The organism is Microvirga terrestris (assembly GCF_015694425.1).
Classification (GTDB): domain Bacteria; phylum Pseudomonadota; class Alphaproteobacteria; order Rhizobiales; family Beijerinckiaceae; genus Microvirga; species Microvirga terrestris.
On record NZ_JADQDN010000008.1, the window covers coordinates 55,571 to 108,743 of the forward strand.

Sequence of the window (53,173 nt, forward strand, 5' to 3'; positions counted from 1 at the left end):
GCAGGAGGAGCAACCCTGGCTGGTGAAGAGTTCGACCACCGCGCGGGGTGGTTCAGCCAGAGCGGGCTGCAGAAAAGCAGCAAATGCAAGGGCCGCCAGGGTCGCTTTCAATTGGGATACCATGATGCCGCCATCGAACACGAATTCCGCATCAACGTGAACTCACGTTACCTTGAGCGGTTGCAGGCACCCGCCAACGGCGATGCATCCACAGCCACTGCTCGGGGTATTCCCGTACCCATTCCTCCACCACGGAGGTCATGGCCTGCATGGCGCCCTGCACGTTGATCTGGCCGTCCGGGTCACGCGGCAGGTCGAGGGGCGGCGTGAGCTGCAGGCGGAAGCGGTGGTTCGGCAGGCGGATGACGCGCACCCCGTGGACGGGACAATCGAAGCGGCGAACGAACTTGCCGAGGATCGGGTTCACCAGGGCCGGGCGGCCCATGAAGGTCACGATCACGCCGCGGGTGAAATGCTGGTCGATGAGCATGCCGAGATGCCCGCCCTTCTCCAGCGCCCCCTGCATGGCAAAGGCCGCACCCTGGCGGGCCGCCTCCAAGTTGCCCATGGTCTCGCTGCGGATCTCGTGCAGCACGCGGGCGATGGCCGGATCGTTTGGCGCACGGAACACCGCCGTGGTGTCGAGCCCGAAGCGGGCGGCGCAGATGGCAGGCAGTTCCCAATTGGCGAGGTGGGCCGAGAAGATGAGGCCGGGCCTGCCGTCGTCCCTCAGACTCAAGAAGTGGTCGATGCCGTCGACCTCGGTGCGGCCGGGAACATCGCTCTCGGGATCGAAATCGAACAGGCGCCCGAGATGCGGGTATTCGCCGGCCGTGCGGCCGAGATTGTCCCAGGCCGCCATGGCAAGCGCCTTGACCTCGGCCTCGGATTTCTCCGGATAGACCGCGCGGATATTGGCGAGGGCCGTCTTGTGGGCGCGCAGCAGGGGACCGAAGGTGCGGGTCAGCGCGGCACCCACCGCGCCGGAGCGCTCGGGGCCGAGCGCCCGCGCCAGGCCGAAGACGCCGCGCACGACGCCGACCATCACCGTCTCCGTGAGGCGCGAGACGAGGCTGCGGGGGCGGTGGGGCTGCTGCACGTTGTCGGGATCCTGGCCTGAAAAGAAGCTCCCCGGGTCTTTCCGCGGGGAGACGGTTTCGTCAAGGTCTGCGGTCGCGGCTCATTGTTCCAGCGGCCCGCTTTCGGCTCAGAACGTCACAACCACCTTGCCGAAGACTTTTCGGCCCTCCAACCGCTCCAGTCCTTGTCGGAACTCGTCGAGCGGGAAGACCGCGTCGATCACCGGTGTCATGCCTTGAGCCATCTTGTCCAGGGACTGGCTGATGTTCTCGATCCGGCATCCGAAGGACCCAAAAATCCGGTATTGCTGCTGGAAGAGCTGCATCAGGTTCATGGTGGTGGACACACCAGAGGTCGACCCGCAGGTGACGAGGCGACCGCCGCGCTTGAGGCACAGCAACGAGCCGTTCCAGGTCTCGGCGCCCACATGCTCGAACACCACGTCGACGCCCTTGCGCTTGGTGAGGCGCCTCACCTCGCCCTCAAAGCGCTCGGTGCGATAGTTGACCACGTAATCGGCGCCGAGCGCCTTCGCCTTCTCGCCCTTCTCGTCATCGCCTACCGTCGTGTAGACCGTGCAGCCGATGGCTTTGGCCATCTTGATCGCCGCCGTACCGATGCCGGAGCCGCCCGCATGGACGAGGATGGACTCGCCGGGCTCCAGCTTGGCGTTGTCGAACAGCATGTGCTGCACGGTGCCGAAGCCGATGGGCGCGCAGGCCGCCTGCTCGAAGGATACGCCCTTAGGCACTGGGATCACGAGGCGCTCGGGCCGGTTGATCAGCTCGCGGGCGAAGCCGTCGATATGAAAGCCCATGATGCCGGCGACGTTCTCGCACAGATTGTCCCAGCCCTTCCGGCAGGCCGCGCAATGGCCGCAGGTCTCGGCCCCGTACATGGTCACCGGGTCGCCCGCCTTGAAGCGCGTCACGCCCTCGCCGACAGCCGCAATCTCACCCGAAGCCTCGACACCCACCGCCTGGGGCATCTTGCGCTTGGCGAACGCCATGCCGCGAAAGCCCCAGACATCGAGGAAGTTCAGCGCCAGCGCCTTGACCCGCACCTGGACCTCGCCGGGCGCGGGCGGCGGCGGCGTGTCGATCTCGGTGATGCGAAGGTCACGGTCGCCGAAAAGCTGGAGGGAGCGCATGGGTCGAAATCCTTGTCGTCGTCATTCCCGGACTCGTTCCGGGCCCATCCCTTGCGGAGCAAAGACGTGGATAGCCATGACGGGAGAAGCTGATTGCGGCGGCTTAAAGGGCTGGTGGAGGAATGGCAAGCTGTTGGCGGTTTTCCTCTCATTCATACCCATATAACAATACAGAGTTGTCTTCAGGTTAAGGGGCGGTCGTGAGCACCATCTTGGCAATCGTTACAGGTGCCCCTGCATGGGTTTGGGCAGTTCTCGCCCTGATCATCTATCTAGGCATGAGAGCCCTGAAACCGAGAAGCGGAACGCCTGCGCGCCTTTCCGTCGTACCAGGCATTTTCCTGGCGTCAGCGCTCGGCACGCTTTTGCTTTCGTCACGTCTCTCGGACATTCTTCTCGTGTGGCTTGCCAGTTGTCTTTTGGGGATCGGGATCGGGGCATCCTGGACCATGCTACTCCGGATCGACATCGACAGAACACGGGGGATCATCTGGATGCCCGGGACGGCGTTCTGGCTCGTGACGGGCCTCACCATGTTCGGGATGCGCTACGCCATAGAGGTCTACATAGCCTTCAACCGAAACCTGGCCCAAGAGGCCTTATGGTTTGCGCTGCCCTATGCCGTCATGGGCTTAGGTACCGGAATGAGTGCCGGCTGGTGGGCTGCGTTGATGACCCGCTATTTGCGCGCCGCCGAGGCGTGAGAGATGCGACAGACATAGCTATGGCTTATGCTGTCATTCCAGACATAGCGTTTACCGATGCACGCCCAGCATTGAGGTCAGGCCACCGTCGATGGGCAGCACCGTGCCGGTAATGTAGGCGGCGGGCTCGCTCAGAAGGAAGGCGGCGAGGCCGGCGATCTCGTCCGGCTTGGCGAAGCGCCCGGCCGGGATCTGCTTTTCCATGTTGTCGCGATAGGCCGCGTAGGGCGCCATCATGTCCGTGTCGATGAAGCCCGGGGCGATCACGTTCACGGTCACATTGCGCTTGGCGGTTTCCACGCTGAGCGTACGGCAATAGGAGATCAGCGCGCCTTTCGAGGCCGCATAGGCGGCGTTGCCCGGATTGCCCTGGAGCGCCGCCACGGACCCGATGGCGACGATGCGGCCCTGCTTGGCGCGGATCATGCCGCGCATGAGCGCCTTGGCAATGCGGGTGAACGACCAGAAGTTCACCTGCATGGCGGCTTCGGCCTTGTCCTGCTGCATCATGGCGGCGAGCGCATCGTAGGGCTGACCGGCATTGTGGATGAGCCCGAAGAAGCTCTCGCCCTCGATGGTCTCGCAGAAAGCTTCCAGCGCCGCCTTGTCGGCGAGATCCACGGAATGGGCCGTGACGGTGCGGCCAGCATTTGCCTGCATCAGCTCCTGGCTAAGCGCTTTCGCGGCCTCACCCGAGGAGCGATAGGTGAAGTCGACATCGTGGCCGGCGGCCACGAGCGCCCGCACGATGGCGGCACCGACGCCTTTGCCACCGCCCGTCACCAGAACCCGTGTCATGATCTCAAGCCCCCTTCGGCTCGGCCCCGAAGACGAGGCAGGTGTTCTGGCCGCCGAAGCCGAAGGAGTTGGAGAGCACGTAGTTCACCGTCGCGTCGCGGGCGACGTTGGGCACCACGTCGAGCGGGATGGCCGGGTCCGGCACCTGATAATTGATCGTCGGCGCGATGCGGCCGGTGCCGATGGTCATGAGCGACATCACCGCCTCCACCGCACCGGCGGCCGTCAGCGTGTGGCCGATCATCGACTTGTTGGAGGAGATCGGAACGCTCGCCATGCGCTCGCCGAACACGGCCGTGCAGCTCATGGCCTCCATCTTGTCGTTCTCCGGGGTCGAGGTGCCGTGAGCGTTGACATAGTCGATGTGATCGGGTGCGAGGCCTGCATCCTCCAGCGCCTGACGGATGGCCGTGATGGCCGGCATGCCGTCCGGGGACGAGCGGGTGCGGTGGAAGCCGTCACCCTTCTCGCCACATCCGAGCACATAGCCGAGGATCCTGGCGCCGCGCGCCCTTGCCTTCTCGGCATCCTCCAGAACGAGCGCCGCGCCGCCCTCGCCCATGACGAAGCCGTCGCGATTCTTGGAGAAGGGTTTCGAGGCGCCCTCCGGGTTATCGTTTTGGGTTGAAAGAGCCGAGAGCAGGGAGAAGCGGATGAGCGATTCCGGGTTCACCGAGCCGTCGGTGCCGATGCAGAGCGCGGCGTCCGTTTCGCCCCGGCGGATCGCCTCGACGCCGAGCTGGATCGCCGTGGCACCCGACGAACAGGCGGTCGACAGCGAGATCGGCGAGCCCCTGGTGCCGAAGCGGTCGGCCACCCGGTCGGCCACCGTGCCGAAGATGAAGAGATCATGCCAGGGCTTGAACTCGCCCGAGGCTGCGGCCTTCAGCAGATCCTTGTAGGTGACGTCGCCGTCCTGTCCGGAGGCCCTGGCCAAAGCCGCGCGCTGCGGCCATTCCATCTCGACCGGCGGCACGGCGATGAACAATGCGCCCGGGAAATCGCTCGATGCCAGCCCTGACTGGCCGACCGCTTCCTCCGCCGCCAGCATGGCGAGCCGCTCGGACAGCAGGGGGGCGCAGAAGGGCTCCACATCGACCGAGTCGATGGTGCCGGCAATCGTGGTGCGCAGGCCCTCCGTGGGGAAGCGCTCGATGCGGTGAATTCCGGACCGGCCGGCCGTCAGCGCAGCCCAGGTGTCGTCCTTGCCCTGGCCGAGGGACGTGACCACGCCCATGCCGGTGACGGCGACGAGCGGGCGGCCCTGTTTGTCGCGAAGCGCCATAGCCTTCTCCTCAAGCCTTGGTGAGCCGGATGGCGCCTTCGCCGCGCCAATGTCCGATGGACGTGACGAGTGCCTCGCCCGCTTGGCCTCCGGCGATCAGGCCTGCGGCCAGCGCGACACCGATGGGCGCCTGGGCTTCCATGGTGTGACCGACGAGATCGCCCGTCGCATGGACCGCAGCGCCGGGGGCAATGTCCTTGAGCGTCGCCCGCTCCTCGTCCGTGATGGCCTTGATGCCGGTGGCACCGGAGATCACCGTGTCAGGCTTCGCCCCGAGCTGCCGCGACAGATCGTGAAGCGCGGTCTCGACGCTGTCCGGCTTGCGGCGGCTGCGGTCGGAGGCGACGCCGGCAATGGCGGCAAGCGGCTTTGCGCCGCGCGCGGCAGCGTGCTCGCGGGATTCGAGCACCAGGAAGCAGCCCCCGCTGCCCAGGATCATGCCGCCGCCCTGAGCCGGGCGCTCCCAGACGGAAGCGTAGGGCTTCTTCCAGAGGAAGCCACCCATCTCGTAGATGAGGAGCACATCGGGGCGCTCGGCATTGTACGAACCGCCGACGAGGAAGATGTCGTCCTGACCCGAGGCGATGCGCTCGCGGGCGATGCGGATGGCGTCGACGCCGCTCGATTCCTCACCCATGAAGGTGCGGGAGGCGCCGGTCACCCCGTGGACGATGGAGATGTTGCCCGCGAGCAGGTTGGAGAGCTGAGCGAGAAAGAGGGTCGGGCGCAGGTCGCCCATCAGGCGCTCATTGAGGAAGACGCCGGGATTATCAGCCTGGCGCAGCCCGGTGAGGATCTGCCCGTCGACGGCATAATCCCGCTCGCCGCCACCGGCCGAGACGATGAGCTGCATGCGGCCCTTGAGAGCCGCATCCTCCTTGGCGCCGGCGGCATCGAGGGCGAGGCCCGCCGCATAGCAGCCGAGCTTCTGCCACGGCTCCATCTGGCGCTGGTCGGATTTCTTCGGGATCTGCCGGTCCCATTCGAGGGGAACGGCCGGGTGGACCGGGAAGGGCTCGAAACTGGCCGCATCCGTATTCGGGGTGCCACAGGCCAGCGCCTTCAGATGCGCCTCAAGGCCTTCCCCGGCCGAGGAGACGAGGCCCACTCCCGTAATGACGACGTCGCGCATCACAAATTTTCCTCCAGGAGGCCGATGCGCTTGGCTTGCGCGCGCATCAGGCCGTCCATGCCGTCAGGAAAGGGCATGATCCGGAAGCGCAGCTCAGCGTCGCAGATCGGCTTGCCCTCGGCCCTGATCCTGGCCTTGGTCACCGCATAGCCCGAACCTTCATGCTCCAGCTGCGCCGTGACGGTGAGCACCGTACCCGGTCCGACGAAGGTGCGAAAGCGCGCCTTGTCGACGCCCATCAGGAACGGCATGTGGGTGAAGCCCATCAGGCCGAGCACGAGATAGCCGGAGGCCTGAGCCATGGTCTCGGTAAGGAGAACACCGGGCACGAGAGGATGGCCGGGGAAATGCCCTTCGAAGACGGGGCTTTCCTGGGGGACGACGGACGACACCTCGATCCGCTTGGTCTCGCGGTCGAGGGCCGTCACCTGGTCGATCATTTCAAAATATTCGAGGCGCATGGTTTTGCAGAACCTGTCCCCCTCCCCCTTGTGGGGAGGGGCTAGGGGCGGGGGTGCCAGCGATGAACTGGACCAGCGTGACGCTTACACCCCCACCTCCAACTCCTCCCCACAAGGGGGAGGAGGGCTGCGTCGCGCCTACCATCCCGACGAGCCCCTCAAGGCCTACCTGCCGGGATAATCTTTCTTGTCTTCAGGCCTGCTTGGCGGCCACCAGCGCATCGATGCGCGCCACAAGGTTCTTCAGAACGAAGTATTCCTCGGCCGGAGCCTTGCCCTCGTTCACTTCCTGGGTCCACTGCTCCAGGGGCAGCTTGATCCCAAAGGCCTTGTCGATCGCGAACGCGATATCGAGGAAGGCAAGCGAGTCGATGCCCAGATCCTCGATGGCGTGGCTCTCAGGCGTGATCTGCTCGCGCGGGATATCGGCGGTCTCTGAAATGATGCCGGCGACGGTCTCGAAGGTGGACGACATGACGCCGCTCTCCTGAAATGCGTGTTGGTCTCAACGATGCGGCGCCGGCAAGCTTGGGAAGGCCGGTGTCCAGACGCTCTTGTCGTTGACGAGGGTTGTTTCGGAGCGCACCCCTTACACGACGGGCGCCGGACCGGCAACAGATTGGTTGCGCTCAGCGGATCAGGCCTTGCCGGGGGAGCGGGAACTTTCCCTGCGGCAACGGCATAGGCAGCAGCCGATTGATTATTCGGCGCCTATCGTCGATAAGGGCCGCCTTCGGGCTTGAACCGAATGATCTTACATAAAAAGAGATTGCTGGATCGACGTGTTCAACAGGTTCCTTAAGCCTGAAGTCCGCTATGCCCGCCGCATGGCCCGGATCGCCCGATGGGACAGGCCCGTCGAGGGCCTGTCCGGGCGCCTGCGCGCCTGGGCCCATATGCTCATTGCCGATCACGGCGTGTTCCGGCTCTTCTACCTGAACAAGCACCCGGTCACCGACCAGCTCTGGCGCTCGGCCCAGCCGGCACCGCACCAGATTGCCGCCCTGAAAGCCGAAGGCATCAAGACGATCATCAACCTGCGTGGCGGCCGGGAGCACGGCTCGTGGCAGCTCCAGAAGGACGCTTGCGACCGGCTCGGCATTAACCTCGTGGAGTTCGTGGTGCGCTCCCGCGGCGCACCGGACCGGGAGACCCTGCTCTCCGCCAAGGAATTCTTCGACACGATCGAATACCCGGCGGTCCTGCACTGCAAGTCGGGGGCGGACCGGGCCGGCTTCGTGGCTGCTCTCTATCTCGTGGTCTATGAAGGCAAGTCCATCGACGAGGCCCAGCGGCAATTGTCCATGCGCTATGGGCATTTCCGCTTCTCGAAGACGGGCATCCTGGATGCGTTCTTCGACCTCTACCGCCGCGACGGCGAAGCCAAGGGCATTCCGTTCCTCACCTGGATCGAGACCCGGTACGATGCGGACGATCTGGAGCGGAATTTCCGGTACGGTTTCTGGTCCCACATTCTCGTCGACAGGATCATGCGGCGCGAATAGGCCTCAGGAGACCACCAGGCTGGGCTCGCTGTCGTCGGACAGCTGCAGGCGATGCAGGCGGGCATAGGCTCCCGCCTTGGCGATGAGAGCCTCGTGCGAGCCCGTTTCCGCGACCCGGCCCTTTTCCATCACGACGATCTTTTCCGCGTTGCGGACCGTCGAGAGGCGGTGGGCGATCACCAGGGTGGTGCGGCCCCTCATCAGCTTGCGGATGGCATCCTGCACCAGCCGCTCCGATTCGGAATCGAGGGCACTCGTCGCCTCGTCGAGGAGCAGGATCGGCGCGTCTTTCAGGAAGGCGCGGGCGAGCGAAATGCGCTGGCGCTCACCGCCCGACATGCGGCCGCCGCCAGGCCCGACCACCGTGTCGTAGCCTTCCGGCATTCTCATGATGAAATCATGGGCGGCCGCTGCCTTGGCGGCATTCACGATCTCCTCGTCGGAGGCGTTGGATCGTCCGAAGGCGATGTTGGCCCGGATCGTGTCGTCGAAGAGGATCACATCCTGGCTCACCACCGCAACAGCCTGCCTCAGGCTTGCCAGGGAGACGTCACGCACATCCTGCCCGTCAACCAGGACGGCGCCCCGGGTCGCATCGTAAAGGCGCGGCACGAGGGACAAGAGCGTCGACTTGCCCGAGCCGGATCGGCCGACCAAGGCTGTGGTCTGCCCGGCCTCGGCCACGAGACTGACGTGGTCGAGGGCGGCCGCCTCACCGTCGTATGAGAAGGACAGGTCCGCAAACCGGATCTCGCCGCCCGCCAGCCGTAGCGGCTCGGCCCCCGGTTTGTCCTGGATCTTGGGTGCCTGATCCATCACGTCGAAGGTGCGATGCAGGGCGGCCGCCGCCTCCTGGACGATGGCGTTGAGGTTGCCGAGCGCCCGGACCGGATGCGCCGCCATGACGAGGGCGCTGACGAAGCCGGTGAAATCTCCCACGGTGCTGTCCCCGGCGAGAATGCGCTGGCCGATCAGCATCAGGACGATGGCCACGGCAAGGCCGCCGCCCGTCTCGAGCACCGGATCCATCCGTCCACGGGCATTGGCCGCCTTCATTTTGAGGCCGCGGACGTCGTCGAAGGTCTTGGCAGCCTTGGCTTTCAGATAGCGCTCGAGCCCGTAGGTCTTGGCAATGCGGGTGCCGGCGAGGCTCTCGGTGATGAGGCTCGCCATCACGCCGGTCTGCTCCTGGGTCGACGCGGCCACCTGGCGCAGCTTCCGGCCGATCTTGTTGACCGGGTAGGCGAAGAAGGGCGCGATCACGGCCGCCACGATGGTCAGCACCGGGTCGATCCAGAGCATGGCGGCGATCAACGCAATGAGGGTCGTCGACTCGCGCAGGAATACCGTGGAGAGGCGGGTCAGCGCCTCCCGGATGAAGGAGAAATCCGTGGTGAAGCGCTGGGTCAGCGCCGCCGGGCTCTCGCGGTCGATCTGGGAGAGATCGGCCTCGATCATGTGGCCGTAGAGAGCCGTCTGCATGTCGGCCTCGATCCGGGTCACCACCTTGTTGGTGAGCACGGTGAGCGCGAGCAGCGAGAAGCCCTTCACGGAGGTTACGACGATCACGAAGAGCGGGGCCAGCATGATGGCCCGGGCATCCTTGATGTCGAAGGCGTCGAAAGCCGCCTTGATCAGGACCGGGTAGAGCCCCGTCGCGCCGGACACCAGGGCGACCAGCACAAGCACCACGGCCAGCGTCTTCCGGTGCGGGCGCATCCAGTCCCGCCACAGACGGCTGATCAAGGGAAGGGTGTCACCCCGAAGGATGGTCTTGGACGCCATGGATTCTGCGAAGTTCCCGATTAGAGGCACGCGGTTAGCATGTGAACCATTCGGCCGCAAATCTTTCGGAATGCTCCCAGGGCCTCAGCGCTGCTTTGCCGCTTGCAGACTTCCCCCGCTCCCCCTCGGTTCCTGCTAGACCGCCCGCAGATGGCGCATGGGGCGGCCTGGGGCGATCATCTCGGCGGCCGCAATGATGCCCCGCGCGTCGATGCCGAAATGGCGGTAGAGGTCCTTGACCGTGCCGGTCTGGCCGAAATGCTCCACGCCCAGGGAGCGGGTGCGGTGACCCATGACCGAGCCCATCCAGGCGAGCGTGGCCGGATGACCATCGATCACCGTCACCAGACCGCAATGGGGCGGCACGTCGGCAAACAGGCGCTCCACGTGGGAGCGGGCATGAACGAGGCCGCGCTCGCGGGCGCGCTGCGCCGCCGTCCAGCCCGCATTGAGACGGTCGGCCGAGGTAATGGCGAGCAGGCCGATATCGCGCCGGTCCTCAGCCATGAGACCCACCGCTTGAATAGCTTCCGGCGCGACCGCGCCCGTATAGGCTACGACAACTTGAGCGTTCGGCCCGGGCTTCCGCAGCCAGTAGGCGCCGGCCATGATGTCGTCGGCCAATTCCGGCGTCATCTCGCGCTGCGGCTGCTCCAGGGTACGGGTGGACAGGCGCAGATAAACCGAGCCGCCGGTCTCGTCGCGCAGCCAAGTCTTCTCATTGGGCTCACCTCCCTCGCGCTGCATGTAGTCGAAGGCCCAGCGCATGATGACCGCAAGCTCGTCCACGAAGGCGGGCTCGAAGGATGCCAAGCCATCCTGCGCCATGCCGACCAGCGGCGTGCCGATCGACTGGTGCGCACCGCCCTCCGGGGCCAGCGTCACACCGGACGGCGTGGCGACGATCATGAAGCGGGCATCCTGGTAGCAGGCATAGTTGAGCGCATCGGCGCCGCGATAGATGAACGGGTCGTAGAGGGTGCCGATAGGCAGGATGCGCTCGCCGAAGAGGGAATGCGACAGACCGAGTGCGGAAAGCACGATGAAGAGGTTCATCTCGGCGATGCCGAGCTCGATATGCTGACCGGACGGCGAGAATTCCCAATTGTAGGTGGAGGGGATCCGTTCCTTCTTGAAGGTGTCGACCAGGCTCTCGCGGGCATAGAGCCCGCGCCGGTTCACCCAGGCCCCGAGATTGGTCGAGACCGTCACGTCCGGCGCCGTGGTGACGACCCGCGCGGCAAGCGCGTTGTCCGAGCGCGCCAGTTCGTTGAGGATGAAGCCGAAACCCTGCTGGGTCGACATGGCCGGATTGGCCGGGAAGGTGAGCTTCTCCGGCACCGGCACGGCCGGAGCGGCGTAGCGGCGGGTGCCCTTCTGGATGAACGGCACCGCGCTCAGGAAGCGCTCGACCTCGGCCTGTGGGATCGTCACGCCCTCGAACTTGTCCCATTCATGGCCGGGGCGCACCCCTTGGGTCTTCTGCCAGGCCTCCATTTGGGAGGGTGTCAGCATGCCGGAATGGTTGTCCTTGTGGCCGGCGAGCGGGAGCCCGAAGCCCTTGATGGTATAGGCCAGGAAGCAGACCGGGCGGTCGTGCCCTCGTGCCTTCTCGAAGGCGTCGAGCAGGCTCGGCAGGTCGTGGCCGCCGAGATTGGCCATGAGCTCGGCAAGCTCCTCGTCCGAGCGCTTCTCGATGAGGCGGGTGACCGGCCCCTGGTCGCCCAGGTCGTCGAGCAGGCGCTTGCGCCACGCGGCGCCGCCTTGATACGTCAGGGCGGAGTAGAGCTGGTTGGGGCAGGAATCGATCCAGTCGCGCAGCTTCTCGCCGCCGGGCTCCTTGAAGGCCGCCTGCATGAGCGAGCCGTGCTTGAGTACCACCACGTCCCAGCCGAAATTGCGGAACAGCGCCTCGAAGCGCTGCCACAGGCCCTCGCGAATCACCGCGTCGAGGCTCTGCCGGTTGTAGTCGATGATCCACCACGTGTTGCGGATGCCGTGTTTCCAGCCTTCCAGCAGGGCCTCGAAGATGTTGCCCTCGTCCATCTCCGCATCGCCCACGAGCGAGATCATGCGGCCCTCGGGCTTGTCCTTGGCCCAGCCATGAGCCTTCACGTAATCCTGCACGAGGCTGGCAAACAGCGTCTGGGCGACGCCGAGGCCCACCGAGCCGGTGGAGAAATCCACGTCGTCGATGTCCTTGGTGCGGGAGGGATAGGATTGCGCACCCTTGTAGCCGCGGAAATTCTCCAGCTTCTCGCGGGTCTGGCGCCCGAAGAGATACTGGATGGCGTGGTAGATCGGGCTGGCATGGGGTTTCACCGCCACCCGGTCCTCGGGGCGCAGCACCGAGAAATAGAGCGCCGCCAGGATGGTTGAGAGGGACGCGGAGGAGGCCTGGTGCCCGCCGATCTTCATCCCATCTTCATTGGGACGCAGGTGATTGGCGTTGTGGATGGTCCAGGTGGAGAGCCAGAGCACCTTGCGCTCGAGTTCCTTCAAGATGCTCAGGTGCCGTGCGTCAGCCATGGGGTCCCTCCCGGTTTTGCCGAGATATAAGCCCAATGGTTTTTCGAAGCGAGGCCTAAGGCTTCAGCGAGGCCTTGAGGGATTGAAAAACGAAAAGCCCGCCGGTTGGCGGGCCTTCGTGAAACTCTCAAAGCTTGAGAGAAATTGGAGCGGGCGAAGGGATTCGAACCCTCGACCCCAACCTTGGCAAGGTTGTGCTCTACCCCTGAGCTACACCCGCGCTCCGCGATGCCGAGGCATCGTTGCGAGGCCCGTGATGTGCCCCAAAACAGCGCGCTTTGCAAGAGGGTCCCGCAGAACTTTTCTGGCAAACCCTTGAGCCTGCTTCATCCGGTCGCTAGAAGCCAAAGAGGTTTTTGGAGAATTGCCTTGGCCCATCTGTCCCCGCAGGAACTCCTGAATCGCCTGTCCGCCCTCGGCATCCAGACCGAGACGGTGGAGCATGAACCCGTCTTCACGGTGGCCGAGTCGAAATCCGTCAAGGAACGAATCCCGGGAGCCCATTCCAAGAACCTGTTCGTGAAGGACAAGAAGGGCCGCTTCTTCCTGATTTCCGCCAAGCACGACACGGCCATCGATCTCAAGCGGATGCACGAGGTCCTTGGCGCCTCAGGCCGCCTGTCCTTCGGCTCCGCCGAGCAGCTACGCGCGCTGCTGGGCGTCGAGCCCGGTTCCGTCACGGCCTTCGCCGTGGTGAACGACACGGACGGCAAGGTCACGATGGTGCTCGACGCCAACCTCATGGAACACGAGCGGGTGAACTTTCATCCCCTGGTCAATTCCATGACCACCGGCGTGTCGCGGGAGGATCTCGTGACGTTCCTGCGCGCCACGGGCCATGATCCGCTGATCCTGCGCCTGCCGGAGCCGCCGGCGGAATTGCCAGACAACGCTCAAGCTCCCATCTAAGGGAAATTCGTCTTCCGCCTCCACCCTTCGAGGATCGCATGCTCTCCGACAATCCCGCCCCGTCCGACGATCTGGTGAAGGACACCACCACGGCAAATTTCCGACAGGACGTGCTGGCTGAATCCATGCAGCAACCGGTGCTCGTGGATTTCTGGGCGCCCTGGTGCGGACCCTGCAAGCAGCTCACCCCGATCCTGGAAAAGGCCGTGCGGGCCGCCGGCGGCAAGGTGAAGCTCGTGAAGATGAACATCGACGATCATCCGCAGATCGCCGGTCAGCTCGGCGTGCAGTCGATTCCTGCCGTCTTCGCGTTCCAGCGCGGCCAGCCGGTGGACGGCTTCATGGGCGCCCTGCCGGAAAGCCAGATCAAGAGCTTCATCGAGCGCCTGGTGGGGCCCCTCGGCCCCAGTGCCGTGGAGGAGATCCTGGCTGAGGCCGACAATCTGGCGGCCGCCGGTGACATGGGCGGGGCGGCCGAGCTCTACGCCGCCGTCCTCTCGCAGGATCCCGAGAACGTTGCGGCGCTCGCGGCGCTCGTGAAGCTCCATGTGGAGGTGGGCGATCTCGAGGGCGCCAAACGCTTTCTCTCCATGGCGCCCCAGGCGAAGGCCAATGATCCGGCGATTGCCGGCGCCCGCGCGGCCATCGAACTGGCCGAGCAGGCGGGCTCCCTGGGCGACCTGGCGGATCTCCAGCGCCAGGTTGAGGTGGATCCTGCGGACCATCAGGCCCGCTTCGATCTCGCCGTCGGGTTGAACGCCCGCGGGCGGCGCGGAGAAGCTGTCGATCACCTCCTTGAAATCGTCCGCCGCGACCGCAATTGGAACGAGGACGGCGCGCGCAAGCAGCTCGTTCAGTTCTTCGAGGCCTGGGGCCCGATGGACGAGATGACGCTGGCAGGGCGGCGGAGGCTTTCCTCGCTGCTGTTCTCCTGATGCGCCCAAGTTTGGGGAGATCGGAATGGGAATGAACGCGGTATACCGAGGGCCGGAGGATTGCCCGTCGGTCATCCCGGTCTTTCCTCTTCCCGGCGCGCTTCTTCTCCCGCGCGGCCAGATGCCGCTGAACATCTTCGAGCCGCGTTATGTCGCGATGGTGGATGAGGCGCTCAAGACCGACCGCGTCATCGGCATGGTGCAGCCCGACGCGGACAATGACGCCCATGCCTCCGTGCCGAAGCTCTACCGGGTCGGCTGCGCCGGCCGCGTCACCCAATTCGCCGAGACCGGCGACGGGCGCTACCTGATCACGCTCATCGGCGTTGCGCGTTTTCGCATCGAAGAGGAGCTGCCGCCGATCGATCTCTTCCGCCGGTGCCGCGTGAGTTTCGAGCCTTTCGCGTCCGACTTCACGGCCCGCGCGGGCGAAACGGAAGTCGACCGGGCCGGCGTGGTCAAAGCCCTGCGCGACTTCGTCGACGCCGTGCACGTAAAGGTCGACTGGCGTGGGATCGAGGAGGCGCCGAACGAGGCCCTCGTGAACGCGCTGTGCATGATGAGCCCGTTCGGGATCCGCGAGAAGCAGGCGCTGCTGGAAGCACCCAATCTCAAGTCGCGGGCCGAAGTACTTATCGCGCTCACCGAGATCGAGCTCGCCCGCAGCAGTGCCGGCTCCGACTCGACCCTGCAATAGGAATTTTGACGATGGTTCCCGACACACCCGAGACGCCCCAGGCCGTGGAGGCAACGCGAATCGACCCCAAGCTCCTGGAGCTTCTCGTCTGCCCGCTCACTAAGGAAACGCTGGAATACGACGCGGCGCGACAGGAGCTGATCAGCCGCCGCGCCAAGCTCGCCTACCCGATCCGCGACGGCATCCCGATCATGCTGCCGGAAGAGGCGCGGCCGTTGGGGGATTGAGCTTTCTCTTTGGCGTCATCCCGGACGAAGCGCAGCGAAGGTCCGGGATCGCGTGCAGGATATAGTGCTGTTTCCCTCCCCCTTGTGGGGAGGGGGCTGCGAAACAGCCAGGGTGGGGGTGCCGGCGCCCCCACCTTCATAGGCTATCGCTCACACCCCCACCTCCAACTCCTCCCCACAAGGGGGAGGAGGGCTCACGCGCTATACTCTTCACGCGATCCCGGGTTCTGCTGCGCCGTCCGGGATGACATTCACAATGAACGCTCCCCAATCGCCGCTGCCAGCGCAAGAACGCGCCTTGCCATCTCGGCATGGAGCCGCTCGACCATGCGGCCGTCGAGGTTGATGGCGCCTTTGCCCGCGTTCTCCGCCTGGTCGAAGGCTGCCGCGATGGCGCGGGCGCTCGTGATCTCCTCCGCTGAGGGCGCGAAGATCTCGTTGGCGGTTGCAATCTGATTCGGGTGGATCAGCGTCTTGCCGTCGAAGCCACCATCGCGGCCCTGCTCGCACTCTGCGCGAAAGCCCTCTGCATCGGAAAGGCTGTTGTAGACCCCATCCAGAATGTCGATGCCATGCGCCCGCGCGGCGGCGAGCGCCGTCATGAGCCAGGGCAGCATCGCGGTGCGTCCCGGCAGCAGGCGGGCGCGAGTGTCCTTGGCGAGATCGTTCGTGCCCATGACGAGGCAGTCGAGGCGCGTGTCGACATCGCGGGCCGCGCTCGCGATCGACTCCGCATTCAGAACCGCAAGCGGTGTCTCTATCATGGCCCAGACGCGGGTGCGCTCCTTAGCCCCGAGCTTGCGCAGACTGAGACCCACCGCCGCGAGCGTCTCTGCCGACGAGACCTTCGGCACGAGAATCGCATCGGGCGCCGCTGCAACGGCGGCCGCGAGATCCGCCTCGCCCCAAGGCGTTTCGAGGGCGTTGATGCGAATCACCAGCTCACGCCTTCCGTAGCCGCCGGCCTGGACCGCCGCGCAGACCTGCTCGCGGGCCTCAGCCTTCATGTCCGGCGCCACCGCATCCTCAAGGTCGAAGATCACCACGTCCGCGGCAAGCGTCTTCGCTTTCTCGATGGCCCGGGCATTGGAGCCTGGCATGTAGAGCGCTGAGCGGCGCGGGCGGATGGTGGTCATGGCGTCTTCCTCACGATGCGGATCGGTCTTAATCGTGGTCCCATCTGAAGAACAGTGTCATTCCCGGGAGGACGCGTCAGCGGAGGGGAAGGGAATCCACTCACCCGCACTGCGCTTTGGATCCCCTTCCCTCGCTTCGCTCGGCCTGAGGATGACAAGGAGGCTCGGAATGTGGGTTGCAGGCGTCGACGGCTGCCGGGCTGGGTGGATCGCGGTGGTCCTGCGGGTGGACGACCCGCACGCCCATCGCATCATGACGGCGCCGACGCTCGCCGCCATCGCGGACGCACCTGAAAAGGCAGAGGTGATCGCGGTCGACATGCCCATCGGGTTGCCCGAGCGCACGGATGGCTCAGGCCGGCTGCCGGAGCAGCTGATCCGTCCGCTGCTTGGGCAAAGGCAATCGTCCGTCTTCGCCATCCCCTCGCGCCGCGCCGTGGAGGCCGAGGATTACGGAGAGGCCTGCGCGATTGCGGCTGCTACCTCGGATCCGCCGCGAAAAGTCTCCCGCCAGGGCTTTGCGATCTTTCCCAGGATCCGCGAGATCGACGCGCTGCTGCGGGCGCGGCCCGATCTGCTGCCGCGCGTGTACGAAGTGCATCCGGAACTCGCCTTCTGGGCCCTGAACCATGCTGAGGCCCTCGGCCAGCCGAAGAAGGTGAAGGGCATACCCTATGGACCTGGCATGGCCCTGCGGCGCGAACTGCTCACGCGATCCGGCCTCCTGCCCGATGAGCTGATCCATGCACCTCCTCCCCGGGGAGCCGCGCAGGACGACCTGCTCGATGCACTCGCGGGGTTGACCGTGGCGCTCGATATCGCGAGAGGTGGAGGACAACCCTTTCCCGACCCGCCCGGCCGCGACGCCCACGGCCTGCCGGTCGCCATCTGGACCCTGCGCATCTCATGACCATCATTCGCGCCGAGATCGAAGCCGCCCATGCCCGCATCGCCCCGCACGTGCGCCGCACGCCGGTCCTGCATCAGAACCGGGCCTTCGGCCATGACGGGCCGGTCAGCCTGAAGCTCGAATTTCTGCAGCACGCGGGCTCGTTCAAGACGCGCGGCGCCTTCAACGCGCTCCTGTCGCAGGAGCTGCCGTCCGCCGGTGTCGCGGCAGCTTCCGGCGGCAACCATGGCGCGGCGGTGGCCTATGCGGCGAGCCAGCTCGGCGTGAAAGCCCGCATCTTCGTGCCGGAGATCTCGAGTCCCGCAAAGATCGCCGTCATCCGCTCGCACGGCGCCGAGGTGGTGATCGGCGGCGCGCGCTATGCGGACGCCCAGGAGGCCTGCGACCGCTTCGTCGCAGAGTCAGGCGCCCTGCGCATCCATCCTTTTGCCGCGGAAAGCACCATGATCGGCCAGGGCACGGCGGCGCTGGAATGGGAACAGGACGGCCCTGCCCTCGACACCGTTCTCGTGGCGGTAGGCGGCGGCGGGCTCATCAGCGGCGTGGCGAGTTGGTGGGCGGGCCGCGTGAAGGTGGTGGGTGTGGAGCCGGAAGGCTCTCGGGCGCTCCACGCGGCACTTGCAGCCGGAGGGCCGGTCGACGTGGAAATCGATTCGGTGGCAGCCGATTCGCTCGGCGCCAAGAACACCGGCGATCTGGTCTACGAGGTCTGCCGCGGGACGGTCGATCATGTGGCCCTCGTCACCGATGCGGCGATCCGCGATGCCCAGCGGACGCTCTGGCGCGATTACCGCATCGCCTCCGAGCCCGGCGGCGCAGCCGCTCTGGCCGCGCTGATATCCGGCGCCTATATGCCACGCTCAGGTGAAAGAATCGGCGTGCTCCTGTGCGGGGCCAATGTCGAACTCCAGAAGCTCGCCGAACTCGTGCATCCCTAATCGCAAGGACGACCCATGTTCCCGACCCGCCTGACCGAAGGATACCGCGCTTTTCTCGATGACCGCTTCCCGCGCGAGAAGAACCGCTTCGAGACGCTTGCTGAAAAAGGCCAGTCGCCGGAGGTGATGGTGATCGGCTGCTGCGACAGCCGGGTGTCGCCGGAAGTCATCTTCGATGCGAGCCCCGGCGAATTGTTCGTGGTGCGAAACGTAGCCAATCTCGTTCCGCCCTTCGAGACCGGCGGTGAGTTTCACGGCACGTCCGCGGCCCTTGAGTTCGCCGTGCAGGCGCTGCGCGTGAAGCACATCGTGGTGCTGGGCCATGCCCGCTGCGGCGGCATCCGGGCCTTTGCGGACGATACGGCTCCGCTGTCGCCGGGCGATTTCATCGGCCGCTGGATGAGCATGATCGGGCCTGCGGGCGAAAAGCTGGGGCCGCATGACGGCAACCTGGAAGAATACCTGCCGCGGCTCGAACTCGCCGCCATCGAGCACAGCCTCCGGAACCTGATGACGTTCCCCTGCGTGCGCATCCTGGTGGAGCGCGGCAAGCTGCATCTCCACGGCGCCTATTTCGGTGTTGCCAACGGTGTGCTGCTGGTGCGCGATCCCGAAACCGGCGAGTTCAGGCCGGCCGTGGACGACTTGCCGGAGCGCGTGTCGATGTTTTCCGCCCGGGAGGTCAAAGGCTAGGATTCCTCGGCCGCCTGTACGATCCTTCGCCTTCCCGTCGGTTCACCGGAAAGATCTATGGCCATCATTCGCAATCCCATCTTGCCGGGCTTCAATCCGGATCCGGCCTTTTGCCGGGTCGGCGACGATTACTACATCGCGACCTCCACCTTCGAGTGGTATCCGGGCGTGCAGATCCACCACTCCCGCGATCTCGTGAACTGGCGGCTGGCTTCCCGTCCGCTGAACCGCAAGACTCAGCTCGACATGCGGGGCAATCCCGACAGCTGTGGCGTCTGGGCGCCGGCCCTCACCTATGCGGACGGCCTGTTCTGGCTGATCTACACCGACGTGAAGCGCCGCCTCGGCAACTTCAAGGACACGCATAACTACCTCGTAACCGCGCCGTCCATCGAAGGCCCGTGGTCGGATCCGATCTACATGAATTCCTCGGGCTTCGACCCGTCCCTGTTCCACGACGATGACGGCCGCAAGTGGTTCGTCAACATGGTATGGGATCACCGCCGCCGCCGCTCTTCGTTCGACGGCATCCTGCTGCAGGAATACTCGACAAAAGAACAGCGCCTCGTCGGGCCCATCAGGAACATCTTCAAGGGCAGCCCGCTCGGTCTCGTCGAAGGACCGCATCTGTGGAAGCGCAACGGCTGGTACTATCTGACCGTGGCCGAGGGCGGCACCGCCTACAACCATGCGGTCACGATGGCGCGTTCAAGAACCATCGACGGTCCCTACGAGCTTCATCCCAACATCCATCTCATCACCAGCAAGGACGCGCCGGATGCGCCGCTCCAGCGCGCGGGCCACGGCTTTTATGTGGAGACGTCAACAGGCGAGGTGTTCCACACCCATCTGTGCAGCCGCCCCCTGCCGGGAACGCGGCGCTCGCCTCTGGGCCGCGAGACGAGCATCCAGCGGGTGGTCTGGAGCGAGGACGGATGGCTACATCTGGCGCAGGGCGGGCAGGTACCGGCCGTCGAGGTTGAAGGACCAAACCTTCCGCCGCATCCCTTCCCGCCCGAGCCCGAGGGCCACGACTTCGACGAGACCGAACTGCCCTCCGCGTTCCAGTGGCTGCGTACGCCTGAGCCGGACCGCATCTTCTCGCTCTCGGCGCGGGCCGGCCATCTTAGGCTCTACGGCCGCGAGTCGATCGGCAGTTGGTTCGAGCAGGCGCTGGTGGCCCGCCGCCAGACCTCCTGGGTCTATTCGGCCGAAACATCGCTGGAATTCGAGCCCGAGACCTACCAGCAGCTGGCAGGACTGATCTGCTACTACGACCGCGCCCGCTTCCACTATCTCGCCGTCTCCGCCGATGACGACGGACGGCGCGTGCTTCAGGTCATCTCGTGCCTTGGGGATCATCCCGATGCGCTGATGACCTATGCGCTTGAGAGCGATCTCCCTCTGCCGGACAACGGTCCGGTCCATCTCGGCGTCGATGTGCGTCTGGCGGAGCTGCAATTCCGGTGGTCCCAGGACGGCAAGGCCTGGACGCCGGTCGGACCGGTTCTCGATGCGAGCATCCTGTCCGACGAGGCAGGTCCCGGCGCCCACGGCTCGTTCACGGGAGCCTTCGTGGGCATGGCCGCGCATGACATGACTGGGCGCGCATTCCCGGCGGATTTCGACTTCTTCAGCTATCGTGAGAGCCTGTCGGAGGCTTGAAACAGAAAGGCCGCCCGAAGGCGGCCTTTTCATTAGATTTGCGGATCGATCAAGCCGCCTGCTTCTTGGCCTTCAGCAGGCCGCGATTGACCATGGATTCCGCGATCTGGATCGCGTTCAGCGCTGCGCCCTTGCGCAGGTTGTCGGAGACGCACCAGAACGACAGGCCGTTCTCCACCGTGATGTCCTCGCGGATGCGGGAGATGTAGGTGGCGTCCTCGCCGGCGGCCTCGTGTGGGGTGATGTAGCCGCCGGGCTCGCGCTTATCGACCACCATGACGCCTGGCGACGACCGCAGGATGTCGCGGGCCTCGTCGGCGCTGATCGGGTTCTCGAATTCCACGTTCACGGCTTCCGAGTGGCTGATGAAGACCGGCACGCGCACGCAAGTTGCGGTGAGCTTGATCTTCGGGTCGAGAATCTTCTTGGTCTCGGCCATCATCTTCCACTCTTCCTTCGTGTAACCGTCCTCCATGAACACGTCGATATGGGGGATCAGGTTGAAGGCGATGCGCTTGGGGAACTTCTTCTCCTGCACGTCCTGGAGCGAGTAGAGCGCCTTGGTCTGGCGGTCGAGCTCGTCCATGCCGTCCTTGCCGGCGCCGGAAACGGACTGGTAGGTGGCAACGACCACCCGCTTGATGGTGGCGCGGTCATGGAGCGGCTTGAGGGCCACGACGAGCTGGGCCGTGGAGCAGTTCGGGTTGGCGATGATGCCCTTCTTCATGTCGCGTAGCGCCTCGGCATTCACCTCCGGCACCACCAGGGGCACGTCTTGGTCGTAGCGCCAGGCGGAGGAGTTGTCGATCACGACCGCCCCCTGAGCGGCGATCTTCGGCGACCACTCCTTGGAGACCTCGCCACCGGCGGACATGAGGCAGATATCGACATCGGAGAAGTCGTAAGTGTCGAGGGTCTTCGTCTTCAGGATCTTGTCGCCAAAGGAGACTTCCGACCCCTGGCTGCGGCGGGAGGCCAAAGCCACCACTTCGTCGGCCGGGAAGGCCCGCTCGGCGAGGATGCTCAGCATCTCGCGGCCCACATTGCCGGTCGCACCGACGACGGCGATCTTGAAACCCATGTGACTTCTCCTGTTGCGGCTCTCCCCGGAAAACTTGAAAACCCTGCTCGGGTGTCGCCTCTCGCCCCGTGGGAGAGAGGACCGGGGACGACGAGGCTTATTCGGCTGTTTTCACAGCCGAGGTTTTTCCAAACCATTTGGCGGTTTTCGTTTTGCTCGTCGTCTGGGTGAGCAGCGCCATTGCCATCGTCCATCCAAAGCCTGGTTGCGGCTTTGATCGCGCCAGAAACACACCAAAGACACGCTTTCGTCAAGCGTTTCCTTGGGCTCCGTGCGTTCAATCGCCCGTCAGTACATCGGTCGAGAGATTGAAGCGGTAGAAGACCTTGTTCATTCGCTCGGCCCCGAGGCGCTCGTAGAACGCCTGCGCCCCGGTATTGGTGCCATCCGTAGTGAGGTCGATACGCGTGAGCCCCTGCGCCCGGGCATGATCCGCCAGCCAGCGCATCAGCACGCCCCCCACCGCTTGGCCCCGGGCCTCGCCTTCGACGAAGAGTTCCTTGATGAAGAGAAGCCCCGACAGCTTGAAGCCTGGCCGCAGCACGGCAAAGCAGGCCAGACCCACCGGGCGCCCGCTCCGACAGGCAAGGGCATAGCGGGTGCCCTCCTGTTCCCGCATCGAGCGCTCGACCATGGTTTGCGTGGGCTCGAGGGGCTGCGCCACCTCCGGGCCGCCATAGTGCAAGTCCAGGGCGCGAATCAGCGCCGCGATATCGGACGCATCTTCAAAGGTGGCAAGGCGGACGACAGTCTCGGACATCGGGGCTCAGCGCTTTAAGCTTTGGTTTACCTTGCTTAGCAAAACCTTTCGAACCCTGGCCAGTGTCACGGTAGAACACGGTGATGACGTGATCCGTGGATCTGAGTGGTGGCGCGATGCCGAGGGCGGGCTATGCCGAATGGGACGAGGATGATCTCGCCGACTGGGTCGACGAGCGCCCAGCCCGTCGCCTGAGGCGCAGGCCGTCGTCCTGGCTGCGGGTGGTCCTGATGTCCTTCTGCAGCATCGCGGGCCTTGCCTATCTCGCCCTGCAGCTTGAACCGGCACGCCGCCCGGCCGAGCGCGCCAAGGAAGTGCCCTCCTCAGTCCTGGTCGCGCCCGCACCGGCCTGGAAGCCGGTCCCTGCCTCCCCTGCCCCCTATGCTCTCGCCGGGGCTCCGGGTTCTATCACCGCGGAAGCGCGCCAGCACACGAACGGCGCGCGGGAGGACACTCTGATCCTCGGCCGCTTCGGCGATTTTCGCTATGCCCAGGTATCGCTCGTACAGGGACAGCCTGAGAGTGCGGGCAGCTTCTATATCGACATCGTGCGCCGGGCCGCCCGTGCGGGCCTGGCCGTGGCGCATCAGGGCCAGGGCCGGTTGGTGGCGACAAAGTTCGGCACCCTGGAAGCCGCTCCCCTGACCCTGGCAGCCAAGGGCGAGCAGACCTGTCAGGCCTTCCGCTTTTCCGATGCGGACGCCGATTTCAGCTTCCAGGGCTGGCTCTGCGGCTCCTCCTTGCCCGATGACGCGCAGCTTGTCTGCTTCATCGACGGGATGACCCTGGCCGGCGGTACCAGCCCGTCCCTGAAGGCGGTCTTTGCCAAAGCCGAACGCAGCCGGATGGAAGCCTGCGGACCTGTTGCCCGCACCGCTTCGGTTTCCGTCAAGCCTCCGGCCCGACCGTAACCGCCACCCGGTGCATGACGTTGCAGCCGTAGCCGTTCGGATTCCAGTTCGCGGCGCGGAAGGGCTGCGCCCGCCCTTTCGAGTCCGTGGCCCGGGCGAATATCTCGTAAAAGCCATCCTCAGGCAGGGCGAGAGACACCTGCCAGCGCGTCCAGTCATAGCGGTTGCGCGGCGGGGTCATTGTGGCCTCGGTCCAGGTCGCGCCGCCATCGACGGTCACCTCGACCCGCGCCACCTCGTCATCGCCGGCCCAGGCCGCGCCGCGAATGGCGATGATGCGCGTGCCTGCAGGGTAATGGCTGCCATCGGCCGGCGCCGTGACGATGCTGCGCACGGGCATCGATTCGATGATGCGGTTCTCCACATCTTTGCCGTCCGCCCCGGGCGCCAGGGGCCGGACCGGCAGGCGGTAGGACAGGCCTGTCATGCCCGGACCGTCATGCTCCCGGTCGCGGATCCAGATGCGCTTGAGCCATTTCTGGCTGAGCGAACCGGGCCAGCCCGGCACGACAAGGCGCAACGGACCGCCATGAATGAAGGGCAGCGTCTCGCCGTTCATGGCCCATACCAGAAGCGTGTGGCCCTCCATGGCCTTGGCGATGGGCACCCCGCGGGACATGGCCTGTTGCTCGTGGCTGCCGTGCTTGTCGGGATCGGCGCCGAAATGGCCGGTGAAGAGCGCGCTTTCCTTCAGGCCCGCCTCCCGCAGCACGTCGCCCAACGAAACGCCTGTCCATTCCGCGCAGCCGACGCCGCCATGGGTCCAGGGATTGCCCTCGGCCTTGGGCTCGAAGAACGAGCGGCCATTACCGCCGCATTCGAGCACCATGCGGAAGGTTTTTTGCGGGAAGCGGCTCTTGAGTTCCGCCAGCGAGAGATTCAGCGGGCGCTCCACCTCGCCGTCGACCGTGAGGGTCCAGCCGTCTGCATCCGTCACCAGCTCAGGAAGAAGGCCGTTGTTGCGTACGAAGAAGCGCGCAATCGGCGTCGTCTCGTCATTGAGAAGCTCCTCGGGCGTCTCGGCCACGAGGGGCACATCGCCCAGTAGGCTCAAGCCGCCCTTGCCTTCGAGGCCTTTTCGCCCTTCGCGCTTGTGCTGCATCGCACGCTGTCCTTCTCACCTTGCAGTGAACGCCATGAGTGAACGGAACCATTTTAACGATGGTCGGCTTGTTCTGACAGTATTCAAGCGTAACAACGCCGGCGCGCCGATGGCAGAGATTGGAGCGCCCCTTCTGGAGGTTTTACCATGCGCCTCTTTGCCTTTCTGGGTCTCGCTTCCCTGGCTGCGCTCGCAACCGTCCCCGTGACGGACGCACAGGCACAGGACCGTCCCCTCGTTCTTCGCGTGCAGCCCCGCAGCTTCCTCGATCCGGGCCCGGTGGCGCCGGTCGGCTCGATGAACCGCTACGTCACGGCGCCGATGATCTCCTCCGTAGCGAACCCCCCTTGGGGTAACCAGCGTGAGCGCTTCGAAGGCGCCCTGCCCGATCCGATCGGCGGACCGTTCATCGGCGCGCGCAACCCGTTCCCCATGTTCGGCGTTCCGGATGTCGAGGCGACAGGCTCGATCCGATAGATCGTTCCTGACACGAAAAGCCCGGGCATGACCCGGGCTTTTGCTGTTAGGACTGGGCTTCCAGCTCCTTGACGATGGCGTCGCCCACATCCTGGGTGCCCACCGCATTGGCCCCGGGGGCTGCGATGTCCTTGGTGCGGGTGCCGGAGGCCAGCACGTTGGCGATGGCCCGGTCCAGGCGATCAGCCTCGTCGAGAAGGCCGAAGGAATAGCGTAGCGCCATGCCGAAGGAGCCGATCATGGCGATGGGGTTGGCGAGGCCTTTGCCGGCGATGTCCGGCGCGGAACCGTGCACGGGCTCGTAGAGCGCCTTGCGCTGGCCTGTCTTGGGATCCTCCGCACCGAGCGAAGCGGAGGGCAGCATGCCGAGCGAGCCGGTGAGCATGGCCGCGATATCCGACAGGATATCGCCGAACAGGTTGTCGGTGACGATCACGTCGAACTGCTTCGGATAGCGCACGAGCTGCATGGCGCAGTTGTCGGCAAGCACGTGCTCGAGCGCGACATCGGAGAACTCCGCCTTGTGGATACGCGTGACCACTTGGCGCCAGAACACACCGGTCTTCATCACGTTGAATTTTTCCGCCGAAGAGACCTTGTTACGGCGTTTCCTGGCGAGATCGAAGGCGACGCGCGCGATGCGCTCGACCTCATAGGTGTGGTAGATCTGGGTGTCGACCGCGCGCTGGGAACCGTCTTCAAGCGTCACGATCTCCTTCGGCTCGCCGAAATAGACGCCGCCGGTGAGTTCGCGCACGATCATGATGTCGAGGCCTTCCACCACCTCGCGCTTGAGCGAGGAAGCGTCGGCCAGGGCCGGATAGCAGATCGCCGGGCGCAGGTTCGCGAAGAGGCCGAGATCCTTGCGCAGGCGAAGCAGACCCGCCTCGGGGCGCACCGCGTAAGGCACGCTGTCCCACTTCGCGCCGCCGACCGCGCCGAAGAGCACCGCGTCGGCTGCTTGCGCCAGCTTCATGGCGTCTTCGGAAATCGACGCTCCGTGGGCGTCATAGGCCGAGCCGCCGACGAGATCCGTCTCAGTCTCGAAGCCGACGCCGCGCTTGCGGAACCAGCCCACAATCTTCTCGACCTCGCGCATGACCTCGGGGCCGATGCCATCGCCGGGGAGAAGGAGAAGCTTGTGCGTTGCCATGATCGGTGTCCTTGCTCGATTGTGCTTCGTCATCCCCGGGCTTGTCTCGGGGATCCATGTTCTCGTCTCTGCCTTGCACGATCTCATCCTGAGGAGCAGCCGCTAGGCTGCGTCTCGAAGGAGATTCCAGTGCTCTCCGGACCCTCCTTCGAGACGGCGCTTCGCGCCTCCTCAGGATGAGGGCTCAGGAAAATCACCGGCTAACGCTGAGACGTGGATGGCCGGAACACGTCCGGCCATGACGGGAGGGTTTAGGCGCGCGACCCTTGCCTTGGCAAGCATTCATCGCGTTGGCCGTTAGGCGAAGACCGTCAGCCGCTCGCCTCCCTGCGGTCTCTGGGCGTCCGCACAACCGTCACCGAGCAGGGCGCCTCTGCAACCACCTGGGACGAGACGCTCCCCAGGTAGCGCCTGAGCGCCGAGGAGGCCCTGGCACCGATCACGATATGGTCGACATTGTTGCGGCGGGCGTAATCGACGAGCGCCGCCGCCGGATCGGGCGCCTCCAGCACGCTGTAGGAAATCCGCTCCTTCGGGATCTCCAAGGACGAGGCCCAGTGCTTGAGCTGCACGAGGCGCTGGACATGGAGGCTGTTGCCCTCTGCATCCTCCAGGATGTCGACGGCAATGCGCGAGGTTTTCAGGATGTTGACGCAGGCGATGCGCGCTTCGGTTTCGAGCGACAGGACGCGCTGCACCATCAGGCGCAGGGACTCGGCCAGATCCTCAGCTCCGGGCGAGAGATCGACGGCGGCGAGCACGATGGGCGCCCGGAAGAGCTGGCCGGCGATGTTTGGCGTCTCGAGCGGCTGCGCATTCCGCGCTTTCAGCCAGCGCCGGAATGTTTTCATTCCGCTGTCGCGAGCTAACCGCTCAGCACGCTCGGTGAGCTTCACCTGGTCAGGATTGTCCAGGTCGAGGGCGAGCTGGGCGGCCGTCGCGTAGCGATCTTTTGGGTCGACCTCAAGGCAGCGCAGGATGGTCTCCTGCAGCCATGACGGACAGTCGGGCTGCAGGGCCCGCGGAGGTACTGGATCGCGCCACAGACGGCGTCTGATCTGGCCGCCGCGCGGGTTGCCGAAGGGGCGCTCGCCGGTGACGAAGAAGTACAGCATGACGCCAAGCGCGAAGAGGTCGCTGCGGGGGTCGGCCCGGTCCTGCAGCACCTGCTCGGGCGCCATGTAGGGCGTAGTCCCGAAAGGCTCACGGAACTCCTCGGCGAGGAGATCGGGCAATTGCTCGTGCCGCGCGAAGCCGTAATCGATGAGCACGGCCTCGCCCGTCTCGCGGATCATCACGTTGCTCGGCTTGATGTCGAGATGGATGACCTTCTGCAGATGCAGGTCATGCAGCGCATGGGCTACCTTCGCGCCGATGGCGACGACTTCCGGCCAGGGAAGCGGCACCTCGTCCAAGCGCGCTTTCAGGGACTCGCCCGGAATCTTCTCCATGACGATGTAGGGCATCGGGTCAAGGGGACCGGCCGCCACGAAGCGAGGCACATGCGGGCCCAAGAGGCGCGGCATGATCATCTGCTCGGTCTCGAAGCAGACGATGGGCAGCGGATCGTCGCTGTCGAGGAGCAGCGGGATCTTCATGACCAACGGCGTCGGGTCATCCTCACGGGTCACGGTCCAGAGCAGCGCCATGCCGCCGGTGCTGATGTGCTCCTGCAGCGTGAATCCATCGATCAGCATGCCGGGTTCAAGGCGCCAGCGCATGCGTCAGCGGCCCTGTTCGAGACGAAGCGCGAGCTTCTCAGGCAAGCCCGCCTCCCGCACCTTCCGCGCGGCCGTGGCCGTGTCATAGGGCACGCGCAGGTAGCGCAGGGTCTGGCGGGCCGTGTCAAAGATGGCGTAGTTCGCTGCCGCCACCCCGTCGCGCGGCTGTCCGACGGCCCCGATGACGGCAAGCCAGGTGCGGGTCGGCAGCAGCGGGATGTCGTTGTCGGCCACCGGCGAGAAGGAGCCCACCTTCGCGGTGGTGCTCATGTGGTAGAGCATGGGCACATGCACATGGCCGCAGAAGGTGATGTGCGCCTCGACGCGGGAGAAATGCCGGATCGCTGCCATAGGCCCGTCCATGTAGTCCCAGCTCTTCGGGGCATAGCCATTGGCATGGACATAGAGGACATTCCCATCCTCATGGGTCAGGGGAAGATCGGCCAGGAACCGGCGCTGCTCGGGCCCGAGCTGGCCGCGGGTCCACTGGATCGCCTCGCGGGCCGTGCTGTTCATGTCCTCGTCGGAACCGTCGATGGCGGCATCATGGTTACCCAGCAGCGCGACGGCGCCCTGATCCACAAGGGTCCTGACTGTGTCGACCACCCAGGCAGGATCGGCTCCGTAGCCGACATAATCGCCGAGAAGGACGAAGCGATCGACCTTGAGCAGGCGCGCATGGGCGAGGCAGGCGGAGAGCGCCTCGCGATTGCCGTGGATGTCGGTAAGAATGGCGATGAGCATGGGAGCAGTTCAACTCCAAACGCATCGCCACCGCAACCAGCTAATCGGGCGAAGCCTCAGCCCCTCAAAGCTTCCAGCACCTTGCCGCCGGGCCGGCCGCGGGGCTCGAGCCCGATGCGGCGCTCCACGTCCTTGATCGCCTCGCGGGTCTTGGAGCCGATCTTGCCGTCCGGCTCGCCCACATCGTAGCCGCGGGCGGTGAGCAGCTGCTGCAGCTCGCGGCGCTGCGCGCGCGACAGCGGCGGATCGTCGGTCGGCCAGGCGGTCTGGATGCCGGGAAGGCCCTTCATGCGATCCCCCAAGAGCGCGATGGCGAGCCCATAGGATTCGGCGGCGTTGTAGGAATAGACCGCGTCGAAGTTCTTGGTAACGATGAAAGCCGGGCCGTTCACACCCGCCGGGATGATGATGCCTGCCGCGTAGCTGCCTTCGAGCGGGCGCCCGTCGACGCGGCGCACGCCCATGGCGGCCCAGGTGCTCAGCGGCTTCTTGTTCTTGCGTCCGGCCAAGCCCTGGTTGAAATTCGCCGGCAGGCGCACCTCGTAACCCCAGGGCAGGCCGTTCACCCAGCCGGCTTTCCGGAGGAAGTTCGCCGTGGAATGCACCGCATCCGGCACGGAGGCCATGATGTCGCGGCGCCCGTCGCCGTCACCGTCGACGGCGAGGCGCTGGAAGGTGGAGGGCATGAACTGGGTGTGGCCGAAGGCGCCGGCCCAGGAGCCGCGGAGATTGGCCGGGTTGATATCCCCGTCCTGCACGATCTTGAGCGTCGCCATCAGCTCGCCCTTGAAATACTCGTTGCGGCGCGGCGCATAGCAGACAAGGGTCGAGAGCGACTGCACGAGGGGCCGGCCGCCGATGTCCTTGCCGAAATTAGACTCCACGCCCCAGACGCCGGCAATCGCGTGGCGGTCGACGCCAAAGCGGGCTTCGGCCGAAGCCAGGGCCTGGCCCCATTGGCGCATGGCGGTGCGGCCGTCCTGCACCCGCTCGTCGTCCACGAGGGCCGAGAGATAGTCCCAGATCGCCGTCTTGAACTCGGGCTGATTGCTCATGAGCTCGAGAATGGTCAGATCGGGCGCGATGCCGCGGGTCGCAGAGTCGAAAGCCTGGCCGGAAATGCCCTTGGCGGCGGCCTGGGATCTCAGGCCGGCAAGGCAGGAGCCGAAATCGGCCTGGGCTGTGGCCGGCGTGGCGAGGCCGAGGCCTGCGAGGACGAGGAGGGTGGAGGCAAGGAATGTCTTCATGCCCGGCACATTGCAGGGAATTGGGTTAATCTTGTGGAAACGGGGCTGCGCCTCACGCTTTTGTCATGAACCGGCTTCGATCTCCGGATCGGGAAGATTGCACTGGATCCAGCGGTCGCTCACATGAACGTCGGTGGTCTCCAGCCGCCCCGGGCCGAGATTGACGAATTTGTGCGGAACATGGGCTGGGCCGAAAACGACCTGACCCTTTTCGCATTCGAAACGCTCCTCGCCCACGGTGAAGAGCGCCCTCCCCTCGCGGATGATGAAGATCTCGTCATAGGGGTGAACATGCCATTTCGGCCCGCCGCCGACCTCTTCCGTAGAATAGAACAGCACGGTCGCGCCGGTGCCGAGGGTGTACCCCTCTACATGGCCTTTCCAGAAAAGGTCGGGGTGGGTTGCCCAGTCGGCGCGATCAAGAACCCGCGGTTTGGCTATTGTCATCGCTCATCCTCGTGTCGCCGAGGATGATATCTTAAGCCCAGGCGCGCTCCGAGAGCTTCTTCTCGAAGCTGTCGATGGCGGAGGCTTTCTCCATGGTCAGGCCGATACCGTCGAGGCCGTTGAGCATGCAGTGCTTCTTGAACGGGTCGATATCGAAGGTGATCTTGCCGCCGTCGGGGCCGCGGATCTCCTGGTTTTCGAGATCGACTGTCAGCGTGGCGTTGGCGCCGCGGCTGGCGTCGTCGAAAAGCTTCTCCAGGTCTTCCGGCGAGACCTGGATCGGCAGGATGCCGTTCTGGAAGCAGTTGTTATAAAAGATGTCGGCGAAGCTCGTGGAGATCACGCAGCGGATGCCGAAATCGAGCAGCGCCCAGGGGGCGTGCTCGCGGGATGAGCCACAGCCGAAATTATCACCCGCCACCAGGATCTTTGCATTGCGGTAGGCCGGCTGGTTGAGGACGAAATCCGGGTTCTCCGAGCCGTCCTCGCGGTAGCGCATCTCCGAGAAAAGGCCGGTGCCGAGCCCCGTGCGCTTGATCGTCTTCAGGTACTGCTTGGGGATGATCATATCGGTATCGATATTGATGATCCGCAGCGGCGCCGCGACGCTTTCCAGCACGGTGAACTTGTCCATGGTCCTCATTCCTTCGGGCGGCGAAAAAGGCCGCTCTCGGGTGCCTCATATCAAAGGGTTCCAAAATCGGCTAGGGCCAGGATGGTCGCGGAACGCAAAGGATTGTCGTTTGGAGGGCTGCCGGCGCAATTTTATGAGGCTCAGGAGGCCGCCGCCTCGATCGCCTCCATGTCCTCGTCGGAGAGGCCGAAGTGATGGCCGATCTCGTGGACGAGCACATGGGTGACGATGTGGCCTAAGCTTTCCTCGTGCTCGGCCCAGTAATCGAGGATCGGGCGGCGGTAGAGCCAGACCATGTTGGGAAACTGGCCGGTCTGCATCATGGCGCCGCCCTGGGCGAGGCCGATGCCGCGGAAGAGGCCCAGAAGATCAAAGGGCGTCTCGCAGTCCATCTCGCGCATGGTCTCGTCATCGGGAAAATCCTCGACCCGGATCACCACGCCCTCGCATAGGGCGCGGAATTCGGCCGGCAGGCGGGCATAGGCATCCTGCGCCAGGGCTTCCATATCGTCGAGGGAGGGCGCCTGGAGGGCGGCGAGATCAGTCATGGGCTCAAAGGATGTCGAGTTGAACAAGGAGCCAGAAACCAAGGATCACGACGCCGATCAGGGACAGGGCGCGCCCGATGCGCCGGCCCCAGAGCTCGATCGGGTCCGTGCCGCCCTCCGGATCCATGGCGTCCTTGGCGCCGAAATGATCGCCCGCCCGGCGGCCCATGCGGGCGAGCGCCGAGGATCCGAGGGTCTCCGTGTCCCGCTGCACACGCTCCAGCGCTTCGCGGGCCTCAGTGGCCTCACGAGCTTCGTGCTTCCGGTCGTTCATTGGTCTCTCTCGGCTTAACATTGGCTTCACCATGGCGCCTGAACGGTCCCTTCGCAACGGAACGCCTTGAGCGCCCAGCCGTTAACAGCCCCGGATAACCAATTCTTGAAGAGGCAACAATGCGTACGATTATCGGTGTCCTGGCTGTGGCCGGGCTGACTTTCTTCGGCGCCGGCGCGGCGTCGGCCCAAGGCGTTGACGTGCGGATCGGCCCTGGCGGCGTTCGTCTGGAGCAGAATCGCCCAGAGTATCGGGAGCGCATCATCGAGCGTCGCGTGGTGCGTCCCGCCCGCACCCGCACCGTGTGCCGCACGGTGATGGAGGAGCGCGTCCGTCGGAATGGCGTCGTCGTCCGCCGCCCGGTCGAAAGCTGCCGTCAGGTGACGGCGGGCCGCCGGGTCTACGTGGACTAAGCGCGAAGAGCTTCATGCAGAAAAAGGCCGTGGCTCTCCCGAGTCACGGCCTTTTCGTTTCTTCTGACGCAGTGGATCAGCCGAAGGTGCGGATGTCCACGAAGCGACCCGCGATCGCCGCCGCCGCCGCCATGGCGGGCGAGACGAGATGGGTGCGGCCCTTGAAGCCCTGACGGCCCTCGAAGTTGCGGTTCGACGTGGAGGCGCAGCGCTCGCCCGGGGCCAGCCGGTCAGCGTTCATGGCCAGGCACATGGAGCAGCCGGGCTCGCGCCAGTCGAAGCCGGCCGCCTTGAAGATCCTGTCCAGGCCCTCGGCCTCCGCCTGCATCTTCACGATGCCGGAACCGGGCACGATCATGGCGCTGACGCTTTCCGCCACGCGCTTGCCCTCAACCACCTTGGCCACTTCCCGCAGGTCCTCGATGCGCCCGTTGGTGCAGGAGCCGATGAACACGCGGTCGAGGGCGATGTCGGTGATCTTCGTGCCGGGGGTCAAGCCCATGTATTCCAGCGCGCGCCATTTGGAGCGGCGCTTGTTCTCGTCCTGGATGTCGTCCGGGTTCGGCACCACGCCGGCGATCGAGACCACGTCCTCAGGGCTCGTGCCCCAGGTCACGATGGGCGGAAGATTCGCGGCATCGAGGCGAATTTCGCTGTCGAAGAACGCACCCTCGTCCGTGCGCAAGGAATCCCAGTAGCGCACCGCCGCGTCCCAGGCCTCGCCCTGCGGGGCCTTGGGCTTGCCTTTGAGATAGGCGTAGGTCTTCTCGTCGGGCGCCACCATGCCGGCGCGGGCACCGCCCTCGATCGACATGTTGCAGATCGTCATGCGGCCTTCCATCGAGAGCGCCCGGATGGCTTCGCCCGCATATTCGATCACGTGGCCGGTGCCGCCAGCGGTGCCGATCTCGCCGATGATGGCCAGGATGATGTCCTTGGCGGTGACGCCGGCGGGCAATTGCCCGTCCACGGTCACGCGCATGTTCTTGGCCTTCTTCTGGATCAGCGTCTGGGTGGCGAGCACATGCTCGACCTCGGATGTGCCGATGCCATGGGCCAGCGAGCCGAAGGCGCCGTGGGTCGAGGTGTGGCTGTCGCCGCACACGATGGTCATGCCCGGCAGCGTGAAGCCCTGCTCGGGGCCGACCACGTGGACGATGCCCTGGCGGGTATCGAGCTCGTTATAGTATTCAACGCCGAAATCCTTGGCGTTCTGGGCGAGGGCCGCCACCTGGGTGGCGGCTTCGGGATCCTCGATGCCGTGCGAGCGGTCCGAGGTCGGCACGTTGTGGTCGACGACGGCGAGCGTCTTCTGCGGCTGGCGCACCTTGCGGCCGGTCATGCGCAGGCCCTCGAAAGCCTGCGGGCTGGTCACCTCGTGGACAAGGTGGCGGTCGATGTAGAGAAGGCACGTCCCGTCATCCTGCTGATCGACGACGTGATCGTCCCAGATCTTGTCATAGAGGGTGCGGGCTTTGGCCATGGTTCTCTTCCAAGGGTCTCGATAAGGATGATTTCAGCATGTTTAGCGGTTTGCCGCCCTCGAGAGAAGATGCCTTGAGCGCAGGCCGCCTTGAAACGATCGCATAGCAGACAGGATTGAGCACGCAATAATATTTTTGTCGCGCCGCTCATTCCGCAAAGCTTGTTCCATTAGCAAAAAAGCGCGGTTTGCACCGCGCTTTACAAAACTCTGCCTGAGAAGGGGGCAGCCTTACTCGGCTGCAGCCTGGGGCTTCTTCTCGGCGCGCTCGGTGATACGGGCCGACTTACCGCGACGGTCGCGCAGGTAGTACAGCTTGGCGCGGCGGACGGCGCCACGGCGCACGACCTTGATCGAGTCGACGTTCGGCGAATAGATCGGGAACACGCGCTCGACGCCTTCGCCATAGGAAATCTTGCGAACCGTGAAGCTCTCCTGAAGGCCGCCGCCAGAACGGGCGATGCAGACGCCTTCATAGGCCTGGATACGCGAACGCTCGCCTTCCTTCACCTTCACGTTGACGATGACGGTGTCGCCGGGCTGGAAATCGGGAATGGTCTTGGCGAGCTTAGCGATCTGCTCCTGCTCGATCTGCTGAATGAGGTTCATGGTCATTACTCCTGCCGTTGCATGGCCTCAGGGCAAGCCCCGGACCCGCTGGATTTCGGCGTCCTGTTTTAAGTTGAGGCCGCGCCTATACAGGAGTTTGGGGGGGTTGTCGAGCCTACGGGCGTGCGGCAGACCCAACCTCAGCAAACAGGTACCGCTCGAACCAGTCCGGAAATGACCTTGCGAGCGCTCGCGGCCCTTCCAACGTGAGACCCATCCGTTGCGCGTCAGAAAAGCTCGCATCGCCGCGCCACCAGGCGACCAGTGCAGGCAGGCGGGCGCGAACTCGAAGCGGCTCCGGAAAACCGGGGTTCTGGGTGCAGAATGAGACCTCGGCCTCTTTCAGCAGCAGGAAGCGCGGCTGGCGCTGCCCCTCGATCTCGAAGCGGATGACGAAAGGCTCCTTCGGCAGCGCTGCCACGCGCACCCGCCGCTGCATGTCGACGAGCAGAGGCTCAAGGTCGAGATCCTCGTCCTCAGCCTGCCGCGGCAGCCAGCGCTGACCCCAGGTGCCGAGTGCGCTCACGATGCCCATCAGTTCCCGGCCGGCCTCGGTGAGCGCATATTCAGGGCCATGCCCACCCTCGATGCGCGACACGGCACCTGCCTGCACCAGCGCCTGCAGGCGCTCGGACAGCATGGTGCGGGAGATGCGCGGGATGCCACGCCGGATGTCGTTGAAACGGCGGCTGCCGCAGAGAAGCTCGCGCGCCACGAGAAGGGTCCAGCGACCGCCGATCGCCTCATGGGCGCGGGCCACGGAACAGAATTGACCGTAATCTGCCATGAGCGATGCGCTACCATGGCGGTCAGAGGTCGGAAAGTCCAGATTCCGGACCTGACGGGCTGCCCAGGCCGGTCTAACCAGAATGCACATTTCGGATAGCACCCATGACCGCACAATTCCGCACCATTCTCGGTCGTATCGGCAACACCTCGCTGATCCCCCTGCGCCACATCGTGCCGGCCAATGGCGCCCGCATTCTGCTGAAGCTGGAGAACGAGAATCCCACCGGCAGCATGAAGGACCGGATGGCGCTTGCCATGATCGAGGCGGCAGAGGCCGATGGACGCCTTAAACCCGGCGGCTCCGTGGTCGAATATACCGGCGGCAGCACGGGGGTGTCCCTGTCGCTTGTTTGCGCCGTGAAGGGATACCCGCTCGACGTCGTGACCTCGGACGCCTTTTCACGCGAAAAGCTCGACCACATGCGGCTGCTTGGCGCGAAGCTTCACATCGTGGAGAGCGACAGCGGGCGCATGACCGAAAAGCTTACTAAGGACATGATCGAGCAGGCGCGCATCATCGCGGACGCGAAGGGCTCCTTCTGGACCGACCAGATGAAGAACCGGGACCAGCTCGCCGCCTACCATCGGATGGCCGACGAGATCTGGGAGCAGACGGGCGGCCGAATCAACGGCTTCGTCCAGAGCGTGGGCACGGCGGCTTCGTTGCGTGGCATTGCCGAGGGGTTGCGCCACCATCGCGACGATATCCGGATCGTCGCCGTCGAGCCTGCCGAGTCCGCGGTGCTGTCAGGCGGCTCGTCTGGCGCGCACAAGATTGACGGAGTGGGTGCGGGCTATGTGGTGCCGCTTTGGCAACGGAGCGTCGCCGACGGCATCGAGCGGGTCTCGACCGAGGATGCCATGGCCATGGCGTTCCGGCTTGCCCGCGAGGAAGGCCTGTTCGCCGGCAGCTCCACCGGCGCCAACGTGGTTGCGGCCTTGAGGCTCTCCGAACGGCTCGGGCCGGATGCCACCATCGTCACGGTCATGTGCGATACGGGCATGAAATACCTGAAGACCTTCGGGGCGAGGCTCGCAGCAGGTGCATCCACCTGATCGTTCAGCGAATGGGAGGCAATCGGCGCTTGATCGGAGATGCCTTGACGATGGAGGTGCTGGTCTGCGCCCGTTGCGCAATCCGCTCCAGGATCGGATCGAGCTCGTCGATGGAGCGCAGGAGATAGCGCGCCACGAAGCAATCGTCCCCCGTCACCTTATCGCATTCGATGACCTCGGGGCTCTCGATGAGGAGTCTCTCCACGTGGTGCAGTTGCCCCGGCAGGGGCCGGATGCGCACGATGGCCGTGAGGGTGTAGCCCAGGGCCTTCGGGTCGAGTTCGACCGTATAGGCGCTGACCACGCCGTCCTCCTCCAGCCGCCGCAGCCGCTCCGCAACGCTCGGGGGCGAGAGGCCCACGCTCCGGGCGAGTTCCGCATGGGACAGCCTGGCATTGTCGCTGAGGAGCGCGATCAATGCCTGATCGATCTCGTCCAGACCTGAATTTTTGGTTTTAAGGTTTTTTGCGAAAACCGCCATTGCTTCGAAGCCTGAACGTTCAAACTGCTTTCGATCCTGAAAGTACGCCGACTTTGGCGAAAGATAAAGTTCTGCCCTCATCGCAGGAGGTGCAGCCATGAGATCGCAAATCGGATTGTCGGGACGCTTGGAGATGATCGCCGCGATGGCGCTCTCGGGCACCATCGGGTACTTCGTCGTGGAATCCGGCCAGAGCGTGTGGAACGTGGTGTTCTTCCGCTGCCTGTTCGGGGCCCTGAGCTTGTTCGCCTATTGCTGGGCCAAAGGCATGCTCGTGCCTTGGCCTTTCTCGACCCAGACGCTGATGCTCGCACTTTTAAGCGGCGCGGCCATCGTGCTCAACTGGGTGCTGCTGTTCTCGTCCTACGGGCATGCGTCGATTTCGATCGCGACGGCCGTCTACAACACCCAGCCCTTCTTCCTGATCCTGCTCGGGATGATCCTGTTCGGCGAGCGGCCGACGGGAGACGCGCTCGGCTTCATCGCGCTTGCCTTCGTGGGCCTTCTGATGGTCACCCAGGTCGAGGCCGGCGGTCTCTCCTGGAGCAGCGGCTACATGACCGGGCTTCTGCAGGCTTTGGGCGCGGCCTTCCTCTATGCGGTGGCGTCCGTCATCGTGAAACAGCTCAAAGGCATCCCGCCGCATGTGATCGCGCTCGTGCAAGCCATGCTCGGCACCCTGATGCTTCTGCCGCTGGCCGACTTCTCCAGCCTGCCGATGGAATTCCTGCAATGGGGATACCTCGCGGTGCTCGGTGTGGTGCACACCGGCATCATGTACATTCTGCTCTACGCGGCGCTCCAGAAGCTGCCGACACCGGTGATCGCCGTGCTCTCTTTCATTTATCCGGCCGTTGCGATTCTCGTCGACTACCTGGCCTATGGCCGCGACCTGTCGCTCGGCCAGTGGAGCGGCATTTTACTCATCCTGCTCGGCAGCGCCGGGGTGAACCTGAAGTGGCGCCTCGGATTCACGCGTCCGGTGATCAGTTCCGCTCGGACGTGAGTAGATCGGGGCGCCGCTCGCGGGTGATGCGCTCCGATTCCTCTCGCCGCCAGCGCTCAATCATGGCGTGATTGCCGGAGAGCAGCACGTCGGGGATGGGCCGACCCTCCCATTCGCGGGGCCTTGTGTAGTGTGGATACTCGAGGCGGTTCGACTCGAAGCTTTCCTCGGTCCCCGACGCCTCCTTGCCCATAACGCCGGGCAGAAGCCGCACGCATGAATCGAGCACGATCATGGCGGCCATCTCGCCGCCGGAGAGCACGTAGTCGCCGATCGACACCTCTTGCAGCCCACGGGCCTCGATCACCCGCTCGTCCACGCCCTCGAACCGGCCGCACACGATGACGACGCCCGGACCGGCAGCAAGCTCGCGTACGTAACTTTGCGTGAGCGGTTTTCCGCGCGGGCTCATGAGCAGCTTGGGACGCGGATCATGTGCGGGAACATTGGCATCGATGGCAGAGGCCAGCACGTCGCAGCGGATCACCATGCCGGGACCGCCGCCCGCCGGCGTATCGTCGACCGTGCGGTGACGGCCGAGGCCATGGTCGCGGATGTTCTTCGCCTCGAGCGACCACACGCCGCGTGCCAGCGCATCGCCGGAGAGCGACATCCCGAGCGGTCCGGGGAACATATCCGGATAGAGCGTGAGGATGGTGGCGGAAAAGCTCACGCCTCGTCCTCAGGTTGAGGTTTGGCCGGCTCGAACAGATCATCGGGCGGCACTGCCACGATGCGCTTTGCCGCGATGTCAACAACAGGCACGAAGGCCTTGGTGAACGGCAGAAATGCTGTGGGGCCTTTTGGCGCCGGGGCGATTTCGAGAAGGTCGCCACCGCCGTAATTGGGCACGGCCACAACACTGCCGATCACGTCACCGGCCTCGTTTTGAACCGGAAGTCCGATCAGGTCGGCGAGCAGAAACTCGTCCTCCTCGTCGGGCGGGGGAAGCTTGTCGCGCTCCACATGGAGCTGCACGCGGTTGAGGGCTTCAGCGGCCTCGCGCGTCGTCACGCTGTCGACAATGGCGATGAGCATATCGGGGGCGCCGCCGGGGGCGGTGCGCACGCTTTTCAGGGAATAGGTTTTGCCGTTGCTGGCGATGAGTGGACGGTAATCGGCAATCGCCTGCGGATCGCCCGTATGGGATTTCAGCCGCACCTCGCCCTTGAGGCCATGCGCGCGACCGAATTCGGCCACGAGGACGAGGTCGTTTCTGACAAGCTCGAGTCTACCCTCCTCCCCCTTGTGGGGAGGAGATGGAGGTGGGGGTGTAAGCGCACCCTTCGATAAGTTTGCGCTGGCACCCCCACCCCTGCCCCTCCCCACAAGGGGGAGGGGTGAGGCAGGGCGCTGATTAGATCGCCCCTTCTTCATGAGCCTTACGCAGCCTCGCCTTCACCGGCAGGAGCGGCAGCCGCGGCAGCCTTGGCGTCGGCGCGCTCCTGGGACTTCTTGCCAGGCACCGCCTTCTCAGGGTTGTTGCGGGCCGGACGCTTCAGGAGGCCGGCGGCATCGAGGAAGCGCAGGACGCGGTCGGTCGGCTGGGCGCCCTTGGCGAGCCAGGCCTGGATCTTCTCGGTCTCGAGAACGACGCGGCCGGCGTCATCCTTCGGCTTCATCGGGTCGTAGGTGCCGACCTTCTCGATGAAACGGCCATCGCGCGGAGAGCGCGAGTCGGCGACAACAATGCGGTAGTAGGGACGCTTCTTCGCACCACCACGGGTGAGACGGATCTTCAGGGACATGGATACTCCTTTTGGTGTCCTGTGATCAAACCTTGTGCCGCTCCGGATCAGCCCAGAACGACAAAACCTATTTCTTCTTCCCGAATGGGAAGCCGCCGATGCCGGGAAGACCCGGGATCTTAGCCCCACCCAGACCGGGCAGGCCCGGCACGCCCTTCGGCATAGACGGAAGACCGCCGCTGCCGGGGAAGTCGGGCAGCTTGCCGCCCATCTGCTTCTGCAGGGCCTCGATCTGCTCCGGCGTCGGCTGGGGCATGCCGCCCATGCCGCCGCCGAGGCCGAACATCTTGCCGAGCTGGCCGGCCATGCCTTTGCCCTTGCCGCCACCCATCATCTTCATCATGTCGGCCATCTGACGGTGCATCTTGAGCAGCTTGTTGATGTCCTCGACCTTCATGCCGGCACCGGCCGCGATGCGCTTCTTGCGCGAGGCCTTGAGGATGTCGGGGTTGCGGCGCTCGGCCGGGGTCATGGAATCGATGAGCGCGCGCTGGCGCTTGATGACCTTGTCGTCGAGATTGGCGTTCTCGAGCTGCGACTTCATTTTGGCGATGCCAGGCAGCATGCCGAGCATCCCGCCGATGCCGCCGATCTTTTCCATTTGGCTAAGCTGGTCGCGCAGGTCTTCGAGATCGAACTTGCCCTTGCGCATCTTGTCGGCCATGCGCTGGGCTTTTTCGGCATCGAAATTCTCGGCAGCCTTTTCCACCAGCGAGACGATGTCGCCCATGCCAAGGATGCGGTTGGCAACGCGCGACGGATGAAACTCCTCGAGCGCGTCGACCTTCTCGCCCGTACCGATGAGCTTGATCGGCTTGCCGGTGACGGCACGCATCGACAGAGCAGCACCGCCGCGGGCATCGCCGTCCATTCTCGTCAGCACGATGCCGGTAACGCCGAGACGCTGGTCGAAGGCGCGAGCGGTGTTGACCGCGTCCTGGCCAGTGAGCGCATCGGCGACGAGCAGCACCTCATGCGGGCCGGTGGCAGTGCGCACCTCGGCGGCCTCCACCATCAGGGCCTCGTCCACGGTGACGCGACCGGCGGTGTCGAGCATGACCACGTCGTAGCCGCCGAGGCGGGCCGCCTCCATGGCACGCCGGGCGATCTGCACCGCCGACTGGCCGGCGACGATCGGCAGCGTGTCGACGCCCACCTGCTTGCCCAGCACCGCAAGCTGTTCCATGGCGGCCGGGCGGCGGGTGTCGAGGGAGGCCATGAGCACCTTGCGGTTCTCGCGATCCTTCAGGCGCCGGGCAATCTTGGCCGTGGTGGTCGTCTTACCAGAGCCCTGCAGGCCGACCATGAGGATACCCACCGGCGGGACCGCGTTGAGGCTGATCACCTCCGCATCCGCGCCTAGCATCTCCACGAGCTGGTCGTGGACGATCTTGACCACCTGCTGGCCTGGCGAAACGGACTTGACCACTTCGGCACCGACCGCACGGGCGCGCACCTTGTCGGTGAACGAGCGCACGACTTCGAGGGCGACGTCCGCCTCGAGAAGGGCGCGGCGGACCTCACGCAGGGCCGCGTTGACATCTTCCTCGGTGAGAGCGCCGCGGCGCGTCAGCCCGTTGAGGATACTGGAAAGCTTATCGGAAAGGCCTTCGAACATGATCACTCAATTCCTCTTGCGATGAGAGGTACATCGCGATCCTCAAGGGCTTTTTCAAAGTGGCTTATGGCCGCCTCGAACTTGTCGCGGCAACCGGGATTGCAGAAGCCGACCACCTCGCCGCGATAGAGGGTGAGCGAATCCGCCGCGATCGGCTTCCCCGACCACGGGCAGGTCTTGTTGATCGCGTCCTCGATGCGCAAGATCTTGTCCGACATCCACTACCATCCCAACGCGAGACCCAAATGAAAGCGCGCCCGAGGGCGCATCGCGCTGTCGGACGTTGACCTCCAGCCTCTCGGGCTGGTCGGCGGCTCAAAATGGGCTCGCTCTACAGATTTGCGGCCAGCGCTTAAGGGAGAAGGGCGCAAGAGTCAAGGAAAAGGCTGGAGCTGGAAAGTATTGAGGCCTTCAACCGCAGTCATCCCGGACGAAGCGCATCGCAGATCCGGGATCGTTGGACGAGTATAGTGGTACTCGCCCTCCTCCCCCTTGTGGGGAGGAGTTGGAGGTGGGGGTGTTGGCGCTTGGCCCTGATAGGTTGTCGCTCACACCCCCACCCCGGTCGCTACGCGACCACCCCTCCCCACAAGGGGGAGGGAAAGAGAGCCAGATCCTGCACCCGATCCCGGATCGGCTGCGCCGTCCGGGATGACGCTGCGGGGCCTTGCCGATCCGCCTTGCCATCCCCACGCTTAAAGCTTCGCCGAGGATCCCTGCTCCGATGAACCGCCGCACCTTGCTCAAAGCGCTTGGCCTCCCCGTCGTCGCCGTCACCGGGGCGCTGGGTTGGATGACCGCCGCGCGCTCGAAGAATCGCTACTACGAGGGACCCGTCAGCGACCATTTCGACGGGGTGCGGTTCTTCACGCCAGGCCAGCCGCAGGACAAGGGACTGCTTGAGCTGGCACGCTGGCGGCTCGGTGGCGGACGCAAGGATTGGCCGGAGAGCTTCCCGAGCCCATTCAAGGACAAGCCCCCCGCCGAGGTGCGGGACCTGCGCTCGGCGCTCATCGGCCACGCGTCGTTTCTGATCCAGGCGGCCGGCCTCAACATCCTCATCGATCCGGTCTTCTCCGAGAAGGCGAGTCCCGTCTCCTTCGCCGGTCCGACGCGGGTCAATGCGCCTGGCATCGCCTTCGAGGACCTGCCGCCCATCCACGTGGTGCTGATCACCCACAATCATTACGACCATCTCGATACCGAGACGTTGGGCCGGCTCTGGCAGCGTTTTCAGCCGAAATTCGTGGCGCCGCTAGGCAACGACGCGGTGATCCGGGCCGAGCATCCGGAGATCCCGGTTGAGACGCGCGACTGGGGCGGCTCGGTCGATCTTGGCAACGGCGTCACGGCCCATCTGGAGCCCGCCTATCACTGGTCGGCGCGGGGCATCAACGACCGGCGCATGGCGCTCTGGTGCGCCTATGTGCTCACGACACCGGAAGGCGTGATCTACCACATCGGCGATACGGGCTTCGGCGACGGCAAGATCTTCCATGCCGTGCGCGAGCGTTTCGGCAAGCCCCGCCTCGCGCACCTGCCCATCGGCGCCTACGAGCCGCGCTGGTTCATGGAGCCGCAGCACATGAACCCGGACGATGCCGTGAAGGTGTTGCGCATCGTCGAGGCCGAGCAGGCGCTGGGCCACCATTGGGGCACGTTCCGGCTCACCGACGAGGGCGTCGAGGAACCGCTGCAGGAGCTGGCCGTCGCTTTGCAGACCGCCGAGATCCCGGAAGTCCGGTTCAGGGCGCTGCGGCCCGGCGAGGCATGGTCGCCGTCCGCATGAGGATCGGCTCCGCGAGGTCCTGCGGAGCATCCACGAGGCGGGCGACGCCTGCATCGAGCAGTTCCTGCCGGGAGCCGTAGCCCCAGGTCACGCCGATGCTTGCGAGCCCATTGGCCTTGGCCCCGATGGCATCGTGCTTCCGGTCGCCGATCATGACGGCATTCATCGGGTTGAAGCGCTCTTGCTCAAGAATGTGCCGGATCAGATCGCGCTTATCCGCGTTGCGGTTGTCGAGTTCCGAGCCGTAGATCTCAGAGAAGAACCGCGACAGGTCGAAATGGTCGAGGATCCAGCGCGCGAAGACCTGGAGCTTCGACGTCGCCACATAGAGGCGGATGCCCCGCTCCTGCAGGTTCTGAAGCAAGGCCGGGATGCCCGCATAGACCTCGTTCTCGTACAGGCCGATAGCGCTGTAGCGTTCGCGATAGAGGCGCACGGCCTCCTGCACCTCGTCCGACCCGCCCAGAAGCTCCGTGAAGCCCGCGATCAGCGGCGGGCCGATCATCCAGGTGAGGTCGTCCGCCTCGGGAATAGGACGTCCCAGTTTGCCCAGGGCATATTGGACCGAGCGGGTGATGCCGGTCTTCGGGTCCGTCAGGGTCCCGTCGAGGTCGAAGAGCGCGATCAACGCAGGCGTCACTCCTTCGGCTGAACGTAGATGTTCACCTCGAAGTTGGTGTCCTGCGAATCCGTGAAGTCGCTCACGTACTCCTCGATGAACGCGTCCTTGGCCACGATCTCCTTGATGTCGAGATAGGCCGTGATCGTCTCGTAGGTGCCGTCGATCTCGTCATAGGCATCCTTGTGCACGAAGCGGAAGGACTTGCCCTCCGGCGTGCGGCCGAACTTGATCTCAGGCGTCAGCTCGGTCCTGCCCTCCGGCACCTTCGCGATCGGCACCATGGCCTGGTACTTGAAGCCGTTGTCGTCGGTGTCGACGAAGATCGTGAGCGGCCGTCCCGCGGGCACGATCCCGGCCTTCTTCATCTCGCCATCGATCTTGGCGAAGGCGTTTTTCAGGTTGTCGTAGGCCTCGTCCCAGGTGCTGATGCCGGCGAGCACCACCGTGTCCTTGGACACCAGCACGCCCTCCTCCACGCCGGCCGGATCGCTCGGGTTCGGGAACAGGGTCGTGCGGCCGGCCTCCTGCACCGGGGCCGGGCTGGCAGGAGCCTGGGTCTGAGCCGGAGCATCCGACGGAGCGGGCGGGGCGGTCTGAGCCTGCGGCGCAGGCTGGGGTGCCGCAGGAGGAGGTGCTGCAGGCGTCTCAGACGCGGCCGGTGGCGGGCTTGCCGGCGGAGGCGTCTGCGCCAGCGCCACGCCGGAGCAGAGGGCCAGGACGAGGACAGGATGAAAGAAGCGCAGCCGCATGAGAAGAACGCCTTACCCGCGAATCAAGAAGGGATACCTTGCTGCACCATAAGGGGGTTTGAACAAGGTCGCGAGAGCATCGCCGGGCTGCTGTGGAGAGACGGATTGCAGCAGGGCTGCACAACAATTGGTTTGATTGGCAACTTGATGCTCTCCCGGAAGCTGGATCCGATGCCATATGCTCATGCTTGGTCTCCTCAGCCTTGGGCTTACCCATGACGGAAGAGTTTCTGATCTTCGCGGTGATCGGTTTCGGGGCTCAGCTCGTCGACGGAGCACTCGGCATGGCCTTCGGGGTGCTGTCCACCACGAGCCTGCTCGCCTTCGGGGTGCCGCCGGCCACCGCCAGCGCCGTCACCCATGTGACGGAGATCTTCACCACGGCCGCTTCCGGCGCTTCCCATGTGGTCCACCGCAACGTGAACTGGCGCCTTGTCGCCCGGCTGGCGCCGGCCGGCATGATCGGCGGCGCCATCGGGGCCTTCATCCTCGCCAACATCGACGCCAAGACCATTCAGCCCCTGGTCTCGGCCTATCTCCTGGCGATCGGCGTCTACATCCTCTTCAAGGCCTTCCGGCCCCTCTGGCCCAGGGAGGTGCGCGACTGGATGGTGCCCTGGATCGGGGCAGGCGGCGGCCTCCTCGACGCCATGGGCGGTGGCGGCTGGGGACCCATCGTCACCAGTTCCCTGATCGGCCGAGGCCATGCACCCCGGCAGGTGATCGGCTCGACCAACCTGACCGAGTTCCTGGTCACCACGGTCATCTCCGCCACCTTCATCGTGACGCTGGGCTGGTCCGAGCTGAGTTCGGCGGCGGGCCTCATCGTCGGGGGTGTGCTGGCGGCACCGCTCGGCGGGCTGGTGGTGAGCCGCGTGCCGACCCGCCCGCTGATGGTGGGCGTCGGCCTCATCATCATCGCCACCAGCATTCCGCGAATTCTTCCGGCCTTCTAGACGATATTGCCGCAGGGCTTTTCGACCCCTCTCGCGATTTCAAGCATTTTCGGCCATATACGACCGCATGAGTGCTCTTTCGAACAGCCGCTTCCTGAAGATGAACGGTCTCGGCAACGAGATCACCGTGCTGGATCTGCGCGGCTCCCTCCACCGCGTGAGCCCCGCAGAGGCGCGCGCCATCGCGGCCGACCCGCGCTCGCGCTTCGACCAACTGATGGTGCTGCACGATCCCGTGACGCCGGGCACCGATGCCTATATGCGCATCTACAACACGGACGGGTCGGAATCCGGGGCCTGCGGCAACGGCACCCGCTGCGTCGCCTGGGCGATGACGGTGGATCCTGTCATGAGCCGCCCCGTGGACCGCGATCTCGTGCTGGAGACCAAGGCCGGGCTCCTGCCCGTGGAGCGCGTCTCGGACCGGGTCTTCACGGTCGATATGGGCCCGCCGCGGCTGGCCTGGAACGACATTCCCCTGCGCGATCCCTATCCGGACACCCGTACCATCGCCCTCGATACCCGGCTGACCAATGCGCCGGAGCTGCAGGGGCCTTCGGCCGTCAGCATGGGCAACCCGCATGTGATCTTCTGGGTCGAGGACGCGCTTGCCTATGATCTCGGCGCCATCGGCCCGGTCTTCGAACACGATCCAGCCCTGCCGGAGCGCGCCAACATCTCTTTCGCCCAGGTCACCGGCCCCGAGCACATCGTGCTGCGCGTCTGGGAGCGCGGCGCCGGAGCCACGCGCGCCTGCGGTTCGGCGGCCTGCGCTACCCTCGTGGCCGCCGCGCGAAAAGGCCTGACCGGCCGCAGGGCCGTGGTGGCGCTCCCCGGCGGCGATCTCGTGATCGAATGGCGCGCTGACAACCACGTGCTCATGACCGGCCCGACCGAGCTGGAGCACGAGGGAATTCTCTCCCCTGCCCTATTCACGGGAGCAGCCTGATGGCGGTGGAGGTCGTCACCTTCGGCTGCCGCCTCAACATCTATGAGTCGGAGACCATGCAGCGCCACGCGGAAGACGCGGGCTTCAGCGAAGTCGTGATCGTCAACACCTGCGCGGTCACGGGCGAGGCGACGCGCCAGGCGCGCCAGTCGATCCGCAGGATCGCACGCGAGAAGCCTGGTGCCCGCATCGTCGTGACAGGCTGCGCCGCGCAGGTGGAGCCGGAAACGTTTGCCGCCATGCCGGAGGTGTCTCAAGTCGTCGGCAACCACGAGAAGATGAAGGCCGAAACCTGGGTCGGGATGCGCGATTTCGGTGTAGGTACCAGCGAAAAGGTTCTGGTCAATGACATCATGGCGGTGAAGGAAACCGCCATGCATCTCATCGACGGCCTGCGCGGCCACACCCGCGCCTTCGTGCAGGTGCAGAACGGCTGCGACCACCGCTGTACTTTCTGCATCATCCCCTACGGCCGCGGCAATTCCCGCTCCGTGCCCATGGGCGCAGTGGTGGAGCAGGTGCGTACATTGGTGGAGCACGGCTCCCGCGAAGTGGTGCTCACCGGCGTCGACATTACCAGCTACGGCAAGGATCTTCCGGGCGAGCCGAAGCTCGGCACCCTGGTGAAGGGCATCTTACGCCACGTGCCGGAGCTGGAGCGCCTGCGCATCTCCTCCATCGATTCGGTCGAGGCGGACGGCGATCTTCTCGACGTGATCGCCAATGAGCACCGCCTGATGCCGCATCTGCATCTCTCGCTCCAAGCTGGCGACGACATGATCCTCAAGCGCATGAAGCGGCGGCATCTGCGAGGCGATTCCATCGCCTTCTGCGAGCAGGTGAAACGGCTTCGGCCTGACATGATCTTCGGCGCCGACATCATCGCGGGCTTCCCGACGGAAACGGAGGAGATGTTCGCCCGCTCCCTCGACATCGTCGAGGAATGCAGCCTCACCCATCTCCACGTCTTCCCCTTCTCCCCCCGCCCTGGCACGCCGGCCGCGCGCATGCCCCAGGTGGCGCGCGATGTGGTCAAGGACCGGGCGCGCCGCCTGCGTGAGAAGGGTGAGGCGGCTTTGCTCAAGCATTTGAATGCAGAGGTCGGCGCGCGCCGCAACGTGCTGATCGAGATGAACCAGCTCGGCCGCACGGAAGCGTTCACGCCCGTGCGCTTCGACAAGCCGGTGACGCGGGGCGAGATCATGTCAGTCACCATTGCCGGACATGACGGCAAGGAGCTGCTGGCGGCTTAAGTCATGCCGCACGCCTCCACCCGCTCGCGCATATGCTCGGGCACCGGTGCTTCCACGAGGATCGGCGGCTTCTTCGGATAGAGCGGCACGGTCACGTTTCTCGCATGCAAGTGGAGCCCCGGACCGCCGAACCGTGGCGCCGTGCCGTAGATCGGATCGCCCAGGATCGGAAAGCCCGAGGCCTGGCAATGGACGCGCAGCTGATGGGTGCGGCCGGTGATGGGGCGCAGCTCCAATAACGTAAGCTCTCTTTCACCCTCCCCTTGAGGGGGAGGGTCAGCCGTCAGGCTGGGGTGGGGTGACAGCGCCGACGAATGTCGTGTTTCCACCCCCTCCCGCGTCTCCGGCTCGACCTCCCCCCTCGAAGGGGAGGTGTGGCTGCGCCCGAGCACCCGCCACTGCGTCAGGGATGGCTGACCCTTCGGGTCTACCTTCATCCACCAGCCGCGGTCGGGTGATTTCGGCGCGAGGGGAAGATCGATCTCGCCTTCGTCCGCGCCCGGCCCGCCCTCGACCACGGCCCAGTAGACCTTGTCGATCTCACCCTTCTTGAACATCTCGTTGAGCCGGGCGATGGCCTTGGGGTGCCGGCCGAGGATGAGACACCCCGATGTGTCCTTGTCGAGGCGGTGCGCGGCCTCCGGTCGGCGTGGCAGGCCGAATCGCAGGGCATTGAGATGATGAAACAGGGTCTCGCCGCCCTTGGGACCCGGATGCACCGGCAAACCGGCGGGTTTGTCGATCACGAGCATCAGGGCATCGCGATACAGCAATCGGCTTACTATCTCTTCCGCATCCATGATGCCTCGGCTATCGAGGCGACAGCGCTAAATCAAGCACAAGAATGAAAAGGCACAGCGAACCCCATGGCGGACACAAAGCCCGACAAGCCAGGATTCCTCTCCCGTCTGTTCGGGCGCAAGGCTGACACACCCACGGTTCCCGAGCCGTCACCAACGACCCCGCAGGCGGGCGGCGAACCCGAGGCGATGCCCTCCCCGCCCACCACGGGCGCGGACGATCTCGCGGCAGCCCCCTCGACCGTGACCACGGCTTCCCCCGATACGCCTGAGGCGAGCAAGACACCCCCGGAGCTGGCGGGGGCCGATCTCCAGCCGGTCGAAGGTCTCGATCCGGAAGGCACCAACCCGCAGGAGCCGCTGCCGCGCATTGTCACCGAGCAGGGCGCAGAGCTGCGCCCGGACATCACCGCTGCGGACCTGCCGGCGTTCGAGCCCGCTCCGGCCGAGATCACCCCCGAAGCAAAGCCCGCCCCGGCTCACGGCTGGTGGCAGCGTCTCACGGAGGGCATGCGCCGCACCTCCTCGTCCCTGTCAGACAGCGTCACCGGCCTCTTCACCAAGCGCAAGCTCGATGCGGCCACCCTCGAGGAGCTGGAGGACGCACTGGTTCAGGCCGATCTTGGCGTGCCCACCGCCATGCGGATCACCGAGGCGATCTCGTCCGGTCGCTACAACAAGGAGATTTCACCCCAGGAGGTGAAGGCAATCCTCGCCGGCGAGGTGGAGAAGACGCTCCAGCCCGTGGCTCAGCCGCTCGTCGTGGATCGATCCAAAAAACCCTTCGTCATTCTGATGATCGGCGTGAACGGAGCGGGCAAGACCACCACCATCGGCAAGCTGTCCCAGAAATTCCGCAGCCAGGGCCTGAAGGTGATGCTGGCCGCCGGCGACACCTTCCGGGCCGCGGCCATCGAGCAGCTGAAGGTGTGGGGCGAGCGGGTCGGCGCACCGGTGCTCTCTCGCGAGCAGGGCGCCGATGCGGCCGGCCTCGCCTATGACGCCCTGCAGGAGGCCAAGGCCAATGGCAGCGACGTGCTGCTCATCGACACGGCAGGCCGCCTTCAGAACAAGGCCGGGCTCATGGCCGAACTCGAGAAGATCGTGCGCGTGGTCAAGAAATTCGACCCAAGCGCGCCCCATGCCACCCTCCTCGTGCTCGATGCCACGGTCGGCCAGAACGCCATCAGCCAGGTCGAGCTCTTCCAGAAGGCGGCCGGCGTCACCGGCCTCGTGATGACCAAGCTCGACGGCACGGCCCGGGGCGGCATCCTGGTCGCGCTCGCAGAAAAATTCCGCCTGCCCGTGCATTTCATCGGCGTCGGCGAGGGGGTGGAGGACCTGGAGCCTTTCACCGCACGGGATTTCGCCAAAGCCATTGCCGGAATCGAAGGATGAATGCCCTGATTTCATTCCCGGCCGGAGCGCAGCGGAGGAGAATGGAATCCATGGCGCTGAGCCTGATCGTGGATCCCCTTCCCGGTCCTGCGGATCGCTGGGGATGACACTGGTATTCGTTTACCCAGAAATCCATTAGAAGAACCTCATGACCGACGAAAAGCGCCTTCCTCCCCTTCTTAAGCTTGCCCTGGAACTCGGGCCGCTGGCCCTGTTCTTCATCGGCAACGCCTATGGCGACCGCTTCGGCGTCGCGGAAGACCAGCGCATCTTCGCCGCCACGGGCATCTTCATCGTGGCGACCTTGATCGCGCTCGGCATCAGCTACGGGCTCACCCGCAAGCTGCCGATCATGCCGGTGGTGTCGGGCATCGTCGTGGTGGTGTTCGGTGGGCTGACGCTCTTCCTGCAGGACGAGACCTTCATCAAGCTCAAGCCCACCATCGTGAACAGCGTGTTCGGGCTCGTGCTGCTCGGCGGCCTCTATTTCCGTAAGCCCCTGCTCCAGATCGTGCTCGACAGCGTGTTCGACCTCGACGAGGAGGGCTGGCGCAAGCTCACTTTGCGCTGGGCCCTGTTCTTCTTCGCGCTCGCCGCCATCAACGAGATCGTCTGGCGCACGCAGTCGACGGATTTCTGGGTCAGCTTCAAGGTCTTCGGCATCATGCCGCTCACCATCGCGTTCGCATTGGCGCAAACGCCGCTTTTGCTGAAGCACGAGATCAAGAAGGCGGAAGAGGTCTGATACCTGCAACGTCATCCCCGGACTTGTTCCGGGGATCCACGTCTTTGATCCGCTGCGTTTCCTAAGACGTGGATGGCCGGGGCGAGCCCGGCAATGACGATGGAGTGATGAGAACCCTCACCCCACCGGCTTCATCAGCACCATCCTGCGCGTGACGCCCGGCAGCGGATCGCACTCCACCTCCGTCCAGAGATCCTCCTCGCCCGCCGCCACGACGGTTTCCTGTGAGGCGAGAAGCTCGCAATCCGCGGCTTTCGTCGCCTGCTCGATGCGGGACCCAATGTTGACGGTCTCGCCCACCACGGTGAATTCGAGCCGGCTCTCATCCCCCACCACCCCACAGAACACGTCGCCCGTATGGATTCCGATGCCGAGCCGCACGGGCGGGTTGAAGCCGCGCTTGGCGTTCCAGCGTTCGATCAGGGTGAGCAGGGTGCGTCCGCACGCCAGGGCACGCCTCGCGTCGCCGTCCCGCGCGCCCGGCACGCCGAAGAGGATGAGCGCTCCGTCGCCAGTGAACTTGTCGATGACGCCGCCGTGCCGGGAGGCCGCGCGCAGCACGCGCCGGCGGAACGATGTGATGAACACCGCGAGCTGCGCCGGCTCCATCGTCTCGCCGAAGGTGGTCGAGGCGCGGATGTCCACGAACATCACCGTCACCGGAATGCGCCTTCCCTGGCGCAACGAGGCAAACGCCTGGTCGGTGAGGATGGGCGCGAGTTCGCGCGGGAGGTAGCGGGTGAGATTGGCCCGCAGGGTGGTCTCCCGTACGGCCCGCTCCAGCATGAGCCGCCCCTGGCGCGCCACAAGGATCAGGATCAGGCCGGCGGCAAACACCATGACGATGCGGACCATATTGGCCTGCATCGAGAACAGGCCGGCAATCGCCGCGAGATCCTGCCGCCGCTCCTCGATGCTCATGAACCCGCCGCTGAAGGCGATGAGCGTGAGGCCGATCACATAGATGGCGGCCACGAAGGCCTGGAGCCGGGGCTGATAATGGATCGCCGCTGCCGCCATGGTGATCGGCACCACCCAGGCCACCGGAAACGCCGCGAAGAGGCTTCCGGGGATCCCTAAGCCCCAGTGACTGTAGGCGAGGTTGCCGAGCACCAGGAAGGCATCGGTCATCGCCGTGATCACCGGCAGCTGGGCAATGGCGATCCGCTTCGAGGCAAGCCAGGCGCCAAACCATCCCGAGGCGCCGAACAACACGAGGGTGAGTTCCGCCGCGCCGATCTGCTTGCGCGCCATGGGCGTATCGAGCTCGATCCCTGCGGTCGCGAACACGAGGGCCAGCAGCAGAAGCCCTGCCGTGACCATGCGGGCCATGCCGGCCCGCTGCAGCGCACCGGTATCGGCCTCGCGGATCAGCCGGTGGGTGGCATCGCTCAAGGCGGGCGTCGTTCGCAGCGAATTGATGAAGCCCAGAGCGGTGCGGGTGCGGGATCGAGGGGTCACGGGCTTCCTTTTGCTCCCGGGCGGGTTGTTGCGTTATGTCACGGAACTGCCCCGACGCCCATTACGGATCCGTTACGCCCGCATGAAGAGCCGTTCAACCACGGCAGCATCCCCGCATCTTACAGGAATATATGGTTCATGAGCGAGACCAGCCAAGTGATCACCATCTATGTGGATGCGGATGCCTGCCCGGTGAAGCCGGAAATCTACAAGGTCGCCGGGCGCCACGGGGTGAAGGTGTTTGTGGTCTCGAATGCCTTCCTGCAGGTGCCGCAGGACCCGCTGATCGAGCGCGTGGTGGTGAGTTCAGGGTTCGACGCGGCGGACGACTGGATCGCCGAGCGGGCCCGGCGCGGCGCCATCGTGATCACCGCCGACATCCCGCTCGCCCACCGCTGCGTGACGGCCGGTGCCGACGTGATCGGGCCGACGGGAAAGCCCTTCACGCAAGCCTCCATCGGCATGGCGCTCGCCACCCGCAACCTGATGGAGGATTTGCGCGCCATGGGCGACGTGACCGGCGGGCCGAAGCCGTTTTCGGCGAAGGACCGCTCGGCGTTTCTCTCAGCGCTGGACGTGGCGATCAACCGGCTCAAGCGCGCGGGGTTTGGTGGATAGAAGGCTCGTCGGTAGCGAGATCAGGGCGGTAATGGTGAATGATGCTCAGTACCTCGACCCTCGCCGTCGTAGGGAAAAACCCTCGATCAAATTCGATTACGGTGTTCTCCCCATAAGACTTCAGAGTCGGGGGGCCGATTATTCTAATCGTATTCTCCTGAACAATTACCGATTGGACCTCGGGCCAGGATAGGGTTCGAACCCGGAAAATGAAATTCCGTCGGATACCTTCTGGTCCCACAACGAAGTCCGACCTCCTATCAAATGCATGAAACAGGAGACAGCCCGACAACAAGGCAACAACGAGAGATAGCGCCCCAAAAACCGCCCCACGTACCCACCACGGCAACATAAGCAGGACATCGTTGATTAAAGCACTGCGCATACGGCGGCCTGTGGGGCGCCAATCCGGATCGGATAAGTCGTATGCTATCCACAAGAACAGCAAGGCTAATACGATAAAGAGAGCGGAAAATCCCAACACTTTGGGTTTGGAAAATGAGTATCGCTTCTCAGGTTGACCTATAACTTGAGGTTCTATCGACTTATCCAGGTTCTCCTCCCAATCTGCATGGGATGAGAAACTCTATTACTTATTCGCCACCACCTGCAACCGCTCCTTGAATCCCGCAAAATTCTCCGGCGTCAGCGGGCCGATATGCTTGTGGCGGATGGTGCCGTCGGGGCCGACGATGAAGGTTTCCGGTACGCCGTAGACGCCCCAGTCGATGGAGGTGCGGCCGTTGGGGTCGACGCCGACGGCCGCATAAGGGTTGCCGAGCGCCCCGAGGAAGCGGCGGGCGTTGTCCGGGTTGTCGCGCTGGTTGATGCCGACCACGCGGATCGACGGATCCTTGGCGAGATCGACGAGCAGCGGATGCTCCTGGCGGCAGGGGCCGCACCAGGACGCCCACACATTCACCACCGTGACGCGACCCTTGAGGTCCTCGTTGGAGAAGCCCGGCACGGGTTTGCCGGCGGCTGTGAGACCT

Annotated in this window: 58 protein-coding genes and 1 tRNA gene (2 of these 59 cut by a window edge); 22 read left to right on the top strand and 37 right to left on the bottom strand. The window is 65.0% G+C overall.

What is annotated here, in order from left to right; all coding sequences use genetic code 11:
• From I2H36_RS15475 to I2H36_RS15485, 3 genes are all read right to left on the bottom strand, one after another.
• On the bottom strand, positions 1-123 hold the 5' end (the start) of the coding sequence (locus I2H36_RS15475) for a DUF1223 domain-containing protein (protein WP_196264799.1). 615 nt of this gene lie to the left of the window's left edge; 123 of the gene's 738 nt are visible here — the first part of the coding sequence; its start codon is at positions 121-123; its stop codon lies off the left edge, out of view.
• Between the two features lie 28 nt (positions 124-151).
• A complete protein-coding gene (locus tag I2H36_RS15480) occupies positions 152-1,099 on the bottom strand; it encodes a lipid A biosynthesis lauroyl acyltransferase (protein ID WP_343234460.1) in 948 nt (315 codons plus the stop codon).
• Between the two features lie 108 nt (positions 1,100-1,207).
• Complete coding sequence (locus I2H36_RS15485) at positions 1,208-2,230, bottom strand: zinc-binding dehydrogenase (protein WP_196264800.1); 1,023 nt, start codon at positions 2,228-2,230, stop codon at positions 1,208-1,210.
• A 200-nt stretch (positions 2,231-2,430) separates the two neighbouring features.
• Here I2H36_RS15485 and I2H36_RS15490 point away from each other — a divergent pair, with 200 nt between their 5' ends.
• Positions 2,431-2,934 (top strand): DUF6622 family protein, encoded by a 504-nt coding sequence (locus I2H36_RS15490; protein ID WP_196264801.1) that lies wholly within the window; start codon positions 2,431-2,433, stop codon positions 2,932-2,934.
• Positions 2,935-2,985: 51 nt separating this feature from the next.
• On the opposite strand, the gene I2H36_RS15495 is transcribed toward I2H36_RS15490, so the two are convergent.
• The 5 genes from I2H36_RS15495 to I2H36_RS15515 form a co-directional block, all read right to left on the bottom strand.
• Positions 2,986-3,732, bottom strand: a complete 747-nt coding sequence (locus I2H36_RS15495; RefSeq protein WP_196264802.1) for an SDR family NAD(P)-dependent oxidoreductase — start codon at positions 3,730-3,732, stop codon at positions 2,986-2,988.
• A 4-nt stretch (positions 3,733-3,736) separates the two neighbouring features.
• Positions 3,737-5,017 (bottom strand): beta-ketoacyl-ACP synthase, encoded by a 1,281-nt coding sequence (locus tag I2H36_RS15500; protein ID WP_196264803.1) that lies wholly within the window; start codon positions 5,015-5,017, stop codon positions 3,737-3,739.
• A 10-nt stretch (positions 5,018-5,027) separates the two neighbouring features.
• Positions 5,028-6,149, bottom strand: a complete 1,122-nt coding sequence (locus I2H36_RS15505; protein WP_196264804.1) for a beta-ketoacyl-ACP synthase — start codon at positions 6,147-6,149, stop codon at positions 5,028-5,030.
• The gene (locus I2H36_RS15510; protein WP_196264805.1) at positions 6,149-6,610 is read right to left on the bottom strand and encodes a 3-hydroxyacyl-ACP dehydratase FabZ family protein; all 462 of its coding nucleotides are present in this window, start codon (positions 6,608-6,610) and stop codon (positions 6,149-6,151) included. The genes I2H36_RS15505 and I2H36_RS15510 overlap by 1 nt, the downstream gene beginning before the upstream one ends.
• A gap of 193 nt (positions 6,611-6,803) precedes the next feature.
• Entirely contained in the window at positions 6,804-7,085 is a 282-nt protein-coding gene (locus I2H36_RS15515) for an acyl carrier protein (protein WP_009490841.1), read from the bottom strand.
• A gap of 307 nt (positions 7,086-7,392) precedes the next feature.
• On the opposite strand from I2H36_RS15515, the gene I2H36_RS15520 reads away from it, so the two are divergent.
• Positions 7,393-8,115 (top strand): fused DSP-PTPase phosphatase/NAD kinase-like protein, encoded by a 723-nt coding sequence (locus I2H36_RS15520; protein ID WP_196264806.1) that lies wholly within the window; start codon positions 7,393-7,395, stop codon positions 8,113-8,115.
• Between the two features lie 3 nt (positions 8,116-8,118).
• On the opposite strand, the gene I2H36_RS15525 is transcribed toward I2H36_RS15520, so the two are convergent.
• From I2H36_RS15525 to I2H36_RS15535, 3 genes are all read right to left on the bottom strand, one after another.
• Positions 8,119-9,900, bottom strand: a complete 1,782-nt coding sequence (locus tag I2H36_RS15525; protein ID WP_196264807.1) for an ABC transporter ATP-binding protein — start codon at positions 9,898-9,900, stop codon at positions 8,119-8,121.
• Positions 9,901-10,035: 135 nt separating this feature from the next.
• Positions 10,036-12,429: a transketolase gene (locus tag I2H36_RS15530; protein WP_196264808.1), complete on the bottom strand. Its 2,394-nt coding sequence runs from the start codon at positions 12,427-12,429 to the stop codon at positions 10,036-10,038.
• A 145-nt stretch (positions 12,430-12,574) separates the two neighbouring features.
• Positions 12,575-12,649: transfer RNA gene (locus I2H36_RS15535), tRNA-Gly, on the bottom strand.
• A gap of 149 nt (positions 12,650-12,798) precedes the next feature.
• Between I2H36_RS15535 and I2H36_RS15540 the strand changes: the two genes are divergently transcribed.
• The 4 genes from I2H36_RS15540 to I2H36_RS15555 are packed head-to-tail and all read left to right on the top strand — an operon-like array spanning position 12,799 to position 15,197.
• Positions 12,799-13,338 (top strand): prolyl-tRNA synthetase associated domain-containing protein, encoded by a 540-nt coding sequence (locus I2H36_RS15540; protein ID WP_196264809.1) that lies wholly within the window; start codon positions 12,799-12,801, stop codon positions 13,336-13,338.
• Positions 13,339-13,376: 38 nt separating this feature from the next.
• Positions 13,377-14,273 carry a thioredoxin gene (trxA, locus tag I2H36_RS15545; RefSeq protein ID WP_196264810.1) on the top strand — a complete coding sequence of 299 codons (897 nt, stop codon included), beginning with the start codon at positions 13,377-13,379 and terminating at the stop codon, positions 14,271-14,273.
• 25 nt (positions 14,274-14,298) lie between these two features.
• Entirely contained in the window at positions 14,299-14,970 is a 672-nt protein-coding gene (locus I2H36_RS15550) for an LON peptidase substrate-binding domain-containing protein (RefSeq protein WP_196264811.1), read from the top strand.
• An 11-nt stretch (positions 14,971-14,981) separates the two neighbouring features.
• Positions 14,982-15,197 (top strand): Trm112 family protein, encoded by a 216-nt coding sequence (locus I2H36_RS15555; RefSeq protein ID WP_190846049.1) that lies wholly within the window; start codon positions 14,982-14,984, stop codon positions 15,195-15,197.
• Positions 15,198-15,448: 251 nt separating this feature from the next.
• Here the strand turns inward: I2H36_RS15555 and I2H36_RS15560 are convergent, their stop codons facing one another.
• Positions 15,449-16,333 (bottom strand): HpcH/HpaI aldolase/citrate lyase family protein, encoded by an 885-nt coding sequence (locus I2H36_RS15560; RefSeq protein WP_196264812.1) that lies wholly within the window; start codon positions 16,331-16,333, stop codon positions 15,449-15,451.
• A gap of 169 nt (positions 16,334-16,502) precedes the next feature.
• On the opposite strand from I2H36_RS15560, the gene I2H36_RS15565 reads away from it, so the two are divergent.
• From I2H36_RS15565 to I2H36_RS15580, 4 genes are read left to right on the top strand one after another with little or no spacing between them, the layout of a single operon-like run.
• Positions 16,503-17,243, top strand: a complete 741-nt coding sequence (locus I2H36_RS15565; protein WP_196264813.1) for a DUF429 domain-containing protein — start codon at positions 16,503-16,505, stop codon at positions 17,241-17,243.
• Complete coding sequence (locus I2H36_RS15570) at positions 17,240-18,181, top strand: threonine/serine dehydratase (RefSeq protein ID WP_196264814.1); 942 nt, start codon at positions 17,240-17,242, stop codon at positions 18,179-18,181. Before I2H36_RS15565 ends, I2H36_RS15570 begins: the two co-directional genes overlap by 4 nt.
• Before the next feature lie 15 nt (positions 18,182-18,196).
• Complete coding sequence (locus I2H36_RS15575) at positions 18,197-18,874, top strand: carbonic anhydrase (protein WP_196264815.1); 678 nt, start codon at positions 18,197-18,199, stop codon at positions 18,872-18,874.
• A gap of 57 nt (positions 18,875-18,931) precedes the next feature.
• Positions 18,932-20,539, top strand: coding sequence for a glycoside hydrolase family 43 protein (locus I2H36_RS15580; protein ID WP_196264816.1), 1,608 nt, complete (start codon positions 18,932-18,934; stop codon positions 20,537-20,539).
• Positions 20,540-20,588: 49 nt separating this feature from the next.
• On the opposite strand, the gene I2H36_RS15585 is transcribed toward I2H36_RS15580, so the two are convergent.
• Positions 20,589-21,620: an aspartate-semialdehyde dehydrogenase gene (locus I2H36_RS15585; RefSeq protein ID WP_196264817.1), complete on the bottom strand. Its 1,032-nt coding sequence runs from the start codon at positions 21,618-21,620 to the stop codon at positions 20,589-20,591.
• A gap of 277 nt (positions 21,621-21,897) precedes the next feature.
• Positions 21,898-22,380, bottom strand: a complete 483-nt coding sequence (locus tag I2H36_RS15590; RefSeq protein WP_196264818.1) for a GNAT family N-acetyltransferase — start codon at positions 22,378-22,380, stop codon at positions 21,898-21,900.
• Between the two features lie 95 nt (positions 22,381-22,475).
• On the opposite strand from I2H36_RS15590, the gene I2H36_RS15595 reads away from it, so the two are divergent.
• A complete protein-coding gene (locus I2H36_RS15595) occupies positions 22,476-23,291 on the top strand; it encodes a hypothetical protein (protein WP_196264819.1) in 816 nt (271 codons plus the stop codon).
• Here I2H36_RS15595 and I2H36_RS15600 read toward each other — a convergent pair.
• Positions 23,269-24,393, bottom strand: a complete 1,125-nt coding sequence (locus tag I2H36_RS15600) for a sulfite oxidase (RefSeq protein WP_196264820.1) — start codon at positions 24,391-24,393, stop codon at positions 23,269-23,271. The two genes, I2H36_RS15595 and I2H36_RS15600, sit on opposite strands and share 23 nt — an antisense overlap.
• A gap of 147 nt (positions 24,394-24,540) precedes the next feature.
• On the opposite strand from I2H36_RS15600, the gene I2H36_RS15605 reads away from it, so the two are divergent.
• Positions 24,541-24,870: a hypothetical protein gene (locus I2H36_RS15605; protein WP_196264821.1), complete on the top strand. Its 330-nt coding sequence runs from the start codon at positions 24,541-24,543 to the stop codon at positions 24,868-24,870.
• A 46-nt stretch (positions 24,871-24,916) separates the two neighbouring features.
• On the opposite strand, the gene leuB is transcribed toward I2H36_RS15605, so the two are convergent.
• From leuB to I2H36_RS15645, 8 genes are all read right to left on the bottom strand, one after another.
• Entirely contained in the window at positions 24,917-26,023 is a 1,107-nt protein-coding gene (leuB, locus tag I2H36_RS15610) for a 3-isopropylmalate dehydrogenase (protein WP_196264822.1), read from the bottom strand.
• 311 nt (positions 26,024-26,334) lie between these two features.
• The gene (locus I2H36_RS15615; protein WP_196264823.1) at positions 26,335-27,744 is read right to left on the bottom strand and encodes a serine/threonine protein kinase; all 1,410 of its coding nucleotides are present in this window, start codon (positions 27,742-27,744) and stop codon (positions 26,335-26,337) included.
• Between the two features lie 3 nt (positions 27,745-27,747).
• Positions 27,748-28,488, bottom strand: coding sequence for a metallophosphoesterase family protein (locus tag I2H36_RS15620; RefSeq protein WP_196264824.1), 741 nt, complete (start codon positions 28,486-28,488; stop codon positions 27,748-27,750).
• Positions 28,489-28,544: 56 nt separating this feature from the next.
• On the bottom strand, positions 28,545-29,735 hold the full coding sequence (locus I2H36_RS15625; RefSeq protein WP_196264825.1) for a lytic murein transglycosylase: 1,191 nt from the start codon (positions 29,733-29,735) through the stop codon (positions 28,545-28,547).
• A gap of 63 nt (positions 29,736-29,798) precedes the next feature.
• Entirely contained in the window at positions 29,799-30,182 is a 384-nt protein-coding gene (locus I2H36_RS15630) for a cupin domain-containing protein (RefSeq protein ID WP_196264826.1), read from the bottom strand.
• A gap of 31 nt (positions 30,183-30,213) precedes the next feature.
• The gene (leuD, locus tag I2H36_RS15635) at positions 30,214-30,816 is read right to left on the bottom strand and encodes a 3-isopropylmalate dehydratase small subunit (protein ID WP_196264827.1); all 603 of its coding nucleotides are present in this window, start codon (positions 30,814-30,816) and stop codon (positions 30,214-30,216) included.
• A 140-nt stretch (positions 30,817-30,956) separates the two neighbouring features.
• Positions 30,957-31,364 carry a metallopeptidase family protein gene (locus tag I2H36_RS15640; protein WP_196264828.1) on the bottom strand — a complete coding sequence of 136 codons (408 nt, stop codon included), beginning with the start codon at positions 31,362-31,364 and terminating at the stop codon, positions 30,957-30,959.
• A gap of 4 nt (positions 31,365-31,368) precedes the next feature.
• Entirely contained in the window at positions 31,369-31,638 is a 270-nt protein-coding gene (locus I2H36_RS15645; protein ID WP_196264829.1) for a hypothetical protein, read from the bottom strand.
• Between the two features lie 119 nt (positions 31,639-31,757).
• Between I2H36_RS15645 and I2H36_RS15650 the strand changes: the two genes are divergently transcribed.
• Positions 31,758-32,051, top strand: a complete 294-nt coding sequence (locus I2H36_RS15650) for a hypothetical protein (RefSeq protein ID WP_196264830.1) — start codon at positions 31,758-31,760, stop codon at positions 32,049-32,051.
• Between the two features lie 76 nt (positions 32,052-32,127).
• On the opposite strand, the gene leuC is transcribed toward I2H36_RS15650, so the two are convergent.
• The 3 genes from leuC to I2H36_RS15665 form a co-directional block, all read right to left on the bottom strand.
• Positions 32,128-33,534 (bottom strand): 3-isopropylmalate dehydratase large subunit, encoded by a 1,407-nt coding sequence (gene leuC, locus I2H36_RS15655; RefSeq protein WP_196264831.1) that lies wholly within the window; start codon positions 33,532-33,534, stop codon positions 32,128-32,130.
• Between the two features lie 231 nt (positions 33,535-33,765).
• Positions 33,766-34,143 carry a 50S ribosomal protein L19 gene (gene rplS, locus I2H36_RS15660; protein WP_196264832.1) on the bottom strand — a complete coding sequence of 126 codons (378 nt, stop codon included), beginning with the start codon at positions 34,141-34,143 and terminating at the stop codon, positions 33,766-33,768.
• A 115-nt stretch (positions 34,144-34,258) separates the two neighbouring features.
• A complete protein-coding gene (locus I2H36_RS15665) occupies positions 34,259-34,930 on the bottom strand; it encodes a winged helix-turn-helix transcriptional regulator (protein ID WP_196264833.1) in 672 nt (223 codons plus the stop codon).
• Between the two features lie 104 nt (positions 34,931-35,034).
• On the opposite strand from I2H36_RS15665, the gene I2H36_RS15670 reads away from it, so the two are divergent.
• On the top strand, positions 35,035-35,988 hold the full coding sequence (locus tag I2H36_RS15670; protein ID WP_196264834.1) for a PLP-dependent cysteine synthase family protein: 954 nt from the start codon (positions 35,035-35,037) through the stop codon (positions 35,986-35,988).
• A 4-nt stretch (positions 35,989-35,992) separates the two neighbouring features.
• On the opposite strand, the gene I2H36_RS15675 is transcribed toward I2H36_RS15670, so the two are convergent.
• Entirely contained in the window at positions 35,993-36,469 is a 477-nt protein-coding gene (locus tag I2H36_RS15675; protein ID WP_196264835.1) for an Lrp/AsnC family transcriptional regulator, read from the bottom strand.
• 97 nt (positions 36,470-36,566) lie between these two features.
• On the opposite strand from I2H36_RS15675, the gene I2H36_RS15680 reads away from it, so the two are divergent.
• Entirely contained in the window at positions 36,567-37,475 is a 909-nt protein-coding gene (locus I2H36_RS15680; protein WP_196264836.1) for a DMT family transporter, read from the top strand.
• On the opposite strand, the gene trmD is transcribed toward I2H36_RS15680, so the two are convergent.
• From trmD to I2H36_RS15705, 5 genes are all read right to left on the bottom strand, one after another.
• Entirely contained in the window at positions 37,456-38,148 is a 693-nt protein-coding gene (gene trmD, locus I2H36_RS15685; RefSeq protein ID WP_196264837.1) for a tRNA (guanosine(37)-N1)-methyltransferase TrmD, read from the bottom strand. The genes I2H36_RS15680 and trmD overlap by 20 nt on opposite strands.
• Positions 38,145-38,852, bottom strand: a complete 708-nt coding sequence (gene rimM / locus I2H36_RS15690; RefSeq protein ID WP_196264838.1) for a ribosome maturation factor RimM — start codon at positions 38,850-38,852, stop codon at positions 38,145-38,147. Before rimM ends, trmD begins: the two co-directional genes overlap by 4 nt.
• A gap of 5 nt (positions 38,853-38,857) precedes the next feature.
• Positions 38,858-39,223, bottom strand: coding sequence for a 30S ribosomal protein S16 (rpsP, locus tag I2H36_RS15695; RefSeq protein WP_196264839.1), 366 nt, complete (start codon positions 39,221-39,223; stop codon positions 38,858-38,860).
• Between the two features lie 67 nt (positions 39,224-39,290).
• Positions 39,291-40,841, bottom strand: a complete 1,551-nt coding sequence (gene ffh, locus I2H36_RS15700; RefSeq protein ID WP_196264840.1) for a signal recognition particle protein — start codon at positions 40,839-40,841, stop codon at positions 39,291-39,293.
• Positions 40,842-40,843: 2 nt separating this feature from the next.
• A complete protein-coding gene (locus tag I2H36_RS15705) occupies positions 40,844-41,059 on the bottom strand; it encodes an eL24 family ribosomal protein (RefSeq protein ID WP_196264841.1) in 216 nt (71 codons plus the stop codon).
• 506 nt (positions 41,060-41,565) lie between these two features.
• Here I2H36_RS15705 and I2H36_RS15710 point away from each other — a divergent pair.
• Positions 41,566-42,630: an MBL fold metallo-hydrolase gene (locus I2H36_RS15710; protein ID WP_196264842.1), complete on the top strand. Its 1,065-nt coding sequence runs from the start codon at positions 41,566-41,568 to the stop codon at positions 42,628-42,630.
• Here I2H36_RS15710 and I2H36_RS15715 read toward each other — a convergent pair.
• Entirely contained in the window at positions 42,587-43,258 is a 672-nt protein-coding gene (locus tag I2H36_RS15715; RefSeq protein ID WP_196264843.1) for an HAD family hydrolase, read from the bottom strand. The genes I2H36_RS15710 and I2H36_RS15715 overlap by 44 nt on opposite strands.
• 8 nt (positions 43,259-43,266) lie before the next feature.
• Positions 43,267-44,001, bottom strand: a complete 735-nt coding sequence (locus I2H36_RS15720; RefSeq protein ID WP_196264844.1) for a GyrI-like domain-containing protein — start codon at positions 43,999-44,001, stop codon at positions 43,267-43,269.
• Positions 44,002-44,216: 215 nt separating this feature from the next.
• Here I2H36_RS15720 and I2H36_RS15725 point away from each other — a divergent pair, with 215 nt between their 5' ends.
• The 3 genes from I2H36_RS15725 to mtaB all read left to right on the top strand — a co-directional run bounded on the left by I2H36_RS15725 (position 44,217) and on the right by mtaB (position 47,159).
• Positions 44,217-44,957, top strand: a complete 741-nt coding sequence (locus tag I2H36_RS15725) for a sulfite exporter TauE/SafE family protein (RefSeq protein WP_196264845.1) — start codon at positions 44,217-44,219, stop codon at positions 44,955-44,957.
• A 67-nt stretch (positions 44,958-45,024) separates the two neighbouring features.
• Complete coding sequence (gene dapF, locus I2H36_RS15730; RefSeq protein ID WP_196264846.1) at positions 45,025-45,906, top strand: diaminopimelate epimerase; 882 nt, start codon at positions 45,025-45,027, stop codon at positions 45,904-45,906.
• Positions 45,906-47,159: a tRNA (N(6)-L-threonylcarbamoyladenosine(37)-C(2))-methylthiotransferase MtaB gene (mtaB, locus tag I2H36_RS15735; protein ID WP_196264847.1), complete on the top strand. Its 1,254-nt coding sequence runs from the start codon at positions 45,906-45,908 to the stop codon at positions 47,157-47,159. The genes dapF and mtaB overlap by 1 nt, the downstream gene beginning before the upstream one ends.
• Here mtaB and I2H36_RS15740 read toward each other — a convergent pair.
• A complete protein-coding gene (locus I2H36_RS15740; protein WP_196264848.1) occupies positions 47,156-47,959 on the bottom strand; it encodes an RluA family pseudouridine synthase in 804 nt (267 codons plus the stop codon). The genes mtaB and I2H36_RS15740 overlap by 4 nt on opposite strands.
• Before the next feature lie 66 nt (positions 47,960-48,025).
• Here I2H36_RS15740 and ftsY point away from each other — a divergent pair, with 66 nt between their 5' ends.
• Positions 48,026-49,357, top strand: coding sequence for a signal recognition particle-docking protein FtsY (ftsY, locus tag I2H36_RS15745; RefSeq protein ID WP_196264849.1), 1,332 nt, complete (start codon positions 48,026-48,028; stop codon positions 49,355-49,357).
• A gap of 148 nt (positions 49,358-49,505) precedes the next feature.
• Positions 49,506-50,102, top strand: coding sequence for a septation protein A (locus tag I2H36_RS15750; protein WP_196264850.1), 597 nt, complete (start codon positions 49,506-49,508; stop codon positions 50,100-50,102).
• A 117-nt stretch (positions 50,103-50,219) separates the two neighbouring features.
• Here I2H36_RS15750 and I2H36_RS20440 read toward each other — a convergent pair whose 3' ends face one another.
• Positions 50,220-51,563 (bottom strand): adenylate/guanylate cyclase domain-containing protein, encoded by a 1,344-nt coding sequence (locus I2H36_RS20440; RefSeq protein ID WP_196264851.1) that lies wholly within the window; start codon positions 51,561-51,563, stop codon positions 50,220-50,222.
• Positions 51,564-51,701: 138 nt separating this feature from the next.
• On the opposite strand from I2H36_RS20440, the gene I2H36_RS15760 reads away from it, so the two are divergent.
• The gene (locus I2H36_RS15760) at positions 51,702-52,181 is read left to right on the top strand and encodes a YaiI/YqxD family protein (RefSeq protein WP_196264852.1); all 480 of its coding nucleotides are present in this window, start codon (positions 51,702-51,704) and stop codon (positions 52,179-52,181) included.
• Between the two features lie 589 nt (positions 52,182-52,770).
• Here the strand turns inward: I2H36_RS15760 and I2H36_RS15765 are convergent.
• Positions 52,771-53,173 carry the 3' portion of a DsbE family thiol:disulfide interchange protein gene (locus I2H36_RS15765; protein ID WP_196264887.1) on the bottom strand. Its footprint extends 143 nt past the window's final position, so the window shows 403 of its 546 coding nt (coding positions 144-546); its start codon lies off the right edge, out of view; it ends in the stop codon at positions 52,771-52,773.

Coding starts and splice junctions, on each gene's coding strand:
- I2H36_RS15665 (WP_196264833.1), bottom strand. CDS start 34,930: ATGGCAGATTACGGTCAATTCTGTTCCGTGGCCCGCGCCCATGAGGCG.
- leuC (WP_196264831.1), bottom strand. CDS start 33,534: ATGGCCAAAGCCCGCACCCTCTATGACAAGATCTGGGACGATCACGTC.
- I2H36_RS15495 (WP_196264802.1), bottom strand. CDS start 3,732: ATGACACGGGTTCTGGTGACGGGCGGTGGCAAAGGCGTCGGTGCCGCC.
- I2H36_RS15565 (WP_196264813.1), top strand. CDS start 16,503: ATGTGGGTTGCAGGCGTCGACGGCTGCCGGGCTGGGTGGATCGCGGTG.
- I2H36_RS15575 (WP_196264815.1), top strand. CDS start 18,197: ATGTTCCCGACCCGCCTGACCGAAGGATACCGCGCTTTTCTCGATGAC.
- I2H36_RS15750 (WP_196264850.1), top strand. CDS start 49,506: ATGACCGACGAAAAGCGCCTTCCTCCCCTTCTTAAGCTTGCCCTGGAA.
- I2H36_RS15680 (WP_196264836.1), top strand. CDS start 36,567: ATGAGATCGCAAATCGGATTGTCGGGACGCTTGGAGATGATCGCCGCG.
- I2H36_RS15640 (WP_196264828.1), bottom strand. CDS start 31,364: ATGACTGATCTCGCCGCCCTCCAGGCGCCCTCCCTCGACGATATGGAA.
- I2H36_RS15600 (WP_196264820.1), bottom strand. CDS start 24,393: ATGCAGCACAAGCGCGAAGGGCGAAAAGGCCTCGAAGGCAAGGGCGGC.
- I2H36_RS15500 (WP_196264803.1), bottom strand. CDS start 5,017: ATGGCGCTTCGCGACAAACAGGGCCGCCCGCTCGTCGCCGTCACCGGC.
- rpsP (WP_196264839.1), bottom strand. CDS start 39,223: ATGTCCCTGAAGATCCGTCTCACCCGTGGTGGTGCGAAGAAGCGTCCC.
- I2H36_RS15760 (WP_196264852.1), top strand. CDS start 51,702: ATGAGCGAGACCAGCCAAGTGATCACCATCTATGTGGATGCGGATGCC.
- rimM (WP_196264838.1), bottom strand. CDS start 38,852: ATGAAGAAGGGGCGATCTAATCAGCGCCCTGCCTCACCCCTCCCCCTT.
- I2H36_RS15560 (WP_196264812.1), bottom strand. CDS start 16,333: ATGACCACCATCCGCCCGCGCCGCTCAGCGCTCTACATGCCAGGCTCC.
- I2H36_RS15740 (WP_196264848.1), bottom strand. CDS start 47,959: ATGGATGCGGAAGAGATAGTAAGCCGATTGCTGTATCGCGATGCCCTG.
- I2H36_RS15570 (WP_196264814.1), top strand. CDS start 17,240: ATGACCATCATTCGCGCCGAGATCGAAGCCGCCCATGCCCGCATCGCC.
- I2H36_RS15530 (WP_196264808.1), bottom strand. CDS start 12,429: ATGGCTGACGCACGGCACCTGAGCATCTTGAAGGAACTCGAGCGCAAG.
- I2H36_RS15555 (WP_190846049.1), top strand. CDS start 14,982: ATGGTTCCCGACACACCCGAGACGCCCCAGGCCGTGGAGGCAACGCGA.
- I2H36_RS15510 (WP_196264805.1), bottom strand. CDS start 6,610: ATGCGCCTCGAATATTTTGAAATGATCGACCAGGTGACGGCCCTCGAC.
- I2H36_RS15675 (WP_196264835.1), bottom strand. CDS start 36,469: ATGGCGGTTTTCGCAAAAAACCTTAAAACCAAAAATTCAGGTCTGGAC.
- I2H36_RS15725 (WP_196264845.1), top strand. CDS start 44,217: ATGACGGAAGAGTTTCTGATCTTCGCGGTGATCGGTTTCGGGGCTCAG.
- I2H36_RS15710 (WP_196264842.1), top strand. CDS start 41,566: ATGAACCGCCGCACCTTGCTCAAAGCGCTTGGCCTCCCCGTCGTCGCC.
- I2H36_RS15670 (WP_196264834.1), top strand. CDS start 35,035: ATGACCGCACAATTCCGCACCATTCTCGGTCGTATCGGCAACACCTCG.
- I2H36_RS15485 (WP_196264800.1), bottom strand. CDS start 2,230: ATGCGCTCCCTCCAGCTTTTCGGCGACCGTGACCTTCGCATCACCGAG.
- I2H36_RS15625 (WP_196264825.1), bottom strand. CDS start 29,735: ATGAAGACATTCCTTGCCTCCACCCTCCTCGTCCTCGCAGGCCTCGGC.
- I2H36_RS15720 (WP_196264844.1), bottom strand. CDS start 44,001: ATGCGGCTGCGCTTCTTTCATCCTGTCCTCGTCCTGGCCCTCTGCTCC.
- I2H36_RS15650 (WP_196264830.1), top strand. CDS start 31,758: ATGCGTACGATTATCGGTGTCCTGGCTGTGGCCGGGCTGACTTTCTTC.
- I2H36_RS15580 (WP_196264816.1), top strand. CDS start 18,932: ATGGCCATCATTCGCAATCCCATCTTGCCGGGCTTCAATCCGGATCCG.
- I2H36_RS15705 (WP_196264841.1), bottom strand. CDS start 41,059: ATGTCGGACAAGATCTTGCGCATCGAGGACGCGATCAACAAGACCTGC.
- I2H36_RS15525 (WP_196264807.1), bottom strand. CDS start 9,900: ATGGCGTCCAAGACCATCCTTCGGGGTGACACCCTTCCCTTGATCAGC.
- dapF (WP_196264846.1), top strand. CDS start 45,025: ATGAGTGCTCTTTCGAACAGCCGCTTCCTGAAGATGAACGGTCTCGGC.
- I2H36_RS15645 (WP_196264829.1), bottom strand. CDS start 31,638: ATGAACGACCGGAAGCACGAAGCTCGTGAGGCCACTGAGGCCCGCGAA.
- I2H36_RS15505 (WP_196264804.1), bottom strand. CDS start 6,149: ATGCGCGACGTCGTCATTACGGGAGTGGGCCTCGTCTCCTCGGCCGGG.
- trxA (WP_196264810.1), top strand. CDS start 13,377: ATGCTCTCCGACAATCCCGCCCCGTCCGACGATCTGGTGAAGGACACC.
- I2H36_RS15605 (WP_196264821.1), top strand. CDS start 24,541: ATGCGCCTCTTTGCCTTTCTGGGTCTCGCTTCCCTGGCTGCGCTCGCA.
- mtaB (WP_196264847.1), top strand. CDS start 45,906: ATGGCGGTGGAGGTCGTCACCTTCGGCTGCCGCCTCAACATCTATGAG.
- I2H36_RS15585 (WP_196264817.1), bottom strand. CDS start 21,620: ATGGGTTTCAAGATCGCCGTCGTCGGTGCGACCGGCAATGTGGGCCGC.
- I2H36_RS15615 (WP_196264823.1), bottom strand. CDS start 27,744: ATGCGCTGGCGCCTTGAACCCGGCATGCTGATCGATGGATTCACGCTG.
- I2H36_RS15630 (WP_196264826.1), bottom strand. CDS start 30,182: ATGACAATAGCCAAACCGCGGGTTCTTGATCGCGCCGACTGGGCAACC.
- I2H36_RS15515 (WP_009490841.1), bottom strand. CDS start 7,085: ATGTCGTCCACCTTCGAGACCGTCGCCGGCATCATTTCAGAGACCGCC.
- ffh (WP_196264840.1), bottom strand. CDS start 40,841: ATGTTCGAAGGCCTTTCCGATAAGCTTTCCAGTATCCTCAACGGGCTG.
- I2H36_RS15590 (WP_196264818.1), bottom strand. CDS start 22,380: ATGTCCGAGACTGTCGTCCGCCTTGCCACCTTTGAAGATGCGTCCGAT.
- leuD (WP_196264827.1), bottom strand. CDS start 30,816: ATGGACAAGTTCACCGTGCTGGAAAGCGTCGCGGCGCCGCTGCGGATC.
- I2H36_RS15550 (WP_196264811.1), top strand. CDS start 14,299: ATGGGAATGAACGCGGTATACCGAGGGCCGGAGGATTGCCCGTCGGTC.
- ftsY (WP_196264849.1), top strand. CDS start 48,026: ATGGCGGACACAAAGCCCGACAAGCCAGGATTCCTCTCCCGTCTGTTC.
- I2H36_RS15620 (WP_196264824.1), bottom strand. CDS start 28,488: ATGCTCATCGCCATTCTTACCGACATCCACGGCAATCGCGAGGCGCTC.
- leuB (WP_196264822.1), bottom strand. CDS start 26,023: ATGGCAACGCACAAGCTTCTCCTTCTCCCCGGCGATGGCATCGGCCCC.
- rplS (WP_196264832.1), bottom strand. CDS start 34,143: ATGAACCTCATTCAGCAGATCGAGCAGGAGCAGATCGCTAAGCTCGCC.